Origin of the sequence: Fulvivirga kasyanovii, assembly GCF_009711405.1 — a bacterium.
GTDB classification, from domain to species: Bacteria; Bacteroidota; Bacteroidia; order Cytophagales; family Cyclobacteriaceae; genus Fulvivirga; species Fulvivirga kasyanovii.
The window spans coordinates 1-40,547 of record NZ_SMLW01000666.1 but is presented as its reverse complement, the minus strand read 5'-3'; the positions used below and the strand labels follow the sequence as shown (position 1 = coordinate 40,547).

Here is a 40,547-nt window from a genome sequence, read left to right as displayed (position 1 = left end):
TTTTGCCTCCTCAAAGTCCATAGTAGCGTAGGAGATAATAATAACAATATCGCCAACCTGTGCTTTTCGGGCCGCCGGGCCATTAAGGCAGATCATGCCACTACCTCGTTCACCTTTAATGATATAGGTTTCCAGCCTTTCGCCATTGTTTACATTTACGATCTGCACCTTCTCTCCCTCTATCATATTGGCAGCATCCATAAGATCCTCATCTATGGTTATACTACCTACATAATGCAGTTCAGCCTGAGTGATTTTCACACGGTGGATCTTTGATTTTAAAACTTCAATATTCATCGATCTGAATTGAGAATTCTAAATTAAAAATAACATTGTCAATTAACCTGACGCCATCAACATAGCCAGCTACGCAAAGCGCAACATTTTTTCCGATCAAATTGTTCTCCATGAGCTCCAATGTTTCAGGGTTCACAATTTCGAAGTACTCCAGCTCTACTCCCGCTTGCTTAATGATCCCAGCAACCTCATTTTTTACCTGAGGCACATCGGCGCCGGCCTTAAGCATTTTCTGAGCCTCGCTGAGTGCCCTGTACAGTATCACTGCCCTGGTACGGCCCTCTTCCGTCAGCCTTCTGTTTCTTGAAGACATGGCCATTCCATCTGCTTCCCGCATTATAGGAATGCACTTTAACTGCACGCCATAGGACAAATCTTTCACCAACTGCTTAATGATCAAATACTGCTGGAGATCCTTTTGCCCAAAGTATGCGCGGTGTGGAGCTACTATATTGAATAATTTAGAAACAATCAACCCTACTCCACTAAAATGGCCCGGTCGGAATTTACCTTCCATTACCTGATCCAGTCCGGCAAAGTTAAAGCTTATTTTGGGTTGTTCCGTGTAAATCTCACTATCATCGGGGCAAAATAATACATGACAGCCTGCTTCACGCAGTAAACTAATATCCTGATCAAGGTTTCGTGGATATTTCTCAAGGTCCTGGCTGTTATTGAACTGGGTTGGGTTAACATAGATACTACAAACCGTAATATCATTGTCACTCTGCGAAGCCTGGATGAGCGATAAATGCCCACTGTGCAACGCTCCCATGGTAGGCACGAGGCCTATTTTTTTACCATGGAACTTATGTTCATTCAGGTACTGTTGTAAAGGAGCAATATCCCTGTAAATCTCCATCAGAATCGTTTAAAAGGATCGCAAAACTATGTTTTTCAAAAGATAATATCTTGAAAAGTGCTAAAAATTTTGTAATTTTGTGGTCTTATTTTTAGGCAAACAAATCTCTACACATATGTCAAAACTTCGTATTCTTTATGTAGCCAGTGAAATCAATCCTTTCTTACAAACTTCCAAAGTAGCAGAATTTGTCAGAAAGTTGCCACAGGCTATGCAGGAAAAAGGGATGGAAATCAGAATACTGGTTCCGAGATTCGGCTTGATAAATGAAAGAAAGAACAGGTTGCATGAAGTTGTCAGACTTTCAGGGATCAATATAGCAGTAGGTGAAGAAGAAAAACCCTTGATCATAAAGGTTGCTTCCATACCTAATGCCAAGTTACAGGTTTATTTTATTGATAACGAAGATTATTTCCACCGGAAGTACGTTTTCCATGATAAGGAAAATAACTTTTATGAAGATAATGACGAAAGGGCAATATTTTTCTGTAAAGGCGTTATAGAAACCGTAAGAAAACTGGGTTGGGCGCCTGATATTGTTCATTGCAATGACTGGATGACCAGCCTTATACCGTTGTACCTGAAAACAACTTATAAAAATGATCCGTTATTTAAGGATACTAAATCTGTTTTTACAACGTATAACAATGCATTCAGCCATAAGTTTAATGGCGACCTGATAGAGAAGGTTAAAATGATCGACATCGAGGATAGCATGTTAACAAACCTTTTATCAGCAGATTATTATGGGTTTATCAAGTTAGGCCTTGAGTTTTCCGACGCCATTATCAGAGCAGAAGAAGACCAAACACTCAACGGCCTGTTTGAAGAATTCCCTGAGGAAAAGAAAATTGAAACAATAGAAAAAGACGAAAATTTTACGGACTCTTATTACAACTTATATAATGAACTTGTGGGTTAGAAGATCAGGGCTGATACTACTATCAGCCCTGACATTTTTTTCGTGCGAAGAGGAATTGAGCACAGTTGGTCTCCCCCCCGAAAATGATTTGGGGATTTTTTTTGTCGATGTACCACTAAACGATAAGGTGTCTCAGGTATGGGTCGACAACATCTATTCAAGGGGTACGGGCAGCATGCTTGTCGGTAGCTATGAGGATGAATACTTCGGGCATATCGAAGCCAGGAGTTTTACAGAACTAACGCTGCCTGCTGAAAACCCTGGCAAAAACTTTTCAGGCACAGCCACTCTAGACTCACTGGTCATCGAAACCAGGATAAGGGGAATTTATGGTAGCAATGTAAAAAACACACTCAACAAAATAGAAGTGTATCAGCTTACCGATACTATTCCGGTTAAAGATCAGGCTTATACTATTGCCTCATCTCAGGCACTCGGAAGTAAGCTGGCCGAAGGTGAATTTTATATTTATCCTGACTCACTGGGATTAAAGTTTTCTGATACGGGGAGGGATAAAGACATGGATGCCCTTGATTCTGCTTATTGGGAGAAGTTTTTTGACAGTAATGGCGAATACATCTATAAAAATAGCTACAGGATCAATGACGCTTTCGCCTTAGATTTTTTTTCTAAAATTAAAAATCAAGATCAGGCTTTTGCTAACGACACAACATTCGATGCTTACTTTAAAGGCTTAGCCTTTGTCCCATCGACAGGCAATAGTGCTATTTTAACTTATGGAGTGCCTGACACAAGAATGGTCCTTTATTATTCGGAGACCGATAGCCAAGGTAATACCACGCAAGAAGCGCTTGTGATGGGCTTATCCCAAACCATATATTATAATAATATTCAACCCAATAAAAATATAGGCTGGAGTGGATCTCATTTTGATGACCTTACGGAGTTTTATGATCCTTACATCACCAATACGGACCTGGCGTATGTCCAAAGTGGCACCAATCTGCTCATGAAGATAGACCTGTCATCTATACAACAATTCGCAGACACTGTAGATAGTCCTGTCATTCAAAAGGCTGAACTGGTGTTATCCAATGTTGTAGATGCAGGTGGCAATACGCCTCCTCCGGCTAACATGGTTTATTATCTGACCAGCATGGATAGCTTAATGAATGAAAACTATCGGGTGGGTACCATCTCAAACAATGCTCGTACCGCTGTACAACAGGTAGCTTATAACTCGGAGGACAATGAGATCCGAAATGATATTACCATTGCTTTACAGGGACTTCTATATGAAGAGAACTTCAATCAATTGATACTGGCTCCCGTAAGATTAGCAAATAATACATTCTTACCCACGGCTAGTTCAGTAAACAGACTTGTGGTGAACAAAGACAATATGCATTTGCGGTTCTATTACTCAATACCAGAAAAGAATTAAATAAATAGTTATGTGTGGAATAGTTGCCTATGTGGGGCCAAGACAGGCCCATGAGGTTATCATTAAAGGACTAAAGAGGTTAGAATACAGAGGTTATGACAGTGCAGGCATAGCCCTTCTTAACGGTGGTCTGAATATATATAAGAAAAAAGGTAAGGTATCTGACCTGGAAGAACATCTTTATGAAAATAATCTGAATAGTAATATTGGGATTGGACATACACGTTGGGCAACCCATGGAGAGCCTAATGATGAGAATGCTCACCCGCATTACTCTCACTCAAAGAAACTGGCCATTATACACAATGGAATCATTGAAAACTATAGCTCACTTAAACAGGAGCTGATCAATAAAGGCCATACTTTCGAAAGTGAAACAGACTCAGAAGTTTTCATACACTTTATTGAAGATATTCAGGAAAACAACAACTGCTCATTGGACGAAGCAGTACGATTGGCACTTACCAAGGTTGTCGGAGCGTATGCAATAGTTATTATGTCAAAAGACAACCCTAATTTGTTGATTGCAGCAAGAAAGGGTAGCCCTCTCGTAATAGGTATTGGTAAAGACGAATTTTTCCTGGCGTCTGATGCTACACCTATTATTGAATATACCAATGAAGTGGTGTATCTAAATGATTACGAAATAGCTGTAATTGACAATAATGAATTAAAGCTCAAAAACACGCAGGATGTAGTATCCACTCCATACATTCAAACTTTGGACATGGAACTCGAAGCCATTGAAAAAGGTGGATATGAGCACTTCATGTTGAAAGAGATTTTTGAACAGCCAAAATCTATTGGTGATTGTATGCGTGGTCGCCTGAATGCCAATGAAGGAAGATTGGTATTAGGTGGCATCAGGGAATATGCCAATAAACTGGTTAATGCTGAACGTATTGTAATAGTTGCCTGTGGTACTTCATGGCATGCCGGCCTAGTAGCCGAGTACTTCATTGAAGAGTTTTGCAGAATACCGGTAGAAGTGGAATATGCCTCTGAGTTCAGGTACAGAAACCCGATAATAAGGGAAGGAGATATAGTATTTGCGATTTCTCAGTCAGGCGAAACTGCTGATACACTTGCCGCCATCGAACTGGCCAAGTCCAAAGGTGCCATCATCTTCGGCGTGTGCAATGTGGTAGGGTCTTCAATTTCAAGGGTTTCCCATGAAGGTGCTTATACCCATGCAGGTCCTGAAATTGGGGTTGCCAGTACAAAAGCATTCACTGCTCAGTTGACAGTACTAAACATGATTGCCCTGAGGGTGGCGCATAAGAAAGGAACCATAACAGAGAGAAGATACCATGAGTTATTGGTTGAACTCGAAAACATTCCTGCCAAAGTGGAAAAGGCCCTTAAACTGGACAATCAAATCAAAGAAATTTCTGAGACCTTCAAAGATGCCCGTAACTTCCTTTACCTGGGCAGAGGTTACAATTTCCCTGTTGCCTTGGAAGGTGCCTTGAAATTGAAAGAGATCTCTTACATCCACGCAGAAGGATACCCTGCTGCAGAAATGAAGCACGGGCCAATTGCCCTTATTGATGAGGAAATGCCCGTGGTAGTAATAGCGACAAGGGACAGTTCTTACGACAAAGTAGTTTCCAATATACAGGAAGTAAGGGCTCGAAAGGGCCGTGTAATAGCGGTTGTTACTGAAGGTGACGCCCTTATCCCTCAAATGGCTGAGTTTGTAATTGAGGTACCGAAGACTGACGAAGCATTGATGCCAATGGTCTCTGTAATACCTTTACAACTGCTTTCTTATCATATTGCGGTAATGAGAGGTTGCAATGTTGACCAGCCAAGAAACCTGGCAAAATCGGTTACTGTAGAGTAGTCAATCACTATTAGAAATATATGAGAGGCCACCTTGTTATCAGGGTGGCTTCTTTTTTTTCTCAAGATCAAACTCAAAACCATACCAGTATTGAGTTAAATGTACTGTGCCGTATAAGTTGCAGTTATTTTTGTTCCAGGCAACGCAAAAAATATGAGCATAGCCGTAGCTAAGCAAGTATTTTTTAAGGCAGCATGTGAAAAAAAGAACAAAACTTGGTATGACTAAAGTATGCTTAACTTAACACTAGCTTTGCTAAAATAACAAAAGGCCATACTGATTAGTTAATTCAATAAAAAACAGTAGCATGGCCGAAAGCAAAGAACAGATACCACCTATTCCGCCAGGCTGGGATTACAACCCAGCCGCCTGGAGCCAACGCATTCCAATTGTAGTCCTGGCTATTATCGGGATGTTTATTGCGCTCTACCTGGGCCTTTACCAGTTAGATATTATCAGTTCGGTTTGGGAACCCTTCTTCGGGGACGGAAGTATAACCATTCTCAATTCAAAAGTATCACATGTATTGCCAATCCCTGATGCAATACTCGGGGCAATAGGTTATTTCATTGATGCTCTGACCGGTATTATCGGAGGTACAAGAAGGTGGCGTACGATGCCCTGGATTACGATTGTATTTGGTTTTGCCGTAGGCCCATTGGGTGTGGTGAGTATCATGCTGGTGGTATTTCAACCGGTGCTGTTCGATGCCTGGTGCACTTTATGCCTTGCTTCGGCTGTAATCTCCGTTGCTATGATAGGCCCGGCTATGGATGAAGTATTGGCAAGCCTCCAGTACATGCAACGTGTTAAACGCTCTGGACAATCTACATGGAAAGCATTTTGGGGTATAAAAGAAGAGGTTTTAAAAGTAGCATAATATGTGGGCACAGATAATTAATGTAATTCTCGGCTTATGGATAATGGCCTCTCCTGATCTATTAGGCTTTGCCGATCCTACGGCGGCAGATAACAATCACATTGTCGGACCGTTGATCGTGACCTTTGCTTTTACCGCTCTGTGGGAAGCTACCAGATCAGTGGGCAAATGGAACCTTGCTCTGGGGGCATGGCTGCTGATAGCTCCGTGGATACTTTCTTTTGAAGATAGAAGCGCCCTGATTAATGACATGGTCATCGGTGCCATAGTCGTTGCTCTTTCATTTATAAAAGGAAAGATCACTCAGCACTTTGGCGGTGGGTGGAGTGCTTTATTTAAAAATAATCCGGAGCATGTTGAAAAAGCCCGAGAACTTAGCTGACTCCTAACAAGTATTCTTTTTTTAACAGGGGGCAGATCTTGTACCTCTCATCTTTGGTGTCTTCGTAGATGGCTTCAAGTGTCTCATATACATGGTGTATACCTATAAGATCCAGCCATTCGAAAGGCCCATACGGATAATTGGTTCCAAGTCTCATGCCGGCATCAATATCTTCTCTTGAAGCTGTTCCTTCCTGTACCGTGTAAAAAGCTTCGTTAATGATCATAAAAATAATTCTGGGGGTAACCATTCCTACGCGGTCATCTACGAGCTTATATTCAGTATTCAGAGATCCAAATACTTTGCTAAGTGTTTCATATTCACCTTTCAGCGCACTTACTTCAATAACTTCTCTGTTAACAAAGGTTGGCAAACCATTAAACCCGAATACCTGGCCATCTACAGGGCCATTTAAAAATACGAGCTCAGCCAAACTGATCTTTACAGTATTGAGAAATATAACGGCATTGCCAGGATTTTTATAACACTCGAAATGGTCAGGGTTTTCGTCAATTATAAAGTCAAAAACCAAATCCTTTTCACTCAAAAACCTGGGGGATGTAAGTTGCGAAAGAAAAGTGTATTCATGGTTGTCAGAAAACTTCGCTTTAAATTCTAAAAAATTTTCCTCCTCCCCAATTATTAATATCTTCATAATTTGCAGCTTTAAGGCAAAAATAGATATTAAAATAAAAAATCGTCAGTATGAACCGAATAATTGTCAACAGTAAAAAAGCCCCTGCTCCAATTGGCCCGTACAGCCAGGCCGTAATGGTGGATAATACTTTGTATGTATCCGGCCAGATAGCCATAGATGCAGAAAGTGGAGACTTGCTTACCAGCAATATTGAAATTGAAACAGAGCAGGTAATGAAAAATATTGGTCACATTTTATCGGAAGCAGGCCTTGATTTCACTAATGTTGTCAAGTGTAGCATCTTTGTTGCAGATATGAATAACTTCCAATTGATCAATTCCATTTACGGGAAATACTTCCTTCAGAGCCCTCCGGCCAGGGAAACAGTAGAAGTAAGCCAATTGCCAAAAGGTGTAAATGTAGAGATATCTTGCATAGCGGTTAAATGACGCTTGTACCTCATAAAAATGAAACTTTGGTTGCGCCAATTACGGCACTACAGGCCATAAGCAGGCTGAGCCTCGTCACTCAGCCTGCCAGCCTGAATGAATCTAAAGAAGATCCCGGAATTTTATTTATCGGACATATTGGTCAATCATCATTTCGTATTTCAAGAAAGGTCAACTACCCTCAAAACTACTTACCTATCATCAAAGGCCGCATTGAAGGCTCCAGCCGAGGATGTATCATCTTCATTAAATACAGGTTATTTTTTAGTTCCACGCTCTTTTTTACATTCTGGACAAGCATGACCTTTCTGATAGGTCTCTTTTTCACCGCATTTTCCAAAGACTACTTGTATGCTTCAATCGCTTTTTCTTCAGGCATTGCTAACTATACGGTAACCCTGCTTAATTTTAACAAGCAGGTAAAGTTAAGCCGGGCCGCTCTGGACAGGGCGCTAAAGATGGACGCTTAGCTATTATGCTAATTTAACTTTTCGTAATTTTACCCCCTAAATCAATCAAAAAAGATGGATAGAGAAGTTCGTGTCAGGTTCGCTCCAAGTCCTACAGGAGCATTACATATTGGCGGTGTAAGAACTGCCTTGTACAACTACTTATTTGCAAAAAAGCTTAATGGCAAAATGATCCTCAGGATTGAGGATACCGATCAAAACAGGTTTGTGCCAGGTGCAGAAGAATATATAAAAGAGTCTTTGGAATGGATGGGCATCATTGCTGATGAAAGCCCCTATGTTGGAGGCGAGTATGGCCCCTACCGTCAATCAGAAAGAAAGGCAATGTATGCTGAGTATGCTCAAAAGCTAATTGACGAGGGCAATGCCTACTATGCTTTTGACACTTCTGAAGAGCTTGATGCCATGCGTGAACGGTTGAAGGCTGCACGTGTTGATACACCACAGTACAATGCAATCACACGCATGCAAATGAAAAATTCACTTACCCTTTCGGAAGAGGAAGTAAAAGAGAAACTGGATGCTGGCGAACCTTATGTGATCAGGCTAAAGGTGCCCCGAAAGGAAGAGGTAAGGCTTAATGATATGGTGCGGGGCTGGGTAATGGTGCATTCATCTGCCATTGATGACAAAGTATTAATGAAATCTGACGGTATGCCTACATACCACCTTGCCAATGTAGTGGATGACCACCTGATGAAGATCACCCATGTAATTCGTGGGGAAGAGTGGCTGCCTTCTGCTCCGCTACATGTTTTACTTTATAAGTTTTTGGGCTGGGAGGACACCATGCCTCAATTTGCCCACTTACCACTATTACTCAAACCTGATGGCAATGGCAAGCTCAGCAAAAGGGATGGAGATAAACTTGGCTTCCCTGTATTCCCGATTCAGGGGGCGTTTCCCGGCAAGGATGGTGAAACAGAAACTTTCCATGGTTTCAGAGAAGATGGCTATTTACCGGATGCACTGCTAAATTTCCTGGCTTTCTTAGGTTGGAACCCGGGTACAGAGCAGGAGATATTCTCACTGCAAGAGCTTATTGATGCATTTACAGTTGAAAGAATAGGCAAATCAGGGACAAAGTTTGACATTGAAAAAGCTAAATGGTATAATCAGCAGTATATTAAAGTGAAGCCTGCTGCTGAACTAAGCACATACCTCATTAAAGACCTTGAGGCTAATGGCATCGAGGTTGACCGTCAAAAAGCAGAAAGGGTATGTGAAGCCATGAGAGAACGTGTTGTATTTCCCTCTGATTTCTGGAAAGATGGAAAATTCTTTTTCTCCATGCCGGACAGCTATGACGAAACTGTAGTGCGCAAGAAGTGGACGGAAGATGCAGTTTCTGTTTTGGAAGCTTACAAGGAAGCGGTATTAAGATCGGATAAACTAAATTCCGAAACCGCAAAAGGAATTTTGAATAACATATTAGACGAAAAAGGCGTTAAAATAGGACAGGTGATGCAAGCTGTTAGGTTGGCCATAACCGGCAAAGGAGGAGGCCCTGACTTGATGGAAATCATTGAGATCCTGGGCAATGAAGAAGTGGCCGACAGAATCACTAGAGCTATTAATACATTGCCTGTTAAGCAAGTCAATTAAACCTTAAGCACCATGTCTAAAAAGGAATCAAAAAAGAAAAAGAAAAAAACTCAACCAAAGGTCAACCCGGAACTGGAAGGTTTTAACATTGAAATTGATTCCTTTGGTGAAATAAAGACCAATTTCAACATCGACCGTATCAACGAGTTTCTTAACAAAAATGTAGAAGACAAGAAACTCGCTGAACGCGATGATTATGACGAAATGAAATCTGAAAAACCAGAGAAAAAAGACAAGAAAAAAGGTAAGGACGAAGAAGAATAGCCAGATCTATGAACTCCCACGAAATCGACTATGAAATTAAAGGGGAAAGCATTCAAATCGTTGAGGTAGAACTTGACCCTAATGAAACAGTAATTGCCGAAGCCGGTGCCATGCTCTATATGGACAATGGCATTACCTTTGAAACCAAAATGGGCGACGGCTCGGAGCCTAATCAGGGCCTTTTTGGCAAACTCCTCTCCGCAGGCACTAGAGTATTAACCGGTGAGTCGCTATTCATGACCCACTTTACAAACAGAGGGGCCAATAAAGCTAAAGTTGCATTTTCGGCTCCCTACCCCGGCACCATTATACCTGTTGATCTGGCCAAGTCCCCTGAAAACTCATTGATCGTTCAGAAAGACGGCTTTTTGTGCGCTGCTTTAGGCACTAAGATGACTATTACCTTCAATAAACGTCTTGGGTCAGGCCTTGTAGGTGGTGAAGGCTTCATTCTTCAAAAACTCCAGGGTGATGGAAAAGCCTTTGTTCATGCCGGCGGCACGGTTATAGAAAAAGAACTGAACAACGATGTGCTGAGGGTAGACACCGGATGCGTGGTGGCCTTTGAGTCTTCCATAGATTTTAATGTTGAGTCTGCCGGCGGCCTTAAATCCATGCTATTTGGTGGAGAGGGGTTGTTCCTGGCTACACTAAGAGGTACCGGCAAGGTATACCTGCAATCTATGCCCATCAGGAAGTTGATACAAGCACTTGCTCCTTATGGTAAAAACAGAGGTAAGGAATCAGGATCTATACTTGGTAGCTTTTTAGAGTCTTAAAGTGCGCCTGCGGCTTTCCTACAACACTAAAGCTATTTTACTTTAGAAGTTTAAACAATTAAACTTACATGGGTAACATATAGGTTAAACTATTAAAAATTATCCGTAAATAAAATACTTTCTTTCTGCCCCCATCTAAGCCATTTTAATCTAAAACCTTAATCAAGAATGAAGAAAAAAATCAATGAGATGACTGCCTACAGGATAAAAAATGAAGGTAGTTCTCAATTAAAGGGAAAGGGTATTTATAAAATCATTGACAGTTGCAATGGAAATTTTGGTTATTACTTGTGGGATAGCGCAACAGGGGATTGCTGGGATCTGCTAGGAAACAAAATGTATACCTGTTAGAGTAACATGCCCCGGAAATCAACTGATTACCGGGGCACTTCCGTTTTGCATATGAAAATTTGTCTTTTTTTATTTATCAGTATGCTGGTTATTTCATGTTATCAAAATGAAATTGCTATTCCACTTGATAAAACGGTAAAAAATAGATCATTATCTGCATGGTCCCTGTCAAAATTTGATCCCCATTATCAAGAAAATATATCACTAAATGGAAAATTCAACAGTTATCATCTTATCGTTAATCCAACAACTAACGAATTACTTTTAACAGATGTACACTTTAAAGCTGCTGATTTTGTTAGTGATAAAAACCAATTTAAAGTGGTTGTCATAGATCAAAACAAAAATGATTCGTTAGATTCTGAAGATGAAATTTTTATCACTAGCATTCTTGCCGATTCAGTCCTAACATTAGGAGATTCTGGTGTTAAGAATAAAAATCCATTAATAGTAAAGAACCGGGACAAGTTTTTCGAAATTTTCTTTAAAGACTACAGCCTTCAGAAAGTATTTATATCGCCTACGGAGAATACAAACTATGATATAGAGTTTGTTGATCATTTAAACAAAGATTATAGGCTTGTTGATCAGGCTATGAACTTCAAGGATATAGAGACTTACCTGAAGCCAAATACCAGATTATATATTTTAAATGTCTCCACTACATGCAAAGGCTGCATAAATGCTCTGTCAGAAACCAATAAATTAATGAATAGTGCAAAGAACATCACAGCTCTAATTCTCTTTCCTGAAAATGATAACTGGGAAAAAATAAATGAGTTAACAAAAAATTTAAAAGGCAATCCGGATATAGCCATTCTGAAAACCCAAAACCCTGACTTCAGAAAAGATTTTGATTTTATAGCCTATCCAGATGGCGCCCTTTTTGAAAGTGATGGCAGCCTGCTTTACAACCATATATTTCCTGACCGCATTGCCTATATATTCTAGACACTTTTTAAGAACATTACTATTCTGCTACACTTCGTATTTAAGGGACCTAAATAAATTATATATTTGCCATCGTGTAGAAAATTTTAAGCGCAGCGCAAACGATGGAAAACGTAAAATTAGGCATTATTAAAGAAGGCAAAGTACCTGTAGACAGAAGAGTACCGTTAACACCTGCCCAGGCAAAAGAGGTAGAAGAATCATTTAAAAATGTAAAAGTAGTTTGTCAGTCCAGTGACATCCGTTGTTTTGAAAATGATGAGTATCGCCAGAATGGTATTACTTTATCTGACTCCATTGATGATTGTGATGTTTTAATGGGTGTTAAAGAAGTGCCAATTGATAGCCTGATATCAAACAAGACCTACTTTTTCTTTTCTCACACCATAAAAGAACAACATTATAACAGAAAACTATTACAAGCCATTCTGCAAAAAAATATCCGACTCATAGATTATGAGACATTAACTGACTCCAACGGAGCACGTATAGTTGCTTTCGGACGATACGCAGGCATAGTAGGTGCCTATAATGGCATTTGGGCCTATGGCAAGCGATATAATCTTTTTGACCTCAGAAGGGCGCATGAATGCTTTGACCTTGAGGATTTGAAAACGGAGTATAGCAAGGTTTCCCTGCCTCCTATCAAGATTGTGGTGACCGGAGGTGGCAGAGTTTCCAAAGGAGCCATGGAAGTGCTTAATGGTATGGGCATCCGCAAAGTAACGCCGGCAGAATTTCTCGAAAACTATTTTGACACTGCTGTATATTGCCAACTCAATACCTGGGACTACAACAAACCTAAAGACGGTGGAGAATTCAGTCGCAGCGACTTTTACACGAACCCTCAAGGTTATGAAGGGGATTTCCTGAAATATACGAAAGTAGCAGACCTGCTTATTGCCGGTGCTTACTGGGACCCGCGCGCTCCCGTGCTTTTCAGGCGGGAAGATATTATGAAGCCTGATTTCAAGATCAGGGTTATTGCCGACGTTACATGTGATATTGAGGGTTCTATTCCTTCTACAAAACAGCCGTGCACCATTGCTGAGCCTATTTACGACTACAACTCGAGCGATGACCGTGTAGAAGCTCCTTTGTCAGATGAAGGAAATATTACCGTAATGGCCGTGGACAACCTGCCATGTGAATTACCCAGAAATGCTTCTGAAGACTTCGGCCGTGAGTTGGTGGATAATGTACTGCCACACTTGTTTGGCAATGATGCAGAAGATGTTATTAAAAGGGCAACTATAGCTGAAAACGGGGCACTCACAGAGCGCTACAGCTACCTGCAAAATTATGTAGACAATAAGACGACAGCCGGAACTGCTTAAATATGTAGTAAAATTTCAAACTATTTTTTATTACATTTAGGAGATATGTTTATAGAAACCGAGCTAGTTAAAAGGTCAAAGAAGTATGCTGAAGAGGTTTTGGGCAATCTTCCAAAAGAGTATAGTTACCATAGCCTGACACACACGCAGGAGGTAGTTGCCGCTGCAGAAGAAATTGGCAATGAAATAGGCCTTTCTCCAGAGCAAATGGAATTGGTAATTGTTGCCGCATGGTTTCATGACGTAGGCTACAAGTGCGGCTTCAAAAACCATGAAGAGGAAAGCGCCCGGCTGATGCGGGAGAAATTGGCCGAGTTTGAGGTGACCCCTGAGAAAATAGCGGAGGTGGAAAAAATAATAAAGTCCACTCAAATGCCTCAATCACCGGAAGATGAGCTTTCAAAAGTGATGTGCGATGCTGACCTGTATCATCTCTCTAGCGACATCTATTTTGTCAGAAGTGAAGAGCTTCGTCAGGAGCTGATCAACGTTTGTGATGAAAAGATATCTCCGAAAGACTGGGTAAAAAAGAACCTTAAATTTTTAAGTACCCATAGCTATTTTACGGCGTATGGACAAAACACATTAGAACCGAGGAAGCAGAGCAATATAAAGAAGCTACAGAAGAAAAAGGACAAGAAGATAGATGCCGAATATACGCAAAAGCTTGAAGACCAAATAGAAAAACTAAAGCTCAAGATAGAGAAGAACAAGATCATGAAACCGGACAGGGGCATAGAAACCATGTTCAGGATCACCTCTAAAAACCACCTGACACTAAGTGCCATGGCTGATAATAAGGCCAACATCATGATCTCCATCAACTCTATTATTTTGTCGGTTCTGGTTTCGGTACTTTTCCGCAAGTTTGAGGATTATCCCAACCTGATCATCCCGGGGATGTTACTGGTTGTAGTTTGCCTCGTTACCATTGTATTCGCTGTACTGGCTACCAGGCCAAACGTATCTACCGGTACTTTCACCAAAGAGGATATCATCAATAAAAAAACCAACCTGCTTTTTTTTGGTAATTTTCATGGCATGGAGCTGGAAAACTACATGTGGGGCATGAAGGAAATGATGAAGGACGCAGACTTCCTCTACGGCAGTATGATCAAAGATATCTTCTTTTTAGGTATAGTATTGGGCAAAAAATACCGTATGCTTAGAAAGTCTTACAATGTGTTCATGTTCGGCTTTATTGCAGCCATCCTCTCATTTGTTATTGCAATGGTATTTTTCCCGGCTCACTGATGCTCACATTACACAACAAGTCTGACTTTGCTGCTTAAGTTTGCCTCATTTTACCAAGTGTTTTTTAGTTGAGCAAAATCATTCATCAAATAAATATTGCAAAGCATACAATTACCAAAATCATATAAATTGCAATATTCCAAATGCCATAAACAAGCGGCAGCATAGCAAAAAATAAAAGATATATCAACCTGGAAGGCATCCTACTAATATAATTTCTAAGTTTCTGCCAACGGTTAGACACACCCAATTTTATTATCATAAAAAATGCAGCACAAGCGAAAAGAACGGTAATTAAGGTTAGATAATGGAAAGCTATTTCTCATTCAAAAACAAATATAATAATAGCCCCTTAATATCAGAGCCAAACTTTTAATCAACCTAGTCATTTTAGTGTTTGTGTATTCCATTATTTGTTGAGGCAATTTCCGCTGTTCTTCCTGTGTGATCGGCAGATTCCCTATAAATATTTCCTCCTACTTCACCAATTGCCCATCTAACAGCTACAGCCCTACCAACAGGATGTATTCCTAATAACTCACTAGTGAGTGCCATAAGTCCAGCTAACACTATATCACCTCCCGTTGAACCTGTTAGTGATGCAGCTCCATTAAAGCCGACATACCACTAACTAACGGCATCCGTTATTATATATTACTGCAAAGGTATCCTCCCCGGCTCACTAATACTCACATTCTCCAGGGCTTTGAGCCATTTGTAGAAATCTACCTGTGCCTGAATTACAGGTTCATCATTTTTCACCCGGATATTCCGAAGATCTTCATTAATAAAACAGGCCTTGGTATTGTCTCTCAATTGTAAATCCAACATCTTCATTATTTCCTTCTTGAGATTTTCATTCCGAATAGGGAACACAACCTCTATTCTACGGTATAAGTTGCGCTTCATCCAATCGGCAGAACCCTGGTAAAGGTCTTCCGCACCATCATTGTAAAAGTAAAACACTCGGGAATGCTCCAGATAGCGATCAACAATTCGCCTTACAGTAATATTTTCACTTAACCCCTCCACCCCAGGACACAGACAACAAATGGCTCTGATGATCAGGTCTATTTTAACCCCGGCCTGACTGGCCTCGTACAACTTATCAATCATAATATCATCCTGCAAGTTATTTAGCTTTAGAATGATGTAGGCTTTCTTTCCTGCTTTAGCATTTTCAATTTCTCTATTAATCATGGCAGTAAACCGATCGGTGATGTTAAACTGCGAAACCAGTAAATGCTCAAACGGGAGTACCTCTTCCTTTTTATAGAGATATTCAAAGACACGGTCAAGCTCATCGGTCATCTCTGCGTTACAGGTGAGCAAGGCCTCATCAGCATATATGGTAGCTGTTTTTTCATTGAAGTTGCCTGTTCCGAAAAAGCCATAACGTTTAAGTGATCCATCTGCCTGCCTTCTGCACACCAAACCTACTTTGGCATGGACTTTAAGACCGGGTATACTGTAAATTATTTTAATACCGGCCTGTTCCATTTTCTCAGCCCATTTCAAGTTATTCTCTTCATCGAAGCGAGCCTTAATTTCGACAAATACAGTCACACTCTTTCCATTATTCGCAGCACTGATCAATGCATTACTAATAAAGGATTCCGGGGCGATACGGTAAAAGGTAACTTTAATTTCTTCGACATGAGCATCAAGCGCCGCCTCATTGAAAAAGCGGAGTACATAATCGTAGTTATGGTACGGGAAGTGTAGCATTACATCTCCCTGATCTATTGCATGAAAAACTGATGGGTTTTCTTCCAGACAGGTCTTTCTGATAGGCTCCAGGAATTCATTTTCAAAAGCAGGCTTCAAAGGATTCTGCAAACCAAAAAGATCATACATATTGTGATACCTGCCTCCCGGAACAAGATCGTCTTCCTCAAGATTGAATTTCTCCACAAGGAACGCTAGCATCTCACCGGGCATGGTATTATCATATAGAAACCGCGAAGGTACTCCCAGGTTTCTCTTATCTATTTGTTTCCTGATCTTCTTAACCAGATCTCCAGAGTATTCGTCCTCAATATTGAGATCAGCATCCCTGTTTAGTTTAATGGAATAACAGCCTTTTACGGCATGATTTGGAAAGAGAAAATCCAGATTTTCTCTGATGATATCATCAATAGCTATATAGTAAAAGAATTCATTGGCCTTTGGAAGCTCAACAAACCTCGGCAAATGATCTGTAGGAATATTAAGGTGAGCATAATCCGTCTCACCTGTAAGCTTATTTTCCAGTGAAATCGCAAAGTACAGCGCCCTGTTGTCCAGGTATGGTGCCTTACTTTTCACCCCTGTCATGATAACGGGCTGGAGGTAAGATAAAATTTTGCTTTTAAAAAAATGCTCTACAGCCCTTTGGTGTTCTTTTATGATTGGCTCATTCCTGTAAAGGATTATTTTATGCTGCTTAAGCTCAGGAAGGATCATTTCCTTTTTTATCCGTCCAAATTCTTCCTGTTGAAGGTTTACCTCATCAAGGACTTCCTGCAAGAGTTTCTTAGGTTTAATAGCGAACCGCTTATTGATCTTTTTCTTGTCAATGTCTACAATGCTCCTGAGTGCGGCTACCCTGACCCTGAAAAACTCATCCAGGTTAGAAGAGTAAATGGCCAGAAATTTTATTCTTTCGTAAAGCGGAACATTGGTATCTGCAGCTTCCATCAAAACTCTCTTGTTAAAAGAAAGCCAACTCACATCCCTGTCAAAATATCTGTAACTGTCATTCATTATGCTAAAATAACAAGACAATAAATAATAAGTTAGTTTAAAATAAAAATGCCCCGGCCTGAGCCGGGGCATTGTTTGTTTTGTATGCTATTCATTACTCCACCACTACATAATTACCTTCATCGTTCAATATTAAATGAACTGACAAGAAACCTGCAGGGTAAGTATTATAAGTAACAAGATATTTCTGACCTACTTCACTATTTGGGAAGTTATTTTTAAGAATGGCTCCTATAGCCTCTATGATATCTTCTGATGTCCAGTAACCACTTAGTGTACTAAAGTTACCAAAAGAACTTAAATTACCTCTTGAAGCCTCGGTACCAAGATCAGGGTTATTGGCAACAAATGTATAATCTGGTGCTGACAACGTATATCTTATAGTGTTATCTGGCACCCAGACTCCATCTTCATTACCAAATTGTAAAGACTGAGGCATTGCATCTTGCTGAGGCACCCATGTCTCTCCATTATGAATGAATATAGCCAGGAAATCTTCAAACACCCTAAAATCGTCCTCATCGTCATCAGGAGTGTCATTATCATCTTCATATGTATAGGTAAATATTGATGCACGTATGTCTCCCTCTTCTCCAAATGGGAAAAGCCTGTCAAATAAGAAAGCTATTCGCTCTCTGGCAAGAGACCTGCTGTCAAAATTCGGATAAGTTTGTCCCATGAAGTTATAGTCTTCCGTAGTGGGCTCGTAAGCGAGAAGCCATTGACTTGCATAATAAACCAGCTTGCTTTCTCTCTCTTCAGATACAGATTCATTGCGATAGTCATAAGTCAAAGTAACCACATCTTCATTCTCAGGTGCAGTATAGACATACTCAACAGCCTTAAATATATCGCTTTCGCTGGTTAAATAGGTGCTATCTGTACCTAGCAGTTTGTCAGGGTGGTTTTCACCAATACTATCATACTCTGCTTCAGTCAATGAAAGCTCAACTGCATTGTTTATTCTAATTGGATTATAAAGGTCATACGTAACTAAAACGCTGGATCCATTACCAAGCTGTGGATATGCTCTCTCCAGTATTAAAGGAATATAAGTTTTAGCTTCATCCTCGGATTCGAAGTTACCATATTTTGCAACTCCCTCTTCTTCCAAAAGATCGTATTCATCGTCAGTAAGAGTAATTTCAAGGACCTGAGCTGCAGTAGGATCATCAATCAGCTCATCTAACTCTTCATAAGTTTCGTCTAACGGATCACAGGATATAAAAGTGATCATCATTAGTGTATAGAAATATATAATATACTTTTTCATCTGATTTAATGTTTCAATTAAAATTTAATTTTTAACCCAGTGGTCCAGGTTCTGCCAAAGCCATAAAACACTCTTGCTCCAGCAGCATCACCAATACCATCTCCATCATAATCACCATCCTGGGCATCAGAGATATACTCAACATCAAAAAGGTTGTTAACATTGGCATAAAGCACAGCCTTGAGATTACCTATATTAAAATCCACCGCCGCGTTAACGTCTACCAGTGAGTAATCAGGAACTTCCCAAGCTTGTTTACCTACAACTGTTTCATCCGTTCTGTCTGTTGGATCATAGCTTGCATATAAATTTGCATAATAGTTGTAAGTCATTCCTAATTTGAAATTATCTATAACTTTATAGTCAATGCCAAATGCAGCAGTAGTCTGCGCGGCATCTCCTACTTTCAAATCTTCGATATATAATGTGGAAATACTTCCAACAATGTCCTGGTTTTCGTCAAAAATATTTACTCCATCAACATTGTTTTGCCAAACCCAATCACCAACAGAAAGCATACCATTGAAAGTCAGATTGGTTGTCGGCTTGTATAAGAAGTCAAGCTCAACTCCCTGATGCAAAGCATTAACACCTAAGATATTGGCAAAGAAGAACTGATTATCAGAACCTGGGAATCTTTGAGTAAAGGTTCTGTCTTTCCAGTTAGTTCTATAAAAGTTCACATTTGCATTAAGCTGGGTGCTTCTATAACCATAACCCAATTCGAAACTGAGAATTTTCTGATTTTCAGCATCTTCGTTAACAATATTTTGATTGTTTTGATAAACTGCATCAAAATCAGGAGCTTTTTCAAAATACCCTAAATTAGCAAACACATTGTGATTTCTTGTCAGGTTGTAATTGGCTCCACCTTTAACCTGGTATCCAAAAAAGTTTTGGAAATCTGTCTCTTGCAATGGATCATCATCTTCGTACAAGAAGTAATCAATCCTTTTATATGATGTGTTTGACGCTGCAAGTGAGGCAAATGCTGTTAAAGCTCCTGAAGTGTACTCTGCCTGAAGGAATCCACCTTCCCAAAGTACAATTCCATCATTGTAATAATTGATCTTATCACCAACTCCAGCTCTTCTTACAGGTTGATTGGCATCACTATCATCTAAAACATAATCTGCTCCTAAAAGATCTACAACCTCTGTAAAGTGAATACCTTTATAATACCTCAAATCCAAACCGGCAAGTATATCAAGATTAGAATTAACCTCTTTAGTATATGTACTTAATGCGCCGTACCATTTATGATCATTTCTTGATGCTCTAAGGAATGACAGAGCATGACCGTCAGCAGAAGCAACGTTTTGATCAACTACGGCATCCAAGTCATAAGGTGAATATTCATTCCCGGTTCTGAAGTCTCCAATGCTGATATCAACATTCTGATATCCACCACCTCCACCAGTACCATAAGAAGCGTAAAGTGCAGTAGAAAGCTCTGAAGTTTCGTTGATTGTCCAGTAGTGGTTCAATGAAAACTGTGGTTTGTGGTAGAAGTTATCTTCAACATGTACCACTTCTCCATTTAGTATACCCCAGTCAGCATTGTATTTTATCCCTTGGGGAGCGTTTCTGAAAGTCTCGATTGACTGCATATTCTGTCTCTGACCGTGTCTCTGAGGAGCGCCGAATCCGGTTAAAGACAAAGTATGCTCATCATTGATAATTTTCGACACGTTAAAGAAGTAGTTATAACCTTCAAACTCCAGGCCCTCTGCCCAACCGTCACCTGTAATCTTGGCCGCTGCAACAGAAACCGCCCAATTTTTCTCAGTAAGACCTGAAGAAAGTGAGAAAGCCGCTTTTTTGTAGTTATTGTTACCTACACCTGCAAATACATAACCACCTTTTTCAGCGTCTGTAGTATGTGTAAGAATGTTAATAGTACCTCCGATTGACGGAACAGCTACTTTTGAAGCTCCAAGGCCTCTCTGTACCTGCATAGATCGGGTAACGTCTGTCAAACCAGCCCAGTTAGACCAGTAAACACGACCGTTTTCCATGTCGTTAACCGGCACACCATTGATCAGCACTGCTACGTTTACAGAGTTAAAGCCCCTTACATTGATCCTTGAATCACCATAACCACCACCTGTTTTAGTAGCATATACACCGGGAGTTGACTTTAGAAGTTCAGGAAATTCCTGGTTACTGGCCTTTTCTGCAATAAAAGATTCTTTAATCGTTGAAACAGCAACAGGGGTTTTTCTGTCAACCGCAACAGAAGCAATTACCTGTACTTCTGACAGGCCGATTGCGCTTGACTTCATCTGTACAGTTCCGATATCAGTATTTTGACCTTCATTTACTGTTACTTCAACTTCCTTTTCACCAAAGCCGATAAAAGAAACCACTATGGTTTGTGAGCCTACCGCCACATCACCAATCTTAAAATTTCCGCCTACATCGGCTACTGATCCTTTGGTAGTTCCTTTTACTCGTACGTTAGCACCAATAAGAGGCTCTCCATTGTCTTCATCCAGCACTTTACCGCTAACTGTCCCCGTTTGGGCAATAGCAGAAAAGCTGACCATCACAAAAAAAGTGATGACCATAACTCCAAATCGTAAAGTTTGTTTCATTCCTTGTTTTAGGTTTGTTAAAAATAGTTTTTGTGTTTAGATTATCTTCAGTATGAAAATGCGGTGCAAATGTATGATATAATTCAACTAGCTGTTTATCAGGCAATTTTATTTTAATAAAAAGAAACCTGCTTTAATATTAATTTATTGTTAAGTAATTGAATGCGAAGGCTAAAGAGATTGCTAAATTCACTAATATTCTGTGCTGTTACTGCAACGCTCTTTACCCTTGCAAAAAAAGTGAATTTATGAAAAAAATACTAGTATTGGCGGTTATAATTAGCGCTTTGATCCCCCATGTCCATGCTCAAAATTTTGATTTAAAATACTACCTCCCCCAACAGGCATCATATAACCCTGAAATACCTACCCCGGAACAGGTGATAGGTCACAAAGTAGGGGAATGGCACATTAGCCACGACAGATTGGTCAACTATATGTATGCTCTCGCTGAGGCCTCAGGCAGGGTACAAATACAGGAGTATGCCCAGACTTTCGAAGCGCGCCCTTTGCTGGTCCTGACCATTTCATCAGAAAAGAACCTGAACAATATAAATGATATAAAGAAAAAACACGTTCAACTGACCAATCCCAAAACATCGGATCAGTTGGACCTGGAGGATATGCCTGCCGTGGTTTATATGGGGTATAGTATTCATGGCAATGAGGCCAGCGGTAGCAATGCTGCACTTTTAGTGGCCTATCATTTGGCTGCTGCACAAGGCGATGAGATAGAAAAATTACTGAATGAAACCGTGATCCTTCTTGACCCCAGCTTTAACCCCGATGGTTTGCAGCGGTTCTCCGGCTGGGTCAATTCCAGAAAAAGCTACAATACCTCTGCCGACCCTAATAATATGGAGCAAAACGAAGCCTGGCCCGGAGGCAGGACCAACCATTACTGGTTTGACCTCAATCGTGACTGGCTTCCGGCACAGTTGCCCGAATCGCAGGGAAGAGTGGCGCTATTCCATGAGTGGAAACCCAACGTGCTTACCGACCATCATGAAATGGGAACCAACTCTACCTTCTTTTTTCAACCCGGTATCCCCTCAAGAAATAACCCTTTAACACCTGAAAACACCTATACCCTGACCAGTAAAATGGGGGAGTACCATGCTGAAGCACTTGATGAGATCGGTTCGCTGTACTATACCAAGGAGAGCTACGATGACTACTATTATGGCAAAGGCTCCACATACCCTGACATCAATGGTGCAGTAGGTATACTCTTCGAGCAGGCGAGCTCACGCGGACATGCCCAGGAGAGCATTCATGGCATTTTGCGGTTCCCCTTTACGATCAGAAACCAGATAACCACCAGCTTCTCGACACTAAAGGCGGTAAATGAAATGAGGCTTGATTTTTTACAACATCAAAGAAATTTCTACAAAGAAGCTGCTCAGGAAGCCCAAAAAGATCAGAATAAAGCTTATGTATTTGCTTCCAGGGATGCGTACCGTGGCTATCACCTGGCTCAGCTTATAGCACGGCATAAAATTGATATCTACCACTCAAAAGAGTCCATGAATGTTGATGGGGTTAATTTTTCGGCAGACCAGGTCTATGTAGTACCTCTGAACCAGCCCCAATACAGGCTGATAAAAGCCATGTTTGAAACACGAACTGAGTTTCAGGACAGTTTATTCTACGATATTTCAACCTGGACGCTGCCTTTGGCCTTTGGACTGGACTACAAAACACTCAGCTCCAAAACATTCAGCAACGACATGCTGGGGCAGCCCTTTAATCCTGAACAAGAACCTGAAGGTAAAATTATAGGGCAACAATCATCCTACGCCTACGCATTTGAATGGTATGGGTACTACGCTCCAAAACTGCTCAATGAGTTACTAAAAAAAGGTTATACAGTTAAAGTAGGAAACGAAACATTCAGAGGTGTTGATGGAAAGCAGTTCGCCAGGGGGTCTATCATCATTCCTGTGGGTATACAGGACAAAACAACCGACACTATTTATAGTACACTATCGCAGCTTGCTGCGGAAACAGGTATCGATATTTATGCTTTAACCACAGGACTGGACTACGAAGGTGTTAGTTTGGGGAGCCGAAGTTTCGACAAGATCAATAAGCCAAAGATAATGATGCTGGTCGGTGATGGAGTCTCTCCATATGATGCCGGTGAAGTATGGCACTTATTAGACCAGCGATATGATATGAACCTTTCCCTTGTTCCCATCAGTGAGCTGGATCGTATTAACCTGGATAAATATAATACACTGGTTATGGTAGATGGCAGGTATAATGATATTTCGACACCCGCAAAGGACAAACTGAAATTATGGCTTCAAAACGGTGGAACTATTGTGGCAAGCAAAAATGCAGTAAAATTCCTGGCATCATCCGGATATGGAAAATTTGAATTTGAAAGGCTAAATGATAAAGACTCCTTATCTGCGAGGAGATACGCTGATATCAGTGAAACAGAGGGAGCCAGGGAAATTGGCGGTGCTATTTTCGAAACAAAAGCAGACATTACTCACCCATTGCTTTATGGTTATTACAAGCAATCGCTTCCCATTTTTAGAAATAGCCGTTTATTCTTAAAAAAATCCAGCAATGCATTTGCCAATCCTATAGTTTATTCAGATTCCCCATTGTTGAGCGGTTACATTTCCAGGGCTAACCTTGATTTACTAAAGGGCACATCAGCGGCCGGCATAAGTAATTACGGCAAGGGGGTGGTTATCGGGTTTACTGATAACCTTAACTTCCGGGCCTTTTGGTATGGTACCAATAAAATATTTATGAACGCCATTTTCTTTGGTCCTATTATCGATCGTGCTGCTGGCAGATGAGGATTAAAAAATCAGTGAAGCCGACCATAAATGGTACACGATGTTGCTTGTATTAGATTAATGTGCTAATTTGAAATTTAATTGTATCACTGCAGTTTGGCATAATTTTGGTCGCCGATTCAGTGTTAATTAACCACAAACATGAAATTCAGAACGGGAAGAATATTATTTAGTGTCGCTTTTGTGCTTTTAATTACGAACCTTGGCTTTGCGCAGGGAGAGATTATTAACGATGTTAAAGAAGCCATTAAAACAGGTAGCTCTAAGGAAATTGCAAGGTTTTTAAATCAAAGTGTGGATGTTACGCTTGACGGCAACATGCAGAGCTATAGCAAAACACAGGCAGAGTACGTGCTTAAGGATTTTTTTAAGAACAATCCACCTTCAAGCTTTACCATAGTCCATCAGGGTGCTTCCAAAGGAGGTTTGCCTTATGCTATAGGTCAGTATATTTCAAAAGGAGACACCTATAGAGTATGGGTAAGGATCAAGGATACCGGGAATAAATACCTGATCCATGAGATCAGTTTTATAAAAGAATAGCATATACAGACCATTTAGCATATTATAAGCACTGTTTAATCAGTGCTTTTTTTATTTTTGCAGGATGGAATTAAGCTATTTGTCTGAGCAGGCTATTGATAAGTTTATCACGGAGGCTTTACAGGAAGATGTAGGTGACGGCGATCATTCTTCCCTGGCGGCTATTCCGGCAGAAAGCAAGAGCAAGGCCCAGCTCCTGATTAAGGATGAAGGTATCATTGCAGGCATTGCTTTAGCAGAAAAAATCTTCGACAAGTTTGATAATACACTTGTGGTCAATACACTCATCCGGGATGGAGAAAGTGTAAAGAAGGGAGATGTCGGTTTTACGGTGGAAGGCTCGGCCAGATCCATACTCACCTGTGAAAGACTGGTGCTGAATTGCATGCAACGCATGAGTGGCATAGCCACCTACACCGATGAAATGACCACTTTGATAAAAGGTACTACAGCCAAACTTCTGGATACCAGGAAGACCACTCCAAATTTCAGGATTGCCGAAAAATGGGCTGTAGCCATCGGAGGTGGCACCAATCATCGTTTTGGCCTGTATGATATGGTGATGCTAAAGGACAACCACATAGACTTTGCAGGTGGCATTGAAAAAGCTATAAAAGCCACTAAGAAATACCTAGCCGACACGGGTCGAAATCTTAAAATTGAAGTAGAAACCAGAAATCTTCAGGAAGTGGAAGAGGTGGTAAAAACCGGTGGCATTGATATTATTATGCTTGACAACATGATCCCTTCGGTAATGAAGGATGCTATAAGAATCATAGACGGGAAATATCAAACCGAGGCAAGTGGTGGAATTACAGAGAGAAACATCCGGGAGGTGGCAGAATGCGGGGTTGATTTCATATCAGTGGGCGCATTGACCCATTCCGTTAAAAGTTTGGATATCAGTCTCAAAGCTATATAACCTTGAAAGGCCGGAGAAACATCATCTTTATCTTTCTGGAGGCTGTATTGTTCACGCTAATTTTCATTTCATTTTTTTATCATTGTTCTTAAATAATTTAAAATAGATTATGATCGTAAAAACTAAGAAGTACAAACTTGAGAGTGGTACTTATATTAAACTGGCGTTAAAAAATGTACTAAAGCAGCAGTGGTGGGTATTTTTGATTGCCCTGGCTATATGTGCCGGGTATCTCTGGATCCCTAATATGTGGTGGTTTATAGGTGCAGGTATTGCATTGGTACTTTATATACTCTTCTGGCTCATCCAGTTTGCCGGGGTTACTCAACTCGAACAAACCAAAATGCTTTTCGAAAAACTGGCTTATGAAATCAACAGTCAGCAAATATTGGTAAAACTAAATGCCAGACAGGGCATGCCTATAAAGTGGGATCAAATAAAAAAAGCGAACGTAGCTAAAGATCATTTTGTCTTAATAGTTAACAAAGCCCAGCTTATCCACCTGCCTTACAGGATATTTAATAATGACAACGACAGGAAGTTTGTTGAAAGTATTTTGAAACGCAAAGGCCTGATAAAATCTTAATTTCTATTCGCCGTTCACTGTTTACAGTTTTTACGGTGAACAGAAAATCTATAAACAGTGAACGGTAACTCATGAAACCCAAGCAACCTCTTACTGTAAAAGAAGCCAAATTAAAAGCCGCCGACTACTGCGCTTATCAGGAGAGGACCCAGCAGCAGGTACGTGACAAGTTGTTTGACCTGGGCCTCACCAGCGATGAAGTTGAAGATGTACTTACCGACCTGATCACCGAGGGGTTCATTAACGAAGAGCGATTTGCCATTAGCTACGCAGGCGGTAAATTCAGAATGAAAAAATGGGGCAGGATTAAAATCACCCATCACCTCAAAGCCCTTAATATCTCAGATTACTGCATCAACCGTGGTCTTGCAGAAATTGATGAAGAGGATTACCGGGAGACATTGCATCAGTTGCTAGAGAAGAAAAGACAATCTGTAAGTGGTGAAAACCAGTACGTCATGGGCAAAAAAATAGCCTCCTTCCTGATACAAAAAGGGTATGAACCTCACCTGGTTTGGGACCTCATCCGTGAGCTATAGCACATTCCAAATTGTACGGAAGGCGACAGTATGGTTCGTTTGCACAACCCGGGTCCATTAATTGCAGTTAAATCTCTCATGAGACCCATCATTACATTTATCATCCTATTCATTGCCGTGGGAAACAGTTTCTCGCAGGGCAATAAGCATTTTAATATCAAAAAAGGTGTAGCTATAGAGGGATATGACCCCGTAAGCTATTTCGACCATAACCCGGAAAAAGGTAAGGAATCAATCAGCTATAGTTACAAGGATGTAACTTATTTGTTTACCTCTGACGCAAACCGTCTAAAATTCATCGACTCACCGGACTATTACATCCCACAATATGGAGGCTGGTGCGCATATGCCATTGGTGAAAATGGAAAGAAAGTGAAAATAGACCCGGAAACCTACAAAATCAAAGACGGAAGGCTCTATTTATTCTATAATTTCAGCGGCTATAATACGCTTGAAGACTGGAACAAAAATGAGGAGCCACTACTTAAATCAGCGGACGCTAACTGGAAGAAAATCACCCAATAACCCATAGAATAACCATTTGAAGAAAAGATGTGCTTTACATGCACAGTTTCTACTATCTTTGATTCTTGACTTATTGAAAAAGATGAAATTAATTGATGCTTGCAAAGATATTCTTGACCAACTATCTGTTGTGGTCAGAGATATAAAAGAGGATGATTTCAGAAAAGAAGTACCAACCTTAAATAACTCTACTATTGGTCAGCATATCAGGCATACTTTAGAATTTTTTATTTGTCTGAAGAATAATAGCACTACGGGTATTATCAATTACGATAATCGCGACCACGACCACCTTATAGAAACGGATAAGCAATTAGCATTAAGCATTATAAATGAGCTTTCTTCCTTCTTCACTTCCAGCAATGAGAATAAAGAACTTAAACTGGTAGCGAACTACTGCTTAAACGATGACCAGGTTGAACTGATAGAAACCAATTTTCTCAGGGAGCTGGCTTACAACATCGAGCATGCGATACATCATATGGCCATAATAAAAATAGGCGTAAAGGAAATAGCTGCATATATCGAGCTTCCGGCACATTTTGGGGTGGCCATTTCAACCATAAAATTTCAGAAAACCAGGCTGGCATCTGCCAAACAGGTATAGGTGTATAAACTGAAGTTATGCAGTGGTTTAGCAGGTTGTGGAGAAGTAATTTCCTTATAAGAGTTCGCAGTTGGGAATATTGGCCGTTTGAAGTGGTCTACTTACCTATCTTCGGTTACTGGGCGTGGTTATCTATTAAAGCGCGCTCCATGTTTTTCTTTACCGCCTCCAATCCGGGCATAGAAAATGGCGGCTTGTTAGGTGAATCGAAATTCAAGATACTGACCAAAATACCCGATGACTTGGTCCCCAAAACCTTGTACTTCCCGGCACGAACTTCTACAGATGAGATGGTAGAGAAAATGGCTGATCATGCCATATCCTTTCCTGTTATATGTAAGCCGGATATAGGTGAGAGGGGTTGGAGGGTAGAAAAAGTAACTGACAAGGCTTCTCTCAATGCCTATTCAAGCAATAGTACAACCGGTTTCATTTTGCAGGAATATGTAGATCTTCCTGTCGAAGCAGGTATATTCTATTACCGGCACCCGCAGGAAAGCCGGGGAAAAGTAAGCTCAGTAGTATTGAAAGAGATGCTTCAGGTAACCGGTAATGGCAAGGACACGCTGAAAACACTTATTCTCGCCAATGACCGGGCCAAGCTGCAATGGAATACCTTACAGATTAAGTTTAAGGACGAACTGGAAACCACACTTAAACCGGGAGAAGTTAAAGAGCTTGTATCCATTGGCAACCACTGCAAAGGCACAAAATTCCTTAACGGCAATCACCTCATTTGCAATGAGTTGGAAAGAACTTTTGACAGCATATGCAACCAAATCGATGGCTTCTTTTATGGCAGGTTTGATCTAAGGGCTGCCTCTCTGCAAGATATTAAGGCCGGTAAAGTCAAGATCATGGAATTAAACGGAGCGGGTGCAGAACCTTCTCACATTTACCATCCCGGCTTTTCACTGAGGGAAGGCTACCGGGTGCTATTTCATCACTGGAAGGTACTTTATCAAATTAGTGAGGCCAATCATAAGCTTGGAGTTCCTTATCTTTCCGTAAAGCAAGGCTGGTCTGAATACAAAAGACTAAAGGCCATCGACAAATAAAAGCACTATTTTGACACTGATTTTTTTAATAGCGTTCATTTTCAGCTTTTTGGGCTCCATTCCTCCCGGATCCATTAACCTGAGTGTGATCCAGCTCTCTCTGGATGGCAGGCTTAGTGCGGCACTACGGTTTGCTATTGCAGCGGCGCTTATTGAATTTCCCTATGCTTTTATTGCCGTGCAGTTTGAAGGATGGATCACATCATCACCCGTAATTATCAACAACTTCAAACTTATTGCAGCATCGGTCATGCTCCTTTTAGGCGTAGTCAATCTTTGGCCCCAGAAAAAATCTCCTTCCAAAATGATGGAAACCATCCGGAACAGCGGCTTCAGAAAGGGTGTGATCATCAGCTTACTGAACCCACTGGCCATACCTTTTTGGATTGGCATCACGGCTTACCTCAAACACCAGGGCTGGGTCAGGCTGGCATCTATTGATCAGGTATTCGTTTATGTATTGGGTATCGCTGTAGGCACCTTCTTTCTTCTGGCTTTACTGGCACTGTTGGCCAAAAGGTTAAGGCCGGTTATTGCCAAAAGTGAATTCATCAAAATCATTCCCGGAGTCGTTTTCCTCCTGCTGGGGTCGTACGCTCTTCTTCAGTTTTTTGAGTTAGTTTAGGTCAATTTCCACCTCCTCTATTCTGGTAGTCAGTATTACTTTATGACCACTGATCTGCTCCAACAAAGGTTTCAATATAGTTTCAGCATTTTCTCGGGTTTGCTCCAATATCCCTGAGTTCAATGCAGAAGCCTTAATTTCCCTCTCAGCATGCTTGTATGCCTTCTGAATAAACTTCTTTTCATCCTTCATGGGATTAGTCTGCAGAGAATAGATACGGGTTTTCTCCATATCCAGTTTGTAATAACAAATTTCTGGAGAAGGCAGCTTCACATATAACGTGTCATTTTCCAACACGAGATCGCTCTCCCTGATCTTTGTCAGATCAATACAGCCCACCGCCTGGCCTTCACTGATCAGTGCTATTTTAGAGTCTGGCCCAAGTTTGAAAAACCGAAAATATTCCTTACTCACCTCGGTTACTTCCGTTATTTCTTTGAAATTATACTTTACCAGCTCCAGCTTGCCCAGCGTTTCTATTTCCTGAAGTATCGCACTTCTGTTGATCACCGTTTCCACATTTTGATCCGACTTATAGGTGATGTAAGCCCAAATACCGAGGAGAATGATAATTAGCCAGGGGAATATCTTTAGAATTATTCGCATTTATCTTAACTATTTGCTGCCGTCCTAATTTAATAATTATAAGAAGGATATTTTGTTCAGTGCTTGTTATCTTTCTGCTAAAGTCAATTACTTATGTGGCAAATTTCAATAGACACCGGAGGAACATTTACCGACTGCCTTGGCCTTTCTCCCGAAGGGCAAATGAAGAGGCTAAAGATTCTCAGCAGCAGCAATTTACGAGGTTTGGTTACAGAGCAGTTGGATCCACATACACTTAAGGCCGACTTCAACTGGCATATCCGACAGGATATTTTTGAAGGATTCGGATTTGAAGTCCTCGGAAGTGGTGAAAAGTCAATCATTCAAAGTATTGATTTTGACACGAACATTATAAAGCTACAATCTCCGGTAAGCGTTGAGCAAGCCATTGAATTCCAGATTTCTTCCTATGAAGAAGTACCGGTACTTGCCGCACGGCTACTCACCTCAACCCCACTGAAAAAAAACCTTCCGGCATTGATCATGAGGCTTGGCTCTACCAGAGGAACCAATGCGCTGCTGGAAAGGAAAGGCGCTGATGTTCTGTTTATAACTACTAAAGGTTTTAAAGACCTCATTAGCATAGGAAACCAACAGCGGCCGGAGCTTTTTGCTCTTAACATCATAAAGCCTGATCCGCTGTATAAAAATGTTATCGAGATTAACGAAAGGCTGGACAGAGATGGTAATGTACTTACGGAACCGGATTTGGGTGACCTGGAAAAGGAACTTTCATCGATACCTAAAAACAGTTCTGTTGCCATAGCATTGATGAATAGCTATAAAAATCCCTTACACGAAAAGCTGCTTGAGAAAGCCTTGATCAACAATGGCTTTGAGTATGTCAGCCGATCATCTGCACTATCTACCAATATCAAAATACTGCCACGGGCTGAAACAGCCATAGCCAATGCTTATCTGCTACCTATTATTAGCAGTTATATTAAGGGTATTGAAAAATACATTAAAAATGGCAGGCTGCATGTCATGACCAGCGCGGGGGCAGTGGTCAATGCCCACCTCTTTACGCCAAAAGACAGTCTCTTAAGCGGCCCTGCAGGGGGGATTGTGGGAGCCAAAACGGTTGCCGAAAAATCGGGCTTTAACAAAATATTGACCTTTGACATGGGAGGCACCAGCACGGACGTGGCCGTGTACAATGATGGTTATGATTATCAATACGAAACTAAAGTCGGAGATGCACACATCCTGAGCCCCTGTCTGTCCATAGAAACTATTGCAGCCGGGGGTGGGTCTATTTGCTCCTTTGCCCAAGGAGTACTGACTGTAGGGCCTGAAAGTGCAGGCGCTATGCCCGGTCCTGCCTGTTACGGAGCCGGCGGCCTGCTTACCATCACGGACCTCAACCTGCTCTGTGGTCGGTTAGTGGAAGAAAATTTCAGTATTCCCCTGAATAAAAAGCACGCTGAAGAGGCGTTGGATCGTGTTATGCTTGCATTGAAAAACGGTGAAGTCAAACCTGACAGAACCGGACTCCTAAACTCTTTTCTCACCATAGCCAATGAAAAAATGGCCGAGGCCATAAAGAAGGTTTCTGTCAGGAAAGGTTATGAACCTAAAAACTATACATTGGTTACCTATGGAGGAGCCGGAGGCCAGCATTCCTGTGCCATTGCCGAACTTTTGGATATTCAATCCATTCTTATCCCTTATGATGCCGGGCTGCTCAGCGCCTATGGCATTAGTGAGGCTGATATTGAGGCCTTTGCGGAAAAACAGTTGCTGACCGGTTTAAATGCTGCATTGTCCGATATGGATAAATGGTGGACTGAACTGCAACAGCATGCCTATACCAAACTGGAAAAGCAAGGGGTTGAAGCCCGGAATATTCACGTGAAAAAAAAGCTGGCCTACTTACGTTATCGAGGACAGGAAAACACTGTTGAAATAGAGGTACAGGATGACAGTGATTACTTTCAATCCTTCAAAGAGGCTTACAAAAAGATCTATGGACACTGGCTGGAGGGACAAACGGTGGAAGTGGAATCCATCAAGCTCATTGCTTCATCAAAAAAGGCAGAGAAACATACAGCCGATTATCGTGTGGTCGAATACGCTCCTGAGCCTTCTGGGAAACAACCATGCCTCACCTCCAGGGGCTGGCTGGAAGCCCAGACTTATGTTTGGGAAAAGCTTAAACCAGGTGCTATTATTCATGGACCGGCCATTGTGGTGAGTCAGAACTGTACCGTTTTTATTGAGGTCAACTGGCAGTTTTTACTTGACCAAAACAACCATGCGGTTATGGAAAGGACAGCGGAAAATTCCAATAAAAAAGAAATTTCCACACCAGAGGCAGCAAGTATCGAGCTTTTCAAAAACAGGTTTATTGGCATAGTGGAAGAGATGGGTGCTCTGCTGGAAAGGACATCATTTTCTGTGAATGTCAAAGAAAGGCTCGACTTCTCCTGCGCATTACTGGACGCTGACGGTGAGCTGATCGTAAATGCACCTCATATTCCCGTGCACCTGGGTAGCATGGGTATCTGCGTACGAAAGGTAAAAGAGCACATGTCTATTGAAGAGGGCGATGTTATTATTACAAATCATCCAGCCTATGGAGGTTCGCACTTGCCAGACATTACACTCATCAGCGGGGTGTTTGAAAACGGAGAACTGACAGGCTATGTAGCCAACCGGGCACATCATGCCGAAATAGGCGGTAAAACGCCCGGCTCCATGCCCACTGACGCTACTCAACTGGATCAGGAAGGTGTAATTATTGAGCCTATGTACCTGGCAAAAAAAGGAACCTTTTACTGGGATGAGATTAAGAGGCTGCTTGCGCATGCTCCTTATCCATCTCGCGCGGTTGATGAAAATATTGCTGACCTCAAAGGTGGCGTAGCCGCCTTACAAGCCGGCATTACAGGTTTGAAAAAGCTATGTGTCTCCTACTCCGCCGGTGAAGTTAAGCAGCACATGCATCTCCTGAAAAGCTATGTGAGCAGTAAGCTTTTGCAAAAGGTTAAACCACTGTACGGCCATACTTTTACCGCCACTGAAACACTGGATGACGGCCACCGTCTTCAGGTTTACATTAGTATTGATCAGGATAAAATTTTATTTGACTTCTCCGGAACAAGTGATGTTCACCCAAAAAATCTCAACGCAACTGAAGCCATTGTCAACAGTGTGGTGCTTTATGTATTGCGCCTGCTTATGGATGAAGACCTGCCCTTGAATGAAGGGCTTCTTCAAAAAGTGGAAATGAAGATACCTCATGGCATGCTCAATCCTGATTTTGCCCATCTTACCCCTGCTCCTGCTGTGGTAGGAGGCAATACCGAAGTAAGCCAGCGGTTGACGGACACACTTCTTAAAGCCCTCAGGTTATCAGCTTGTAGCCAGGGAACCATGAACAATCTGCTATTCGGTGACGATAACTTTGGCTATTATGAAACGATATGTGGCGGTACCGGTGCAGGCAAAGGGTTTCATGGACAGGATGCAGTACACCAGCACATGACCAATACGCGTATTACCGACCCTGAAATTATGGAATGGCGCTACCCGGTAAGGCTTGACAAATTTGAGATCAGGAAAAATTCCGGAGGGAATGGAAAATGGAAAGGAGGGAACGGTATTATCAGGGAGATAACCTTTCTCAAACCCCTGGAGATGACCATACTTTCGCAGCATCGGATTCAGCAACCTTATGGCCTCGAAGGTGGTGAAGAAGGGAAATGTGGCGAACAGTATATCATTACCACCTCGGGTGAAAAAGAAATACTTGAAGGCATCGACAGCAAAAAACTTAATCCCGGAGATAAGTTTGTGGTTAAAACACCCGGCGGTGGCGGCTACGGGAAGCCTTAGGCAGGGGAAAGTAGCTTTTCATAAAGCGTTTTGTCTCCTCCGCAAAGTGAACACTTGTAATCGTCAGGAAGTTTTTCAAAAGGTGTTCCTGCCACTATACCCGCAGTTTCATCCCCGTATGCTTCATTATACAGCGTAAGGCAATTCTTACACTGATAGACATTTGCATGTTCTTCTTTCTGCCTGTTTATGGAGGAGGGTTTCACAGTCACATGCTCTTCGAGGCTTTCATAGTAAAGGTGGCTCAATTCTATGAGCAGCGGAGCGATAACATCTTTGACCACACCTTTCGCATAATAGTTGTATTCCATCGAGTTGGGGTCAAAGTTCTTGGAGTATAATATGTTAAACATATCATCATTTTCAAGATCTTTTTCTATCACAATGGAAGTAAAAAGCGTGATGTCATCCGTGGTTTTAATCGTAAAGGTCAGGCCATAGGTACTGATATCCTGCTGGTCAAGGGTACGAACCAGATGGTTTTTCAGCTCCAGGGCTTCCTGGTCAAGTGCCGGAAGGTGCCAGTTCAGCTCCAGGGCAGAATGTCTCAGGTTCATACCAAATTTGCCCATCAGCTTTTCCCAGCCTATTTTGTACTTTTCTGAAATCCCTTTGATCACGAATGATTTCCATGGCGTCAGGCTCAGCTTCCCCACTCCTGTAGTAAGGCAACGCTCACAGATAGCCTTAAGGATGTTGATATCAAACTTATTATTTCGCCAGTATAATCCCAGCCAGTATTTATCATCCGGCATACGGTTCATGCCTTCATAATATGGAAAATTAGTATCAGGGAGCACCAGGTTATCCGTTACAGGCTGGCTGTTGAAGTTCAGGTTGCCTATCAGGTCATCATAAACCTGCTGATAGCTGAACTTGTTGTTCACAATATCCATCTCTTCCAGCTTCAGGGAGAGCTTGGCGATATCTTCACTATAAATCAATAAAGGAAACTGCCAGGGCTTCGCCTGTATTTCGGTAAAGCGCAGGTACAGGTACCAGAAGTTTTCCTGGTCAGACGCCAGAAAATTGATCTGCCCTGTAAAAAGTGGTACCAGGCTTTGCGATGGGTCTACAATATTAATCCTTAGCCTGGGGAGATAATTAAAACTATCCAGTACATAATGGTAAATGTGGGAGGCTAACCATTTTTTACTTGGCAAAAGATCAAGCGCCACAAAAGAACTGGCTATATTTTGATATCTGAACGTATCGATCTCATAAGGTGTATTGATACTTTCAAAAGCTTTATCCAGCACCTCCTGAATTGGTTCTTTGACAGAGAAAAGGATATCCTGACGTGATCCGAAATGAATGCATGAGGCGCCCAATGATTGGGCCAGTTCCGTAATTTTCAACAAGTCCCCGGGTGAGATTATCCCTCCCTTTACAAATACCCGAACCAATTCCCGAAGCTTCATATTCTGTTCCTTTATAATTCTGCCTGTTTAAATGTAAGTAAAATAATGATTTTAAAAGATGTTAGCCCTACCCTGCTTCCGACTTCACCAGAGAGTTTTCAAGTATCCTTTGTACTTCCGGTTTACAGCTACCACACCCTAACCCTGCCCCGGTTTTCTGGCATATCTCATTCAATGACTGGCAGCCTTTAGCTATGGCCTGCTCTATATTACCTTTGCCCACATTATTGCAAGAGCAGACCAGCTTTCCGGAGACCGGCTCCGGTCGTTTGTTAGATCTTAAGAGTTGCATCCGCTTTTCAGAAAGTTCTGTTCCGCTATCTATCAGCTCTTTAAACTCTGCAAACTCAAGTTTGTCGCCCATTAGGATAGTCCCTACGAGCTTGTCGCCTTTAACAATACATTTTTTGTAATATAACTGAGACCGGTCAAGAAAGATGATCTCGTCATAATCCTTTGCGTTGGTAGGCACTTCAGGAATTCCTATGGAACAGAGGTCCAGGTGCGAAAATTTCAGAATATTCATGGAAACCGAACCTTTATAAGTGGCAGAAAGATCACCCGAAATATATCTGGCGCAAATATCTGCCTGTTCTTCCGCCGCAGCGGTTATCCCATTTAATTTTTGTTCAAACTCTGCAATCTCTCCCAAAGCAAAAATGCTGCTGTCACTGGTCTGAAGGTAATGATTAACAACAATGCCTCTCCCGCAACTCAAATCTGCGTCTTTGGCCAGTTCGATATTTGGTTTGGTGCCAATGGCATACACTACAGCATCACAATTCAATGATTTACCACTCTGCAGGTTGACTTCCAGCCGCTTACTGTCTTTCAACAACCCTATCTGCTTGACCTGATCATTGGTGTATACAGTGATATCCATGTCTTCAACATATTGCCTAAGGAGCGAACTGGCTGTTGGGTCAAGTTGCCTTTCCATCAATCGGGAACCCAGTTGCACCAGTGTGATATTGACATTCATTTCCCGAAGGGCAGCAGCTATCTCAAGCCCTAGCAGCCCTCCGCCAACCATGAGTACATGCCCTTCTTTTCCCAGGTGAGCTTTCAAATCATCCGCATTTTGACGGTCGCGAATAGTGAAAACACCGGGCAGATACATGGGTGCATCAGGAGGAATAAAGGCACGGCTACCTGTTGCCAGTATCAGCAGATCGTACTCATGCTCCTGTCCATGTTGGTCAGTGACCATTTTACGGCCTCTGTCTATTTTGTCAATGGCGTTCGACAGATGAAGGGTAATGTTGAGTTTTTCCAACTCATCGTACTCGCATTTAAGCAAATCTTCCCAAGCCTTGGTTTCATTCACATATTCCGGCAGGAGTACCCGGTTATAAAATGGCCACGGCTCCCGTGAAAATACATGTAGCTCGTCTTCTTTATTACGCTGCCGGTAAGTATGGATAAAACGATAGGCAGCCGCTCCGGCACCTACAATGACTATCTTTTGACGAGGCTTTTCATATTTCTTTACTTCTACAGCAGAAAATTTAAATCCCGGCTGTTTGGAAACGGGGTCGATACTATCATCGGTCAAATTATTGGCCCGGCCAAAATCCTGCCCCAATAGCTTGCCCCAATGCATGGGAAGGAACACCACGCCAGGTTTAATATTGGTCGTAATGACTGCATTTACCCGTACCTCACCACGATGATTGCTGATCACAACAGGGTCGCCGTCACCAATACCTCTGGCGGCAGCGTCAACCGGGTGCAGTTCGAGAAAAGGGTTGGGCAGATGTTTGTTAAGTTTATTCACCTTCCCTGTTTTTGTCATGGTGTGCCACTGGTCCCTGATGCGACCGGTAGTCAATATCAATGGGTAATCGGACGACACAGGTTCAGCCGCTACACCCGGCGCATTGATCTTGATCTGGGCACGCTGGTTTGGTGTGTAAAATTTGTGATCGGTAAATAGCCTTGACGTACCGGCATGGTTCGAATCGTAGACCGGCCACTGCACAGTTCCCTCCTTTTTTAACCTCTCATAGCTCAGGCCGGAAATATCTATGCTGGACCCTTTGGTGAGTTCACAATACTCCGAATAAATTTCTTCAGCACTTTTAAAGTCAAAACCATGGAATCCCATAGCTTGTGCAAACCTGCAAATAATTTCACTGTCCGGAAGTGCTTCACCAGGAGGCTCTATCACTTGGGATAGATGGCTGATCCGTCTTTCCGAATTGGTCATGGTGCCTTCTTTTTCCAGCCAGGATGCAGCAGGCAGGAGCATGTCTGCATATTTGGCCGTATCACTACGCTCGGAAATGTCCTGTACCACAACAAAGCTGGCATTGGATAGTGCCTCATCTACCAGCCTGGCATTGGGCATGCTAACGGATGGGTTGGTACAAATGATCCAGATGGCTTTCATTTTACCATCACGCAGGGCTTCGAACATTTTTGTTGCGGTTAGTCCGGGCTCTTCCCTGATTTTGTCCACTTTCCAAAAATCGGCCACCTCCTGACGGTGTTGAGGATTGGCCAAATCTTTATGAACGGCCAGAAGGTTGGCCATACCTCCTACTTCCCTTCCCCCCATAGCGTTAGGCTGGCCGGTCAAAGAAAAGGGTCCTGAGCCGGGCTTACCTATGTGCCCTGTTATAAGGTTCAGGTTGAGCAAAGCCAGGTTCTTGTTTACTCCCTGGGTACTCTGGTTCAAACCCATGGCCCACATGGTAATGAAACCTTTTGACCTGCCGATATAATTGGCCGCAAGTTTTATTTCATCCACTGAAACACGACATATGGCAGCGGCTTCTTTCAAGGTCATCTTCATCACCTCTTTTCGGTAGAGGTTAAAACCATCGGTATGATTGAGTATAAATTCTTCGTCGATGTGCCCGTTATCAATCAGGCATCTGCCAATGGCATGGAACAGCACCATATCCGTACCCGGCATGATCTGCAAATGAAGGTCAGCAGACTGACAGGTATCTGTCACCCTCGGGTCAACGACAATGATCTTTGTGTCAGGATTTTTGGCTTTGTGGGCTTCAAGTCTTCTAAAAAGTATAGGATGACACCAGGCAGGGTTAGCCCCTGCAATCAAAAAGCAATCTGCCAGCTCAATATCTTCATAAGCAATAGGTACAGAGTCTTCTCCAAGCGCCTGCTTGTAACCGGCAACGGCAGAACTCATACAGAGCCTGGAGTTGGTATCGATATTATTGGTACCCAGAAAACCTTTGACCAGTTTGTTTACCAGATAGTATTCTTCCGTGAGGCACTGCCCCGAAACATAGAACCCAACCGAATCAGGCCCATGCCGGTCTATTAATGTCTTAAAAACCCTCGCAGCCCTCTGCATAGCTGTATCCCAGGTTGTTTTCTCCAGCGGGTAGCCCTTATTGCCTCTCATATGAGGGTACATCAGCCGGTCAGAACGGTCCATGGCGGTATAATGCAGGTTCATGCCCTTAGAGCAAAGCATGCCTTTATTAACAGGATGGCATTGGTCACCGCTCAGATTTAAACGGTCCCTGCCGTTACGGGTGATCTCAATACCGCACCCTACCCCGCAATAAGAGCATGTTGTTTTATAGGTCTGTTTTAAGTCTGACATAGCTTTTTGGGTCACGTAATGCCTGGAATAGTAAAGTGTTCGGGTTAGGCCATAGCGGCAACAGGTTCTTCTTCGTTAACCAAAGATTCATCCAGTTCTTTTTTAACTTCTTTCTCAGCTTGCACTGAAAACCTTACGAGAAATGTCATGAATGAAACGGAGCTCACTATTATGCCCAGAATCAAAAAAGAGTCAGTCCATTCCAGGCCTGTCAATTCCTTTTTGAAGAGGAACATCCCAGCTACCGCTCCTGCATTACCGCCAGCGCCAACTATACCTGATACAGCGCCCAGGGCTTTTTTATTTATAAATGGAACTACACTGTATGTTGCCCCTTCACTCATCTGCACAAAAAGGCTGAATACCAACAGTGATCCGATAATTGTGGGGATTGTCCCCATTCTGGAAAATAGAACTAAAGTTAAGCCCTCGATAAAAAGTGCCGTAAATAACCACTTTACCCTTCCTGAAAGTCCTGAACCTTTACCAAATTTATCCCCGATCAATCCCCCGAGAGAGCGTGCAAAAATGTTCATCAGTCCGAACAGTCCGGCAACGATACCTGCTGTCGCAAGATCCATGTCAAAGTAGTCGTAGAAATAGAGTGCAGCCTTTGAATTAACAATCAGCTCAACTCCAAAACAGGCCCCGTAAATGAGAAATAATACCCATACGCGATAGTCTTTGCAAACTTCAAGAAAAGATGCCCCGGAACCATCGTCTTTAGATCTTTTACCACTGGCTGTCAGCTCATTGTAATTTCCTTCGGGGGTATCCTGTGTAAAATTCCGGTAAATGATACCCATAACAAAAAGGAGTATCCCGGGTGCCACCATAGCATATCTCCAGGCCAGGTGTTCGGTACCAAATATGGCCAGCGCTCCGGCAAATACAAAGGGCATCACCTGCTGTGTCACACCGCCTCCAAGGTTTCCCCAGCCTGCAGTGGTCGCATTGGCAGTACCCACTACATTAGGAGCAAACATCACCGAAGTATGAAATTGGGTGATCACAAATGAGGCTCCTATGGTTCCAATCAACATTCTAAACAAAAGGAACTGCTCATAATTCTGGGACAATCCGATAAGCATTACAGGTATGGAACCCAGCATAAGCAGCCAGGAGTAAGCAATCCGCGGTCCTATTTTATCACATAGCCAACCAATGATCAGTCGCATAAAAACAGTTGAGGCTACTGCGATCATATTAGCAGTGACTATCTGATCTGTTGTTATCCCCAAGTCATCCCTTACAATAGATAGCATGGGCGCAATACCAAACCATCCAAAAAAGCAAAGGAAAAAAGCCATCCATGTCAGATGGAACGTTCTCATGTGCGGAGCGCTAAAACTTCGCAATTTTATTTTTGTGGCTTTACTGGTTTTTGTGTTCTTCATAATTTTTACGGTTTAGAGGCCAGGTTCACTTTTCAAGTAGCCCAGGTTAAAAGACACCTTGTCCTTATGATTAACAGTTCAGTCAAGATTATTTATACGTAAATATACGTACATTAAATACGTAATAGCAAATTAAATAAGTATAAATACGTAATACAGGTGTGCTTTTT

General features: G+C 41.9%; 34 protein-coding genes. 24 read left to right on the top strand and 10 right to left on the bottom strand.

Annotation, left to right across the window (positions count from 1 at the left end; genetic code table 11):
• Both panD and panC read right to left on the bottom strand, forming a co-directional pair.
• A partial coding sequence (panD, locus tag E1163_RS26635) for an aspartate 1-decarboxylase (RefSeq protein WP_155176179.1) occupies window positions 1-297 on the bottom strand: 297 nt, incomplete at its 3' end.
• Complete coding sequence (gene panC / locus E1163_RS26630; protein WP_155176174.1) at window positions 287-1,159, bottom strand: pantoate--beta-alanine ligase; 873 nt, start codon at window positions 1,157-1,159, stop codon at window positions 287-289. The genes panC and panD, both read right to left, overlap by 11 nt.
• Before the next feature lie 115 nt (window positions 1,160-1,274).
• On the opposite strand from panC, the gene E1163_RS26625 reads away from it, so the two are divergent.
• From E1163_RS26625 to E1163_RS26605, 5 genes are all read left to right on the top strand, one after another.
• Window positions 1,275-2,081, top strand: a complete 807-nt coding sequence (locus tag E1163_RS26625; protein WP_155176172.1) for a glycogen/starch synthase — start codon at window positions 1,275-1,277, stop codon at window positions 2,079-2,081.
• Window positions 2,065-3,486 (top strand): DUF4270 family protein, encoded by a 1,422-nt coding sequence (locus E1163_RS26620; RefSeq protein ID WP_155176170.1) that lies wholly within the window; start codon window positions 2,065-2,067, stop codon window positions 3,484-3,486. Before E1163_RS26625 ends, E1163_RS26620 begins: the two co-directional genes overlap by 17 nt.
• Window positions 3,487-3,496: 10 nt before the next feature.
• Window positions 3,497-5,332, top strand: a complete 1,836-nt coding sequence (glmS, locus tag E1163_RS26615; RefSeq protein WP_155176168.1) for a glutamine--fructose-6-phosphate transaminase (isomerizing) — start codon at window positions 3,497-3,499, stop codon at window positions 5,330-5,332.
• Between the two features lie 307 nt (window positions 5,333-5,639).
• On the top strand, window positions 5,640-6,212 hold the full coding sequence (locus E1163_RS26610) for a vitamin K epoxide reductase family protein (RefSeq protein WP_155176166.1): 573 nt from the start codon (window positions 5,640-5,642) through the stop codon (window positions 6,210-6,212).
• A gap of 1 nt (window position 6,213) precedes the next feature.
• Window positions 6,214-6,594, top strand: a complete 381-nt coding sequence (locus E1163_RS26605; RefSeq protein ID WP_155176163.1) for an SPW repeat protein — start codon at window positions 6,214-6,216, stop codon at window positions 6,592-6,594.
• Here the strand turns inward: E1163_RS26605 and E1163_RS26600 are convergent.
• Window positions 6,587-7,249, bottom strand: a complete 663-nt coding sequence (locus E1163_RS26600) for a 3-hydroxyacyl-CoA dehydrogenase family protein (protein ID WP_155176161.1) — start codon at window positions 7,247-7,249, stop codon at window positions 6,587-6,589. The genes E1163_RS26605 and E1163_RS26600 overlap by 8 nt on opposite strands.
• Window positions 7,250-7,299: 50 nt before the next feature.
• Between E1163_RS26600 and E1163_RS26595 the strand changes: the two genes are divergently transcribed.
• The 9 genes from E1163_RS26595 to E1163_RS26555 all read left to right on the top strand — a co-directional run bounded on the left by E1163_RS26595 (window position 7,300) and on the right by E1163_RS26555 (window position 14,691).
• Window positions 7,300-7,680, top strand: coding sequence for a RidA family protein (locus E1163_RS26595; protein WP_155176159.1), 381 nt, complete (start codon window positions 7,300-7,302; stop codon window positions 7,678-7,680).
• Window positions 7,677-8,150 carry a hypothetical protein gene (locus E1163_RS26590; RefSeq protein ID WP_155176158.1) on the top strand — a complete coding sequence of 158 codons (474 nt, stop codon included), beginning with the start codon at window positions 7,677-7,679 and terminating at the stop codon, window positions 8,148-8,150. Before E1163_RS26595 ends, E1163_RS26590 begins: the two co-directional genes overlap by 4 nt.
• Before the next feature lie 54 nt (window positions 8,151-8,204).
• A complete protein-coding gene (gene gltX / locus E1163_RS26585; RefSeq protein ID WP_155176156.1) occupies window positions 8,205-9,755 on the top strand; it encodes a glutamate--tRNA ligase in 1,551 nt (516 codons plus the stop codon).
• Between the two features lie 12 nt (window positions 9,756-9,767).
• On the top strand, window positions 9,768-10,019 hold the full coding sequence (locus E1163_RS26580; protein ID WP_155176154.1) for a hypothetical protein: 252 nt from the start codon (window positions 9,768-9,770) through the stop codon (window positions 10,017-10,019).
• An 8-nt stretch (window positions 10,020-10,027) separates the two neighbouring features.
• Window positions 10,028-10,798 carry a TIGR00266 family protein gene (locus E1163_RS26575; protein ID WP_155176151.1) on the top strand — a complete coding sequence of 257 codons (771 nt, stop codon included), beginning with the start codon at window positions 10,028-10,030 and terminating at the stop codon, window positions 10,796-10,798.
• Window positions 10,799-10,966: 168 nt separating this feature from the next.
• Window positions 10,967-11,149, top strand: a complete 183-nt coding sequence (locus E1163_RS26570; RefSeq protein WP_155176149.1) for a hypothetical protein — start codon at window positions 10,967-10,969, stop codon at window positions 11,147-11,149.
• Window positions 11,150-11,230: 81 nt separating this feature from the next.
• Window positions 11,231-12,100 carry a hypothetical protein gene (locus tag E1163_RS26565; protein WP_155176147.1) on the top strand — a complete coding sequence of 290 codons (870 nt, stop codon included), beginning with the start codon at window positions 11,231-11,233 and terminating at the stop codon, window positions 12,098-12,100.
• A 104-nt stretch (window positions 12,101-12,204) separates the two neighbouring features.
• Window positions 12,205-13,437: an NAD(P)-dependent oxidoreductase gene (locus E1163_RS26560; RefSeq protein ID WP_155176145.1), complete on the top strand. Its 1,233-nt coding sequence runs from the start codon at window positions 12,205-12,207 to the stop codon at window positions 13,435-13,437.
• 45 nt (window positions 13,438-13,482) lie between these two features.
• Window positions 13,483-14,691, top strand: coding sequence for a Pycsar system effector family protein (locus E1163_RS26555; protein ID WP_155176142.1), 1,209 nt, complete (start codon window positions 13,483-13,485; stop codon window positions 14,689-14,691).
• Between the two features lie 654 nt (window positions 14,692-15,345).
• Here the strand turns inward: E1163_RS26555 and ppk1 are convergent.
• The 3 genes from ppk1 to E1163_RS26540 form a co-directional block, all read right to left on the bottom strand.
• Entirely contained in the window at window positions 15,346-17,436 is a 2,091-nt protein-coding gene (gene ppk1 / locus E1163_RS26550; RefSeq protein WP_155176140.1) for a polyphosphate kinase 1, read from the bottom strand.
• Between the two features lie 94 nt (window positions 17,437-17,530).
• The gene (locus E1163_RS26545; protein WP_155176138.1) at window positions 17,531-18,709 is read right to left on the bottom strand and encodes a hypothetical protein; all 1,179 of its coding nucleotides are present in this window, start codon (window positions 18,707-18,709) and stop codon (window positions 17,531-17,533) included.
• Window positions 18,710-18,726: 17 nt separating this feature from the next.
• Window positions 18,727-21,306, bottom strand: a complete 2,580-nt coding sequence (locus tag E1163_RS26540; RefSeq protein ID WP_155176136.1) for a TonB-dependent receptor — start codon at window positions 21,304-21,306, stop codon at window positions 18,727-18,729.
• A gap of 248 nt (window positions 21,307-21,554) precedes the next feature.
• On the opposite strand from E1163_RS26540, the gene E1163_RS26535 reads away from it, so the two are divergent.
• The 9 genes from E1163_RS26535 to E1163_RS26495 all read left to right on the top strand — a co-directional run bounded on the left by E1163_RS26535 (window position 21,555) and on the right by E1163_RS26495 (window position 29,530).
• Window positions 21,555-24,125 carry a M14 metallopeptidase family protein gene (locus tag E1163_RS26535; RefSeq protein WP_155176134.1) on the top strand — a complete coding sequence of 857 codons (2,571 nt, stop codon included), beginning with the start codon at window positions 21,555-21,557 and terminating at the stop codon, window positions 24,123-24,125.
• A 141-nt stretch (window positions 24,126-24,266) separates the two neighbouring features.
• Entirely contained in the window at window positions 24,267-24,668 is a 402-nt protein-coding gene (locus E1163_RS26530; protein WP_155176132.1) for a DUF4783 domain-containing protein, read from the top strand.
• 64 nt (window positions 24,669-24,732) lie between these two features.
• Window positions 24,733-25,590 (top strand): carboxylating nicotinate-nucleotide diphosphorylase, encoded by an 858-nt coding sequence (nadC, locus tag E1163_RS26525; protein ID WP_155176130.1) that lies wholly within the window; start codon window positions 24,733-24,735, stop codon window positions 25,588-25,590.
• Between the two features lie 109 nt (window positions 25,591-25,699).
• A complete protein-coding gene (locus E1163_RS26520) occupies window positions 25,700-26,176 on the top strand; it encodes a YcxB family protein (RefSeq protein WP_155176129.1) in 477 nt (158 codons plus the stop codon).
• 71 nt (window positions 26,177-26,247) lie between these two features.
• Window positions 26,248-26,715, top strand: coding sequence for a regulatory protein RecX (locus tag E1163_RS26515; RefSeq protein ID WP_155176127.1), 468 nt, complete (start codon window positions 26,248-26,250; stop codon window positions 26,713-26,715).
• 78 nt (window positions 26,716-26,793) lie between these two features.
• Window positions 26,794-27,240 (top strand): YHS domain-containing (seleno)protein, encoded by a 447-nt coding sequence (locus tag E1163_RS26510; RefSeq protein WP_155176126.1) that lies wholly within the window; start codon window positions 26,794-26,796, stop codon window positions 27,238-27,240.
• Between the two features lie 82 nt (window positions 27,241-27,322).
• The gene (locus E1163_RS26505; RefSeq protein WP_155176124.1) at window positions 27,323-27,847 is read left to right on the top strand and encodes a hypothetical protein; all 525 of its coding nucleotides are present in this window, start codon (window positions 27,323-27,325) and stop codon (window positions 27,845-27,847) included.
• 17 nt (window positions 27,848-27,864) lie between these two features.
• Window positions 27,865-28,905 carry an ATP-grasp domain-containing protein gene (locus tag E1163_RS26500; protein ID WP_155176122.1) on the top strand — a complete coding sequence of 347 codons (1,041 nt, stop codon included), beginning with the start codon at window positions 27,865-27,867 and terminating at the stop codon, window positions 28,903-28,905.
• A 10-nt stretch (window positions 28,906-28,915) separates the two neighbouring features.
• The gene (locus E1163_RS26495; protein ID WP_155176120.1) at window positions 28,916-29,530 is read left to right on the top strand and encodes a LysE family transporter; all 615 of its coding nucleotides are present in this window, start codon (window positions 28,916-28,918) and stop codon (window positions 29,528-29,530) included.
• Here the strand turns inward: E1163_RS26495 and E1163_RS26490 are convergent.
• The gene (locus E1163_RS26490; protein ID WP_155176118.1) at window positions 29,522-30,136 is read right to left on the bottom strand and encodes a DUF4230 domain-containing protein; all 615 of its coding nucleotides are present in this window, start codon (window positions 30,134-30,136) and stop codon (window positions 29,522-29,524) included. The genes E1163_RS26495 and E1163_RS26490 overlap by 9 nt on opposite strands.
• Before the next feature lie 93 nt (window positions 30,137-30,229).
• Here E1163_RS26490 and E1163_RS26485 point away from each other — a divergent pair, with 93 nt between their 5' ends.
• Complete coding sequence (locus E1163_RS26485) at window positions 30,230-33,976, top strand: hydantoinase B/oxoprolinase family protein (protein WP_155176116.1); 3,747 nt, start codon at window positions 30,230-30,232, stop codon at window positions 33,974-33,976.
• Here the strand turns inward: E1163_RS26485 and E1163_RS26480 are convergent.
• The 3 genes from E1163_RS26480 to E1163_RS26470 form a co-directional block, all read right to left on the bottom strand.
• Window positions 33,973-35,397 carry a rubredoxin gene (locus E1163_RS26480; RefSeq protein WP_155176115.1) on the bottom strand — a complete coding sequence of 475 codons (1,425 nt, stop codon included), beginning with the start codon at window positions 35,395-35,397 and terminating at the stop codon, window positions 33,973-33,975. The two genes, E1163_RS26485 and E1163_RS26480, sit on opposite strands and share 4 nt — an antisense overlap.
• A 67-nt stretch (window positions 35,398-35,464) precedes the next feature.
• The gene (locus E1163_RS26475; protein WP_155176113.1) at window positions 35,465-38,980 is read right to left on the bottom strand and encodes a nitrate reductase; all 3,516 of its coding nucleotides are present in this window, start codon (window positions 38,978-38,980) and stop codon (window positions 35,465-35,467) included.
• A gap of 44 nt (window positions 38,981-39,024) precedes the next feature.
• The gene (locus tag E1163_RS26470; RefSeq protein ID WP_155176111.1) at window positions 39,025-40,377 is read right to left on the bottom strand and encodes a NarK family nitrate/nitrite MFS transporter; all 1,353 of its coding nucleotides are present in this window, start codon (window positions 40,375-40,377) and stop codon (window positions 39,025-39,027) included.
• Window positions 40,378-40,547: the final 170 nt, after the last annotated feature.

Coding starts and splice junctions, on each gene's coding strand:
- E1163_RS26500 (WP_155176122.1), top strand. CDS start 27,865: ATGCAGTGGTTTAGCAGGTTGTGGAGAAGTAATTTCCTTATAAGAGTT.
- E1163_RS26530 (WP_155176132.1), top strand. CDS start 24,267: ATGAAATTCAGAACGGGAAGAATATTATTTAGTGTCGCTTTTGTGCTT.
- E1163_RS26570 (WP_155176149.1), top strand. CDS start 10,967: ATGAAGAAAAAAATCAATGAGATGACTGCCTACAGGATAAAAAATGAA.
- E1163_RS26505 (WP_155176124.1), top strand. CDS start 27,323: ATGAAATTAATTGATGCTTGCAAAGATATTCTTGACCAACTATCTGTT.
- E1163_RS26625 (WP_155176172.1), top strand. CDS start 1,275: ATGTCAAAACTTCGTATTCTTTATGTAGCCAGTGAAATCAATCCTTTC.
- E1163_RS26620 (WP_155176170.1), top strand. CDS start 2,065: ATGAACTTGTGGGTTAGAAGATCAGGGCTGATACTACTATCAGCCCTG.
- gltX (WP_155176156.1), top strand. CDS start 8,205: ATGGATAGAGAAGTTCGTGTCAGGTTCGCTCCAAGTCCTACAGGAGCA.
- E1163_RS26520 (WP_155176129.1), top strand. CDS start 25,700: ATGATCGTAAAAACTAAGAAGTACAAACTTGAGAGTGGTACTTATATT.
- E1163_RS26565 (WP_155176147.1), top strand. CDS start 11,231: ATGCTGGTTATTTCATGTTATCAAAATGAAATTGCTATTCCACTTGAT.
- E1163_RS26610 (WP_155176166.1), top strand. CDS start 5,640: ATGGCCGAAAGCAAAGAACAGATACCACCTATTCCGCCAGGCTGGGAT.
- E1163_RS26475 (WP_155176113.1), bottom strand. CDS start 38,980: ATGTCAGACTTAAAACAGACCTATAAAACAACATGCTCTTATTGCGGG.
- E1163_RS26485 (WP_155176116.1), top strand. CDS start 30,230: ATGTGGCAAATTTCAATAGACACCGGAGGAACATTTACCGACTGCCTT.
- E1163_RS26555 (WP_155176142.1), top strand. CDS start 13,483: ATGTTTATAGAAACCGAGCTAGTTAAAAGGTCAAAGAAGTATGCTGAA.
- panC (WP_155176174.1), bottom strand. CDS start 1,159: ATGGAGATTTACAGGGATATTGCTCCTTTACAACAGTACCTGAATGAA.
- glmS (WP_155176168.1), top strand. CDS start 3,497: ATGTGTGGAATAGTTGCCTATGTGGGGCCAAGACAGGCCCATGAGGTT.
- E1163_RS26575 (WP_155176151.1), top strand. CDS start 10,028: ATGAACTCCCACGAAATCGACTATGAAATTAAAGGGGAAAGCATTCAA.
- E1163_RS26515 (WP_155176127.1), top strand. CDS start 26,248: ATGAAACCCAAGCAACCTCTTACTGTAAAAGAAGCCAAATTAAAAGCC.
- nadC (WP_155176130.1), top strand. CDS start 24,733: ATGGAATTAAGCTATTTGTCTGAGCAGGCTATTGATAAGTTTATCACG.
- E1163_RS26490 (WP_155176118.1), bottom strand. CDS start 30,136: ATGCGAATAATTCTAAAGATATTCCCCTGGCTAATTATCATTCTCCTC.
- E1163_RS26590 (WP_155176158.1), top strand. CDS start 7,677: ATGACGCTTGTACCTCATAAAAATGAAACTTTGGTTGCGCCAATTACG.
- E1163_RS26480 (WP_155176115.1), bottom strand. CDS start 35,397: ATGAAGCTTCGGGAATTGGTTCGGGTATTTGTAAAGGGAGGGATAATC.
- E1163_RS26605 (WP_155176163.1), top strand. CDS start 6,214: ATGTGGGCACAGATAATTAATGTAATTCTCGGCTTATGGATAATGGCC.
- E1163_RS26560 (WP_155176145.1), top strand. CDS start 12,205: ATGGAAAACGTAAAATTAGGCATTATTAAAGAAGGCAAAGTACCTGTA.
- E1163_RS26535 (WP_155176134.1), top strand. CDS start 21,555: ATGAAAAAAATACTAGTATTGGCGGTTATAATTAGCGCTTTGATCCCC.
- E1163_RS26600 (WP_155176161.1), bottom strand. CDS start 7,249: ATGAAGATATTAATAATTGGGGAGGAGGAAAATTTTTTAGAATTTAAA.
- E1163_RS26540 (WP_155176136.1), bottom strand. CDS start 21,306: ATGAAACAAACTTTACGATTTGGAGTTATGGTCATCACTTTTTTTGTG.
- E1163_RS26580 (WP_155176154.1), top strand. CDS start 9,768: ATGTCTAAAAAGGAATCAAAAAAGAAAAAGAAAAAAACTCAACCAAAG.
- E1163_RS26595 (WP_155176159.1), top strand. CDS start 7,300: ATGAACCGAATAATTGTCAACAGTAAAAAAGCCCCTGCTCCAATTGGC.
- ppk1 (WP_155176140.1), bottom strand. CDS start 17,436: ATGAATGACAGTTACAGATATTTTGACAGGGATGTGAGTTGGCTTTCT.
- E1163_RS26470 (WP_155176111.1), bottom strand. CDS start 40,377: ATGAAGAACACAAAAACCAGTAAAGCCACAAAAATAAAATTGCGAAGT.
- E1163_RS26545 (WP_155176138.1), bottom strand. CDS start 18,709: ATGAAAAAGTATATTATATATTTCTATACACTAATGATGATCACTTTT.
- E1163_RS26510 (WP_155176126.1), top strand. CDS start 26,794: ATGAGACCCATCATTACATTTATCATCCTATTCATTGCCGTGGGAAAC.